Source organism: Mucilaginibacter puniceus (assembly GCF_054783175.1).
In genome coordinates this window covers 978,813-1,035,742 of record NZ_BAAGRB010000002.1, presented here as the reverse complement: position 1 = coordinate 1,035,742, position 56,930 = coordinate 978,813, and the positions used below count along the sequence as shown (strand labels likewise).

The 56,930-nt window shown below is 40.4% G+C and carries 62 protein-coding genes (1 of these 62 only partly in view); 35 read left to right on the top strand and 27 right to left on the bottom strand.

What is annotated here, in order from left to right; translation table 11 throughout:
• From ACYVJ6_RS11705 to fabG, 3 genes are all read right to left on the bottom strand, one after another.
• A protein-coding gene (locus ACYVJ6_RS11705) for a vWA domain-containing protein (protein ID WP_460694248.1) crosses the window boundary here: on the bottom strand, positions 1-1,455 show its 5' portion. Its footprint begins 627 nt before the window's first position; 1,455 of the gene's 2,082 nt are visible here — the first part of the coding sequence; its start codon is at positions 1,453-1,455; the stop codon falls past the left edge of the window.
• A gap of 113 nt (positions 1,456-1,568) precedes the next feature.
• Positions 1,569-2,156 carry a PAS domain-containing protein gene (locus ACYVJ6_RS11700; RefSeq protein ID WP_460694247.1) on the bottom strand — a complete coding sequence of 196 codons (588 nt, stop codon included), beginning with the start codon at positions 2,154-2,156 and terminating at the stop codon, positions 1,569-1,571.
• A gap of 225 nt (positions 2,157-2,381) precedes the next feature.
• On the bottom strand, positions 2,382-3,125 hold the full coding sequence (fabG, locus tag ACYVJ6_RS11695) for a 3-oxoacyl-[acyl-carrier-protein] reductase (protein ID WP_460694246.1): 744 nt from the start codon (positions 3,123-3,125) through the stop codon (positions 2,382-2,384).
• 191 nt (positions 3,126-3,316) lie between these two features.
• On the opposite strand from fabG, the gene ACYVJ6_RS11690 reads away from it, so the two are divergent.
• Genes ACYVJ6_RS11690 through ACYVJ6_RS11665 form a run of 6 tightly spaced genes read left to right on the top strand, consistent with a single transcriptional unit; the run spans position 3,317 to position 7,397 of the window.
• Positions 3,317-3,832 (top strand): RNA polymerase sigma factor, encoded by a 516-nt coding sequence (locus ACYVJ6_RS11690; protein ID WP_460694245.1) that lies wholly within the window; start codon positions 3,317-3,319, stop codon positions 3,830-3,832.
• Between the two features lie 2 nt (positions 3,833-3,834).
• Positions 3,835-4,689, top strand: coding sequence for an anti-sigma factor family protein (locus tag ACYVJ6_RS11685; RefSeq protein WP_460694244.1), 855 nt, complete (start codon positions 3,835-3,837; stop codon positions 4,687-4,689).
• Positions 4,690-4,699: 10 nt separating this feature from the next.
• A complete protein-coding gene (locus ACYVJ6_RS11680; protein WP_460694243.1) occupies positions 4,700-5,533 on the top strand; it encodes a hypothetical protein in 834 nt (277 codons plus the stop codon).
• Between the two features lie 16 nt (positions 5,534-5,549).
• Positions 5,550-6,359, top strand: a complete 810-nt coding sequence (locus ACYVJ6_RS11675) for a DUF4097 family beta strand repeat-containing protein (protein ID WP_460694242.1) — start codon at positions 5,550-5,552, stop codon at positions 6,357-6,359.
• Between the two features lie 12 nt (positions 6,360-6,371).
• Positions 6,372-6,770: a hypothetical protein gene (locus ACYVJ6_RS11670; protein WP_460694241.1), complete on the top strand. Its 399-nt coding sequence runs from the start codon at positions 6,372-6,374 to the stop codon at positions 6,768-6,770.
• Positions 6,771-6,818: 48 nt separating this feature from the next.
• Positions 6,819-7,397, top strand: coding sequence for a hypothetical protein (locus ACYVJ6_RS11665; RefSeq protein ID WP_460694240.1), 579 nt, complete (start codon positions 6,819-6,821; stop codon positions 7,395-7,397).
• A gap of 117 nt (positions 7,398-7,514) precedes the next feature.
• On the opposite strand, the gene ACYVJ6_RS11660 is transcribed toward ACYVJ6_RS11665, so the two are convergent.
• From ACYVJ6_RS11660 to sucD, 13 genes are all read right to left on the bottom strand, one after another.
• Positions 7,515-8,009, bottom strand: a complete 495-nt coding sequence (locus tag ACYVJ6_RS11660) for a hypothetical protein (RefSeq protein WP_460694239.1) — start codon at positions 8,007-8,009, stop codon at positions 7,515-7,517.
• 397 nt (positions 8,010-8,406) lie between these two features.
• Positions 8,407-9,012 carry an RDD family protein gene (locus ACYVJ6_RS11655; protein ID WP_460694238.1) on the bottom strand — a complete coding sequence of 202 codons (606 nt, stop codon included), beginning with the start codon at positions 9,010-9,012 and terminating at the stop codon, positions 8,407-8,409.
• 24 nt (positions 9,013-9,036) lie between these two features.
• Complete coding sequence (locus tag ACYVJ6_RS11650; RefSeq protein WP_460694237.1) at positions 9,037-9,438, bottom strand: hypothetical protein; 402 nt, start codon at positions 9,436-9,438, stop codon at positions 9,037-9,039.
• A complete protein-coding gene (locus tag ACYVJ6_RS11645) occupies positions 9,438-9,779 on the bottom strand; it encodes a type II toxin-antitoxin system RelE/ParE family toxin (RefSeq protein WP_460694236.1) in 342 nt (113 codons plus the stop codon). Before ACYVJ6_RS11645 ends, ACYVJ6_RS11650 begins: the two co-directional genes overlap by 1 nt.
• Positions 9,769-9,987: a hypothetical protein gene (locus ACYVJ6_RS11640; protein WP_460694235.1), complete on the bottom strand. Its 219-nt coding sequence runs from the start codon at positions 9,985-9,987 to the stop codon at positions 9,769-9,771. Before ACYVJ6_RS11640 ends, ACYVJ6_RS11645 begins: the two co-directional genes overlap by 11 nt.
• A gap of 41 nt (positions 9,988-10,028) precedes the next feature.
• Entirely contained in the window at positions 10,029-10,244 is a 216-nt protein-coding gene (locus ACYVJ6_RS11635) for a cysteine-rich CWC family protein (protein WP_460694234.1), read from the bottom strand.
• Entirely contained in the window at positions 10,238-11,125 is an 888-nt protein-coding gene (locus ACYVJ6_RS11630) for a hypothetical protein (protein ID WP_460694233.1), read from the bottom strand. Before ACYVJ6_RS11630 ends, ACYVJ6_RS11635 begins: the two co-directional genes overlap by 7 nt.
• 74 nt (positions 11,126-11,199) lie before the next feature.
• Positions 11,200-13,578 (bottom strand): ribonucleoside-diphosphate reductase subunit alpha, encoded by a 2,379-nt coding sequence (locus ACYVJ6_RS11625; protein ID WP_460694232.1) that lies wholly within the window; start codon positions 13,576-13,578, stop codon positions 11,200-11,202.
• A 62-nt stretch (positions 13,579-13,640) separates the two neighbouring features.
• Entirely contained in the window at positions 13,641-14,618 is a 978-nt protein-coding gene (locus ACYVJ6_RS11620; protein ID WP_460694231.1) for a ribonucleoside-diphosphate reductase small subunit, read from the bottom strand.
• Between the two features lie 181 nt (positions 14,619-14,799).
• On the bottom strand, positions 14,800-15,003 hold the full coding sequence (locus ACYVJ6_RS11615) for a hypothetical protein (RefSeq protein ID WP_460694230.1): 204 nt from the start codon (positions 15,001-15,003) through the stop codon (positions 14,800-14,802).
• A gap of 183 nt (positions 15,004-15,186) precedes the next feature.
• Complete coding sequence (locus tag ACYVJ6_RS11610) at positions 15,187-15,552, bottom strand: methionine-R-sulfoxide reductase (protein WP_460694229.1); 366 nt, start codon at positions 15,550-15,552, stop codon at positions 15,187-15,189.
• Between the two features lie 164 nt (positions 15,553-15,716).
• Positions 15,717-16,190, bottom strand: a complete 474-nt coding sequence (locus tag ACYVJ6_RS11605; RefSeq protein ID WP_460694228.1) for a hypothetical protein — start codon at positions 16,188-16,190, stop codon at positions 15,717-15,719.
• A gap of 147 nt (positions 16,191-16,337) precedes the next feature.
• On the bottom strand, positions 16,338-17,216 hold the full coding sequence (gene sucD / locus ACYVJ6_RS11600; protein WP_460694227.1) for a succinate--CoA ligase subunit alpha: 879 nt from the start codon (positions 17,214-17,216) through the stop codon (positions 16,338-16,340).
• Between the two features lie 257 nt (positions 17,217-17,473).
• On the opposite strand from sucD, the gene rpsF reads away from it, so the two are divergent.
• The 4 genes from rpsF (at position 17,474) to mtgA (ending at position 19,467) form a co-directional block, all read left to right on the top strand.
• On the top strand, positions 17,474-17,842 hold the full coding sequence (gene rpsF / locus ACYVJ6_RS11595) for a 30S ribosomal protein S6 (RefSeq protein WP_460694226.1): 369 nt from the start codon (positions 17,474-17,476) through the stop codon (positions 17,840-17,842).
• Positions 17,842-18,102, top strand: a complete 261-nt coding sequence (gene rpsR / locus ACYVJ6_RS11590; RefSeq protein WP_460694225.1) for a 30S ribosomal protein S18 — start codon at positions 17,842-17,844, stop codon at positions 18,100-18,102. The genes rpsF and rpsR overlap by 1 nt, the downstream gene beginning before the upstream one ends.
• Before the next feature lie 18 nt (positions 18,103-18,120).
• A complete protein-coding gene (gene rplI / locus ACYVJ6_RS11585; protein ID WP_460694224.1) occupies positions 18,121-18,564 on the top strand; it encodes a 50S ribosomal protein L9 in 444 nt (147 codons plus the stop codon).
• Between the two features lie 213 nt (positions 18,565-18,777).
• Positions 18,778-19,467 carry a monofunctional biosynthetic peptidoglycan transglycosylase gene (mtgA, locus tag ACYVJ6_RS11580; RefSeq protein WP_460694223.1) on the top strand — a complete coding sequence of 230 codons (690 nt, stop codon included), beginning with the start codon at positions 18,778-18,780 and terminating at the stop codon, positions 19,465-19,467.
• Here mtgA and ACYVJ6_RS11575 read toward each other — a convergent pair whose 3' ends face one another.
• Together ACYVJ6_RS11575 and panB are read right to left on the bottom strand one after the other, a co-directional pair.
• The gene (locus ACYVJ6_RS11575) at positions 19,468-20,190 is read right to left on the bottom strand and encodes an RluA family pseudouridine synthase (protein ID WP_460694222.1); all 723 of its coding nucleotides are present in this window, start codon (positions 20,188-20,190) and stop codon (positions 19,468-19,470) included.
• A gap of 76 nt (positions 20,191-20,266) precedes the next feature.
• Entirely contained in the window at positions 20,267-21,082 is an 816-nt protein-coding gene (gene panB, locus ACYVJ6_RS11570) for a 3-methyl-2-oxobutanoate hydroxymethyltransferase (protein ID WP_460694221.1), read from the bottom strand.
• Between the two features lie 375 nt (positions 21,083-21,457).
• Here panB and carA point away from each other — a divergent pair, with 375 nt between their 5' ends.
• From carA to ACYVJ6_RS11490, 16 genes are all read left to right on the top strand, one after another.
• Entirely contained in the window at positions 21,458-22,558 is a 1,101-nt protein-coding gene (gene carA / locus ACYVJ6_RS11565) for a glutamine-hydrolyzing carbamoyl-phosphate synthase small subunit (protein ID WP_460694220.1), read from the top strand.
• 318 nt (positions 22,559-22,876) lie between these two features.
• On the top strand, positions 22,877-23,641 hold the full coding sequence (locus ACYVJ6_RS11560) for an ABC transporter ATP-binding protein (RefSeq protein WP_460694219.1): 765 nt from the start codon (positions 22,877-22,879) through the stop codon (positions 23,639-23,641).
• An 80-nt stretch (positions 23,642-23,721) separates the two neighbouring features.
• A complete protein-coding gene (locus ACYVJ6_RS11555; RefSeq protein WP_460694218.1) occupies positions 23,722-24,816 on the top strand; it encodes an ABC transporter permease in 1,095 nt (364 codons plus the stop codon).
• Between the two features lie 94 nt (positions 24,817-24,910).
• On the top strand, positions 24,911-25,642 hold the full coding sequence (locus ACYVJ6_RS11550) for a DUF2490 domain-containing protein (RefSeq protein WP_460694217.1): 732 nt from the start codon (positions 24,911-24,913) through the stop codon (positions 25,640-25,642).
• Between the two features lie 159 nt (positions 25,643-25,801).
• The gene (gene eno / locus ACYVJ6_RS11545; RefSeq protein WP_460694216.1) at positions 25,802-27,100 is read left to right on the top strand and encodes a phosphopyruvate hydratase; all 1,299 of its coding nucleotides are present in this window, start codon (positions 25,802-25,804) and stop codon (positions 27,098-27,100) included.
• A gap of 218 nt (positions 27,101-27,318) precedes the next feature.
• Entirely contained in the window at positions 27,319-27,582 is a 264-nt protein-coding gene (locus ACYVJ6_RS11540; protein ID WP_460694215.1) for a type II toxin-antitoxin system HicA family toxin, read from the top strand.
• Positions 27,575-27,961: a type II toxin-antitoxin system HicB family antitoxin gene (locus ACYVJ6_RS11535; RefSeq protein WP_460694214.1), complete on the top strand. Its 387-nt coding sequence runs from the start codon at positions 27,575-27,577 to the stop codon at positions 27,959-27,961. Before ACYVJ6_RS11540 ends, ACYVJ6_RS11535 begins: the two co-directional genes overlap by 8 nt.
• Before the next feature lie 301 nt (positions 27,962-28,262).
• A complete protein-coding gene (locus tag ACYVJ6_RS11530; RefSeq protein ID WP_460694213.1) occupies positions 28,263-29,582 on the top strand; it encodes a DEAD/DEAH box helicase in 1,320 nt (439 codons plus the stop codon).
• Between the two features lie 202 nt (positions 29,583-29,784).
• On the top strand, positions 29,785-30,084 hold the full coding sequence (locus ACYVJ6_RS11525; protein ID WP_460694627.1) for an FtsB family cell division protein: 300 nt from the start codon (positions 29,785-29,787) through the stop codon (positions 30,082-30,084).
• A gap of 199 nt (positions 30,085-30,283) precedes the next feature.
• A complete protein-coding gene (locus tag ACYVJ6_RS11520; RefSeq protein WP_460694212.1) occupies positions 30,284-30,991 on the top strand; it encodes an ATP-binding cassette domain-containing protein in 708 nt (235 codons plus the stop codon).
• A gap of 76 nt (positions 30,992-31,067) precedes the next feature.
• Positions 31,068-31,562 carry a hypothetical protein gene (locus ACYVJ6_RS11515; protein WP_460694211.1) on the top strand — a complete coding sequence of 165 codons (495 nt, stop codon included), beginning with the start codon at positions 31,068-31,070 and terminating at the stop codon, positions 31,560-31,562.
• A 107-nt stretch (positions 31,563-31,669) separates the two neighbouring features.
• Complete coding sequence (gldG, locus tag ACYVJ6_RS11510) at positions 31,670-34,075, top strand: gliding motility-associated ABC transporter substrate-binding protein GldG (protein WP_460694210.1); 2,406 nt, start codon at positions 31,670-31,672, stop codon at positions 34,073-34,075.
• Positions 34,076-34,111: 36 nt separating this feature from the next.
• The gene (gene dnaN, locus ACYVJ6_RS11505; protein ID WP_460694209.1) at positions 34,112-35,236 is read left to right on the top strand and encodes a DNA polymerase III subunit beta; all 1,125 of its coding nucleotides are present in this window, start codon (positions 34,112-34,114) and stop codon (positions 35,234-35,236) included.
• A gap of 109 nt (positions 35,237-35,345) precedes the next feature.
• Complete coding sequence (locus ACYVJ6_RS11500) at positions 35,346-36,029, top strand: DUF4397 domain-containing protein (protein ID WP_460694208.1); 684 nt, start codon at positions 35,346-35,348, stop codon at positions 36,027-36,029.
• A 2-nt stretch (positions 36,030-36,031) separates the two neighbouring features.
• Complete coding sequence (locus ACYVJ6_RS11495) at positions 36,032-36,751, top strand: DUF4397 domain-containing protein (protein ID WP_460694207.1); 720 nt, start codon at positions 36,032-36,034, stop codon at positions 36,749-36,751.
• Between the two features lie 118 nt (positions 36,752-36,869).
• A complete protein-coding gene (locus ACYVJ6_RS11490) occupies positions 36,870-37,511 on the top strand; it encodes a DedA family protein (protein WP_460694206.1) in 642 nt (213 codons plus the stop codon).
• Here ACYVJ6_RS11490 and ACYVJ6_RS11485 read toward each other — a convergent pair whose 3' ends face one another.
• Positions 37,512-38,453 carry a zinc dependent phospholipase C family protein gene (locus ACYVJ6_RS11485; protein ID WP_460694205.1) on the bottom strand — a complete coding sequence of 314 codons (942 nt, stop codon included), beginning with the start codon at positions 38,451-38,453 and terminating at the stop codon, positions 37,512-37,514.
• 5 nt (positions 38,454-38,458) lie between these two features.
• Entirely contained in the window at positions 38,459-38,959 is a 501-nt protein-coding gene (locus ACYVJ6_RS11480) for a hypothetical protein (RefSeq protein ID WP_460694204.1), read from the bottom strand.
• A 144-nt stretch (positions 38,960-39,103) separates the two neighbouring features.
• Between ACYVJ6_RS11480 and rpsT the strand changes: the two genes are divergently transcribed.
• The 3 genes from rpsT to ACYVJ6_RS11465 all read left to right on the top strand — a co-directional run bounded on the left by rpsT (position 39,104) and on the right by ACYVJ6_RS11465 (position 41,494).
• Positions 39,104-39,358 (top strand): 30S ribosomal protein S20, encoded by a 255-nt coding sequence (rpsT, locus tag ACYVJ6_RS11475; RefSeq protein WP_460694203.1) that lies wholly within the window; start codon positions 39,104-39,106, stop codon positions 39,356-39,358.
• Between the two features lie 276 nt (positions 39,359-39,634).
• Entirely contained in the window at positions 39,635-40,336 is a 702-nt protein-coding gene (gene radC / locus ACYVJ6_RS11470; protein ID WP_460694202.1) for a RadC family protein, read from the top strand.
• Positions 40,337-40,390: 54 nt separating this feature from the next.
• Positions 40,391-41,494: a glycoside hydrolase family 43 protein gene (locus ACYVJ6_RS11465; protein WP_460694201.1), complete on the top strand. Its 1,104-nt coding sequence runs from the start codon at positions 40,391-40,393 to the stop codon at positions 41,492-41,494.
• Between the two features lie 109 nt (positions 41,495-41,603).
• On the opposite strand, the gene ACYVJ6_RS11460 is transcribed toward ACYVJ6_RS11465, so the two are convergent.
• The 3 genes from ACYVJ6_RS11460 to ACYVJ6_RS11450 all read right to left on the bottom strand — a co-directional run bounded on the left by ACYVJ6_RS11460 (position 41,604) and on the right by ACYVJ6_RS11450 (position 46,350).
• Positions 41,604-42,749 (bottom strand): glycerate kinase, encoded by a 1,146-nt coding sequence (locus ACYVJ6_RS11460; RefSeq protein ID WP_460694200.1) that lies wholly within the window; start codon positions 42,747-42,749, stop codon positions 41,604-41,606.
• The gene (locus tag ACYVJ6_RS11455) at positions 42,749-44,095 is read right to left on the bottom strand and encodes a GntP family permease (protein ID WP_460694199.1); all 1,347 of its coding nucleotides are present in this window, start codon (positions 44,093-44,095) and stop codon (positions 42,749-42,751) included. Before ACYVJ6_RS11455 ends, ACYVJ6_RS11460 begins: the two co-directional genes overlap by 1 nt.
• A 107-nt stretch (positions 44,096-44,202) precedes the next feature.
• Positions 44,203-46,350, bottom strand: a complete 2,148-nt coding sequence (locus ACYVJ6_RS11450; protein ID WP_460694198.1) for a glycoside hydrolase family 20 zincin-like fold domain-containing protein — start codon at positions 46,348-46,350, stop codon at positions 44,203-44,205.
• A gap of 139 nt (positions 46,351-46,489) precedes the next feature.
• On the opposite strand from ACYVJ6_RS11450, the gene ACYVJ6_RS11445 reads away from it, so the two are divergent.
• Positions 46,490-46,888 carry a hypothetical protein gene (locus ACYVJ6_RS11445; protein ID WP_460694197.1) on the top strand — a complete coding sequence of 133 codons (399 nt, stop codon included), beginning with the start codon at positions 46,490-46,492 and terminating at the stop codon, positions 46,886-46,888.
• Here the strand turns inward: ACYVJ6_RS11445 and ACYVJ6_RS11440 are convergent.
• Entirely contained in the window at positions 46,885-47,226 is a 342-nt protein-coding gene (locus ACYVJ6_RS11440) for a hypothetical protein (protein ID WP_460694196.1), read from the bottom strand. The genes ACYVJ6_RS11445 and ACYVJ6_RS11440 overlap by 4 nt on opposite strands.
• Before the next feature lie 257 nt (positions 47,227-47,483).
• On the opposite strand from ACYVJ6_RS11440, the gene ACYVJ6_RS11435 reads away from it, so the two are divergent.
• The gene (locus tag ACYVJ6_RS11435) at positions 47,484-48,341 is read left to right on the top strand and encodes an SDR family oxidoreductase (protein ID WP_460694195.1); all 858 of its coding nucleotides are present in this window, start codon (positions 47,484-47,486) and stop codon (positions 48,339-48,341) included.
• A 52-nt stretch (positions 48,342-48,393) separates the two neighbouring features.
• Positions 48,394-49,113 carry a DUF481 domain-containing protein gene (locus ACYVJ6_RS11430; RefSeq protein ID WP_460694194.1) on the top strand — a complete coding sequence of 240 codons (720 nt, stop codon included), beginning with the start codon at positions 48,394-48,396 and terminating at the stop codon, positions 49,111-49,113.
• On the opposite strand, the gene ACYVJ6_RS11425 is transcribed toward ACYVJ6_RS11430, so the two are convergent.
• Positions 49,083-49,586 (bottom strand): hypothetical protein, encoded by a 504-nt coding sequence (locus tag ACYVJ6_RS11425; protein ID WP_460694193.1) that lies wholly within the window; start codon positions 49,584-49,586, stop codon positions 49,083-49,085. The genes ACYVJ6_RS11430 and ACYVJ6_RS11425 overlap by 31 nt on opposite strands.
• A 209-nt stretch (positions 49,587-49,795) precedes the next feature.
• Between ACYVJ6_RS11425 and ACYVJ6_RS11420 the strand changes: the two genes are divergently transcribed.
• The 3 genes from ACYVJ6_RS11420 (at position 49,796) to ligD (ending at position 52,996) form a co-directional block, all read left to right on the top strand.
• Complete coding sequence (locus tag ACYVJ6_RS11420; protein WP_460694192.1) at positions 49,796-49,930, top strand: hypothetical protein; 135 nt, start codon at positions 49,796-49,798, stop codon at positions 49,928-49,930.
• 148 nt (positions 49,931-50,078) lie between these two features.
• Positions 50,079-50,261, top strand: a complete 183-nt coding sequence (locus ACYVJ6_RS11415) for a DUF3606 domain-containing protein (protein WP_460694191.1) — start codon at positions 50,079-50,081, stop codon at positions 50,259-50,261.
• Positions 50,258-52,996, top strand: a complete 2,739-nt coding sequence (gene ligD / locus ACYVJ6_RS11410; RefSeq protein WP_460694190.1) for a DNA ligase D — start codon at positions 50,258-50,260, stop codon at positions 52,994-52,996. The genes ACYVJ6_RS11415 and ligD overlap by 4 nt, the downstream gene beginning before the upstream one ends.
• Before the next feature lie 249 nt (positions 52,997-53,245).
• Here ligD and mgtA read toward each other — a convergent pair whose 3' ends face one another.
• Together mgtA and ACYVJ6_RS11400 are read right to left on the bottom strand one after the other, a co-directional pair.
• Positions 53,246-55,807, bottom strand: a complete 2,562-nt coding sequence (mgtA, locus tag ACYVJ6_RS11405; protein ID WP_460694189.1) for a magnesium-translocating P-type ATPase — start codon at positions 55,805-55,807, stop codon at positions 53,246-53,248.
• A gap of 9 nt (positions 55,808-55,816) precedes the next feature.
• A complete protein-coding gene (locus ACYVJ6_RS11400) occupies positions 55,817-56,599 on the bottom strand; it encodes a hypothetical protein (protein WP_460694188.1) in 783 nt (260 codons plus the stop codon).
• Positions 56,600-56,930 lie beyond the last annotated feature (331 nt).

Here is a 56,930-nt window from a genome sequence, read left to right as displayed (position 1 = left end):
GGCTAAGTTCCACTTCCAAAAACCCTCGCCAACAGATGCTGCTACACGTTTACCATTATCGGTACCAAAAGCCAGCAGGGGATAGGTGGTAGGTACCGAACCTATTTTTTGTTTAAATAATACACTGCCCGATACGCCATAACTGCCATAAGGTGCCATTAACGGCGGAAACTGCGCTATTTTATTTACCGTAGAATCAGAGAAGGTAAATGACGCAAAATCTGCTACCGGCATGGCAAATACTTCCTGCATGCTTACGTTGCCTAACACATTAAGGCGGATGATTTTTTGCTGGGTATTAAAACTACCCGCGTCACTTTGCCCGCCCAGCATATACCATACAGGCGTTTTGCCTTTTAAAAAATCGCGTAATAAACTAAAGCTGTTGGGTGTTAGCTGGTGTAAAATGGCCAGGCTGTAATCGGTTAGTTTTACTCCTGCAAGGTCAGCTACCAAACTTGACTTTACCTCGTAGTTTTTATTGGCTTCAATAGCCTGCTTAATTACGGTAATATCAGGGTGGGGGTTATCAAACAGTACAATAATTTTTTGGCGGGCATCCAGTACCTCTATATAAATAGTTTCCTCGTTATTTTGGGTAGATAGCTCGTTTTTAATCGGGGCAATGCGGATATTAAACTTACGTACGCCTTTCCTGTCGGCAGTTAACTTAACCGGGATGGTCCTCTTAAAATCATTAGATGTTACAGCAATGATCTGGTTAAAAACCTGGCGGCCATCCTGTGTAACGGTAACAGACATGTTCTCGCCCTTGCTTTGGTAAGCCTCGGCTAAAACCTCTATAATAAAATCATTATCTAAAAAGGCGGTTTTATTGTAGTTTACATTACCCACCAACAGATCACGGCGGGCAATGGTATCGCCCAGGGCAATGGTATAAATGTTTGATTTAAATCCACGCGCCTCATACTGCGGATCGCTGCCCTGGTTGTAGGAACCATCGGTAGCTAAAATAACCGCGCCAATGTTTTGGTTAACAAAGCGGTCGTTCAACCCGCGTAAAGCGGCAGATATATCGGTTTGTTTGCCGTTAAAAGTATTAGATAAACCACTATTAACATCGCGCGTAAAATTAAATTCACGTACCTCGTATTCCTCGCCCAGTTTGTTTTTTAGCTTACCTAAATCGGTAATAAACTGCTGCGCGTTAAAATCTTTGGTTTTAAAAGTGTTGATAGATTGCGAATTATCCTGCGCCACCAATACCAACGGCTTTTCGGGTTGGTAATTAACCGATTGTATCAACGGAGATATCAGCAAAAAAGCTATCAGGAATACCACCAACGCGCGCGCTGCAAATAGCGCGTAACGTACTTTTTCGCCCAGGTTTACCGGATGACGGTACATTAACCAGGCATATAATAGGCCCAATAGCAGGCAGGCAGGTGTCCACCATCCCGAAACTGCACCCCAGGTTATTGAAAATAGTAGCATTTGTTAGGTTTTACGTAGTACGTTTTAAGTTGTACGTATCTGCAAAATGCAAAAATATTATGAATGTTGCGGATTTGAATTGTAATATGTTTGTGAGCACCTTTAATTGAGCGCTAACTCAATAACTTCTTGCTGATATACTCTAACCGCTCAACCGCGCGTAATGATGCTTCCAGGCTTTTCTTTAAAAATACTTCATCAACGGTTAAGCCCCGCTGTTTTAATATCTGCAAGGTACTTTTAATGGTGGTTAAAGGTGTTTTTAGTTCGTGGTTGATCAGGTTCAATCGGTCAAACTCGGTGTTACGACCTGACATACGGTCGGTAATGTCTTTTTGTATACCTACAAAGTGGCTCACTGCACCGTCATCGTCATGAACAGGTGATAGCGCCAGCTCGTTCCAAAATGGTGTGCCATCCTTGCGGTAATTTCTTAAAGCAACGGTACAGGTACCGCCCGCCGCAATACATTCACGGACATCTTTAATAGCTTCCTGGTCCCTGTCGTTACCCTGCAAAAACCTGCAATTGTGCCCTAATATCTCTTCCCTTGAATACCCGGTTAGTTTTTCAAAGGCGGTATTGCAAAAAATAATGGGCTGATCCGGCAGTCGCTGATCAGTTATGATAACGCTGTTAATGGCCGAGTCAACAGCTTTGGCCAATAGTATCAAATCGTCTGGTAACGGATAGTTTTGCATCGGCATAAACGTTTAGCCATTATAAGCAAAATGTACGCCAATATGTTTGCAGAATTTGAAAATACTCTCCAACAAAAAAGCATATCTGTTTAGATATGCTTTATATATTAAGGCAACTAATCTCACTCACCCCGACATCGCTAAGCCGCTCGTCGACCCTCTCTTCCGCAAGCGGTAAAGAGGGTTGGAAAAATCCGAAATTGTAAATCCGAATTCCGAAATCTATTAAAGCATTCCCCCGTCAACCGGGATAACCTGCCCGGTAATATAGGTAGCCATATCTGATGCCAGGAAAACGCAGGCATTGGCCACATCAGTTGTTTCGCCGGCACGTTTAAGTGGTATGCCCGCTGTCCAGCCTTCAACCACTTTAGGGTCCAGTACGTCGGTCATTTCGGTGCGGATAAAGCCCGGAGCGATCACATTGGTGCGGATATTGCGCGAACCCAGCTCCTTAGCCATTGATTTACTAAAACCGATGATGCCCGCTTTTGAAGCCGCGTAATTAGCCTGCCCGGCATTACCATCAACCCCAACGACAGAGCTCATGTTAATAAACACGCCCTCGCGGTTTTTCATCATAAATTTTGATGCTGCTTTGGTAACGTTGAATATAGATTTTAGGTTAACGGTTAAAACGTCATCCCATTGCTCCTCGGTCATGCGCATTAGCAGGCCATCTTTGGTGATGCCCGCGTTGTTCACTACAATATGTAAAGTGCCAAAATCGGCAATGATATCATTGATCAGTTTATCGGCTTCGTCAAATTTTGAAGCATCACTGCGGTAGCCTTTTACCTGGGTGCCAAAGCTTTGCAGTTCCTGCTCCAGGGCCTGTCCTTTTTCAACAGACGATAAATAGGTGAACGCCACGTTTGCGCCATGCTCGGCAAATTTCTCGGCTATAGTACGGCCTATTCCTTTTGACGCGCCGGTTATTAACGCGGTTTTTCCTTCTAATAATTTCATAAACTTTTAAAAATCCGTTTCGGGCGGTGAAGATACTTATTTAGTTGGAAAGTGCGAAAAAGTTGATAGTTGATGGTTCATAGATCATAGTTCTGCGGATAGGAAAGTAATTGCTAAAACTTATTTTATACCCCCATGTAACCTTTTCTGTATTTTGAACTATTATTTAATATAAGCGCCTTATTACAAGAATGACCGACGAGTTGTTGATGCTATGTGTTAAAAACGGGGAACTGGACAAAGCAGCCATTTTGTATGAGCGCTATAAAAAAGCGCTGTATAACTTTTTCCTGTTTAAAAACAATAATGATAAGGATAAAGGCGAGGATGGGGTTCAGCAGGCTTTTTACCAATTAATAAAATACCGGCATACCTATAAAGACGACGGCAATTTTAAAGTGTGGCTATACAGCATAGCCTGGAATATACAGCATCATGATTTCCGGCGGCAGGAAAAGCAGGAAGATATCATGAATAATTATCCTATAACCGAAACCTATATACAATTTGATGACGACCACCAAACCTTGCATCATGCATTAAAACTGCTGCCCGAAATTTACCGGGAAGTATTAATAATGAGCAGGTTTGGTGGTTTAAAGTATGAAGAGATAGCCGAGATCAATAATTGTAGTGTGGGGGTGATAAAAACAAGGGCCTTTAGAGCCATTAAAAGTTTACGCGAAGTTTATTTTAAAATAAGTTGACCATGAAAAGGGAAGAAATTGAACGGTTGCTGGCCGATTATGCCAATGGCGATATATCGCCGGAAAACAGGCAGCAACTGGAAAAATTATTTGAGCAAGATGCAAAGCTAAAGCAGGAAGCGGATGAGATGATGGCTGCATTGCAGGGGGTTGATGGTTTGGAAGAACACCCATCGCCAGCCATGGATAAGCAATTTTACGCCATGCTGCAAAACGTACAGGTAAATGAACCTAAAGGTGCGCGGGTTATTCAAATAAACACTTTATGGATAAAAACCGCGGCAGCTATTGCCGCTTGCATAGCCATGTTTATTATTGGCAGATATACCGCCACGCCAACAGAGGTTGTTAAGTACAAAACGTTATTAGTAAAACAGCCGGTAATAAACACACCACCGTCAAAACCCGAGCCTGTAGCAGTTATGAGTAGCCCTGCACCTAAAGCCGTAAAACAACAAAAGGAAATTAATACCGATGTAACCAATACCAAACTTGCACAACAGTTACGATCGGTTTTTGCGTCTGAGCGGATAGATGCGGTGGTGAAGCTATCGGCACAAAAAAATTTAAGCGCCGGCGACCTGAAATTACTGGAACTTGCACTGCAGGATGACCCTAACACCAATGTAAGGTTAATGGTCATCAACTCACTGCGCCCCTTAATAGGCGATCAGGATGTGCAGCAGGTTTTAGTAAGCGGGTTAAACCACCAGGGTGATATGATGGTTCAAAACTCATTGATGGATGTGTTGGTTAGTGCAAAATCACAATTGGCACCACCGCAAATGATGGCCCTGTTGGATAATGTTATTGTTCAAAATAAAATTAAGGGTGGTATAGAAAACTTCCCGAATTAAATATTAGCAAATGAAAAAATTGATTTTAATAGCTATAGCTGGGTTATGTATATCCACAGGGTATGCGCAAAACTCACAATCTGTTGCATCTGTAAAGCCCTTAAAAAGCGTAAAGATGTTGTTAGACAAAAATAGGCGTATCATGGTGTATGTAGTGGATGTATCTGCTGAAGTGGAGGGATATGACGGCGATAGTTTGATCATTGAAGATATTACCCATCAATTCAAAAAAGTTATTCCCGCGGAAGCCAATGGATTAAAACGAATCAATTTAAATAGCGGTCAGTCAGCAATTAAGGAGATCGCTTGTAATGTATTAGCAGGCAGTAGTACCTACCAGATAACTGCGCCTACTGAATGCGAGCGACTGCGTATTAAAATTCCTAATAACCTTATCCACGTTGATATTGATGCAGAAAACATGCGTTTTGGTGCTTACTTATCCATTAAAAATTTGCTTGGCCCATTTGACGTTAATGCTATTGTCAGAACCATTAAAATAAGCAATGTTTCAGGCTTATTTGGGGTTAAGGGACAGTGTGAAAAGCTTATCATCTCCAATATTGCATGGAAGCAAGATTCCCCTGGCCCATATTCCTACGCGTTCGGCTCTACCGGGGATATTGATATCACAATTCCCGAAGATCTGAAAGCCACCATAACCTCTTTCCCCGGCCCGGTTAACAGCGAGATCTATTCGGATCTGAATGTAGCAAGTTTATCTAATTTTAATGGTGCTTTAAAAGGGGGGGGTATCACCAACGTAAATGGTGGTGGAGTAGGGATATTTTTATACAATACCAATCATAACAGGGGAAATACTTACATCCGGAAACAGAAGTAATTAAACTTTATCAATTATGAAACCATACATACTGTTGATGCTATTCGTGGCACTGTTTAAAGCAGGCTTTGCACAAGAAAAATTGCCTGTAAAGCGTTCTTTTAAGGGGCAATCCGCTCCATCTGTTGAGCTAAATATTACGGGTTCATCTATATCTATAGAAGGATATGATGGGGATGAGTTAACCATTGACTCGTTAGCTACCCGTCCTTTAATACCTGAGCCGCAAGAGGCCCGTGGATTGGCCAATATCAGTTCAATAGCTAAGTATGCGCTTAATAGAAGCTACAGTTACGCGACGCCTGCGCAGCCGGCAGATCCGAAACAAGTTTTTATATGGTTGCGAGAGGATAATAAAGCATTATTAATAAAAGTGCCCAGGAACATTCATCTTAAACTCGCAGCGGGGTTTATACAAACAGAGATCAGTAAGATCACTTTAAAGAACCTGACAGGCGAACTGGAGATCGGCGGCCATGCCCTGGTGACCGAACTTAACAATGTAACAGGACCGGTTACCATTACTTCAAATACCAGAGTTGGTTCAAAAATTATTATCACCAACATGAAATGGCCAAATGCTACTGTAAATGCTAAACTATTACTTAATATTACAACACAAACTGCCGATATAGATATTTCAATACCCGAAAAAGCTAAAGCAAGTGTTGATATAAACACTAAAAAAGGCGAGGTATATTCTAACCTCAATATGGTTAGCAAAAAGTCGCCATTAAGCAACTTTTCGGGCAGTTTAAATGGTGGTGGCCCGGCTATTACCATTAATACCAATTATGGTAACGTTTTTTTACGAAAACAAAAGTAACTTTGTAAATAGATGATCAAAGAAGCTTTAACCTATAGCCTTGCTATACATGACCTGGCAACATTTAGCCGTGGCAGCGTGGATATAATGGCTCTTTTCCATAATTTTTTTGCACCCGGCAGTAACCACTACCAACAACTGGCCTATGAGCTGCAGCGCGAATTTAAACAAGGTGGTTCGCCGGAGGTTACGGCTATTGGATTTGACCGGGTGCAGTATAATGCCCAAACCCACAAAGGCAGCTTCCGCATTGTGCTGGATATTAACTTTACTTTTGGTTGCGAGGATTTAATTACCGAAAAACAAGGCGAAACATCCGAGTGGACATATGCGGTTGATATGCACGCTAACACCATTCAATTTTACAACTCGCCCTTTGCCGAAAGCCGCTCAACGGCTGATGAGTTTTGATATAATTAGTATATTTGAACTGTTAACCTAAATTTTAACCAACAAGAAATGAAAAGAATTATCATCACACTTGTGGCTATTTCAGCAACAATTTTTACAGCTAACGCGCAAATACAAAAAGGCAACGTTTTAATAGGGGCCAACTTATCCGACTTATATTTGGGGCTGGATAATTCAAATGCTTTCAGGTTTAATATTACACCTAAGGCAGCCTGGTTTATTCAGGATAATGTAGCATTGGGTGGTTATGTTAATTTTGGTATTCAAACAGCTAAAAACTCAAGTACTACAACCCAATACGGTATAGGCGCATTTGGGCGTTATTATTTGGAAAAGGATGTGGAAGTGTTAAAACACGGACGCTTTTTTGGCGAGGCCAACTTTGGATTTGCAGGCATTAATGTAAGTAATGGGGGTGGAAACACTAACGGGATCGGCTTTGGGTTTGGACCAGGTTTTGCCTATTTTGTAACCCAAAATATTGGCTTAGAGGCATTATTAAAATATAATGGCACTGCCGGATTTGGTAATACAACCGTTCAAAGTGGTTTAACCTTGTCATTAGGTTTCCAGATCTATCTGCCCGGTAAAAGTACTGCCCAAAAAGTACAAAGCGATATTAGGTAATCTATTCCTACAGATATATAAAAAGGCTGTTTCCGGGTGTGGAAGCGGCCTCTTTTGTTTTAACCCCGCCCTTTGCCGAAAGCCGCTCAACGGCTGATGAGTTTTAATGGGGATGAATTAGTTAGTTGATGCTGGGAAATTAACTTGGTCTTTTTTGGGTTTGGGAGGAATATTCATATTTTCCCATATTTCAACTCTTTTAATATTTTCAAGAGAACCACTATACATGCTCATATGTCCTTGCTTTGTACTAAAAGTACCTTCAATTAGTACATGGTGATTATTACACTTTATTGCTTCGAGCCCAATTCCTTCATCTGGGTATACAGATACCCATAATGCATTTTTTTCAATTGAACGTTCGTAATCCTCTTTATGAAAATAAAGTCCATTCCCTTCAAACTCAAGATGTAAATATCCATGAACTCTTACTGTATATCCTTCGTATTTTTTAGGATTTGCAATCAGTTGGATCATCGACACATCTATTATGTGGTTGGTATCAATAATTTTCTTTGATGTGTCAGTAACGGCAACAGTTTGTTTAGATGGGTTACTGCAATAAGCAAATAACAGTATTAAACTTAATAACGGAATTGAAAATGCCTTCATGCAATTGGTTTGGGTATACTAATATACAAATTGTTGGTTACTTGTTACTTTGTTAGCCGACTCACCCCGACTTTGCTTCGCTCGTCGACCCTCTCTTCGCCTTTGGCGGAAAGAGGGTTGGGGATTTTCGTTTTTTGATTTCCCTCTTTACGGCTTGCCGAAGAGAGGGTGGTCCAGCGTAGTGACGACCGGGTGAGTTATAGCGAACTATACAAATTTACCGTACGGCAACTACAAATATGCTGACACAACATTGTCAGTGTTCCAAAGTGTTCCAATTACGCAAATGGAACACTTATAAACCACTTGTCATTTCGAACGTAGAGAGAAATCTATGCATATGCTACGCCGACTTGTGTATAGATTTCTCCTGCCGTCGAAATGACAGTCGATAAATCTACAACCTATCCTTCACCACCAATGTACCCGCTACCACATCGTGCAGGCATTGTTTTTTTTCGTTAAAAAAACTGTACAGGTAGCCCAGGTATAAGGTAAGGTTAGATAATATCTTAGCCAGGTTTCTGCCGGCGGCGTGGCTGGTGGTTAAAGGTTCTCCTTGCAGGTCGCACACTTTAAGGCCCAATAGCTGCTTGCCATAGGTGCCTTGTTTGGGCGAGCTTTCCATAATGATGTGGTACACCAGGTTTACAAGTGGTATGATCAGCAGTAAACCAAAAAGCAGTGCCAGGTTGAAAATATTACTGGATATAAACAACGAGGCTACAAAAACCACCAAAATACAAACTCCCGAAACTATAAAGGCATCTATAGCCGAGGCCAGCAACCGTTGGTCAAAACTGCCGTAGTATTGCAGCAGTACCTGTTTTTTAAAGCCCAATATCTCGCGCAGCTCGGCAACTTCATGGGCCTGTTTGTAATCGTCCATATTGGTGGTCTTCACAAAATCATCGGCTTTAATGCCCATTTCTTGTAGCTGCGCCAAAGTAAATGGCCCCTCGGGTTTGCCTTTGATGACCAGTATGTATTCGGTTTGATCCACGGAATAAAGTTAAGCTAAATTTGACTAATAAACCTGCGCCAGCGGACCATCCTTTACCACCAAAGTGGACCAGCCCGGCTTTGAACCGGTGATGATCTGCGCGATGAATTTATCCCGGATATAAATACTTACTTCTATTGAGCCATCACTTAAGGATTCGTTCCATTCAAAATAAACTTCGTTTTTATCTTTTATGGGTGTTACCCTCGCTTCTTTATTTAAGTATTCTTCGGGATTAAGGTAGGGCAATTGCTGCTTATCCCAGTTGCTGTCTTTGGGTGCTTCCTGTTGGTTATACAGCCATACATCGCCAATGCGATCCTCGCCCTCCATTAAATAGGCATAGGCCACACGGCCGTCATCTTCTATTAGAACGGAATAGTAATCATCAAAATGGCAGGAGGATTTTAAAGAAAAACTCGACATTATGATAAACCTTCTGACCTTAATATTTCTTTGATATCATCTTTATCAATCGAAGATTCTTCTGATTTATCAAAAATTGTAATTAAATAAATATAGGTCGATTCTGTTGTTTCTTCAATTATATAAGTTATAACCCTAAACCCACCGCTTTTTCCTTTTCCTTTAGATGTATCAGCTAACCTTACTTTGTAGATATTTGAACCATAGCTTGCACCAATTTTAGGATTTTTTAAAAGATCCTGTTCAAGTTGTTTCAAACTATCCGAAAGTGAGTGGTATTTTTTTATAAGTCGTTTGGCTTTTCTTAAGAAAAAAGAAGTTAAACGTACACTATTTGCCATCAAGAAGATCTGACATACTAAATGATTGTGACTTGCCGTCCCGAATTTTTTTCACCTCTTTTAAGCCTGTTTTTATTTCGTTTAAAAGTGAACTCTTTGCAGGCTTTTTATTGGAAGAAACAGAGATGATTTCACCACCTAATTCTTTAACAAGAGCCGACAATTTATCTTTAGCTTTTCCTGGTAGTTTTATAGTTATTGTGGTCATAATCAAAGATAATTAATATTTGACTTTTTGCAAAATAGATATTACACAGCTATTCCCATCATTTCCCTATACTCCACCTGTAACTCCACCAGGCAACCCGCACACATACAGCCTTCGTAATTCTCGCTGATGTATTGCACCTCGTTTATAGTTAACTGCACTACACTGCACTGGCACTTGGTATAAGAGTTGGCCTTACACTCCATGCGTTTACCGCAACGGTCGCAGGATATTATTTCATGTTTGGTTGCTACCACAATCCTATTTCTGACTCTTTAATTTTTCTTAGAAAGTCGGGCAATCCAACTATTCCTCTTGAACAACTCTTGGGATTTAGCAACTTAATATCTCTCTTCTGAAATACCTCTTCTAAATTACTAATATCTGAGTTTGCAACTTCACTAAGAGAATTAAATTCCCTTTTTAGATTTTTTACCCAAGTGGGCAGATAGTTTTTAGTGACAATTTTAACCGAAGAATTTAATTTCCATTTGCTTGAACCTCGCCAATTTATAGAAGAACACTCCACTTCTTTGATTTTCAATTCATTATCTTCAAAATAAGATTCATATAGAGGTGCGTCGACAACTATAATAGGAAAACCTATAACGATAAAGTCCAACGGGTTCGAGGTTTGTCTATTATATTTATTTAAGTGCAAGACAGTTTTATTAATAACCGCTTGTATAGTATTATAAAACAAATCAGAATCCTTAGCAAAGGCTTGTCTACCTGAAAAACCCCGAACTTTTTGACTAAATAATTCTGTTTCATATAATGAATCTTGGCCAGCTAATTGCCATAGCAATGCTGATCCAACTTCATTTCCTAACGACTGTGCTATGCAGGCGCTTGGAGCAATAACGGCATTCTCAGATGTGAAGATTATCCATGGCTTATCCTTACTCCATTTGCATTCTAAGACGCAACTTAACCTAAGTAATGTATTACCAATTGAATAATCACTAAAGGCCATAACATCTATCTCTCTTGGAGTTCCATTATCATCTACAAAATCACTTTGAAAAGTCCTAAACTCTTCTTCCATAAAGGTTATAGCGGTAAAATATTCTAAAGCTAATCCTTCGGATTTAATCCAATTTTCTACTTTCTTTTTTAAATCTGTCTGTTCGTCCATAACTATTTAAAAATAAATAGGCTGGTTAGCTTTCGCTTCCAGCCTATTCTTTGACCTATCTTTTGATAGAGATACTACGCCGAACAAGTCACGCAGCCTTCTTCCATTGAGCAGGTTGGACCGGCAGGTATTTCGTCAGCTACCTGGTCAACTACTGCAGGTATAACCGGATCCATGTTTTTACCGCCCTGGTTCTCCACCGTAAATTTAACCGCTTGCGATGCTGCTTGTGTACGCAGGTAGTACATACCTGTTTTTAAGCCTTTCTTCCACGCGTAGAAGTGCATTGAAGTAAGTTTTGAAGCATTTGGCGAGTTGATGAACAAGTTTAATGATTGCGACTGGCAGATATAAGCACCACGGTCGGCAGCCATATCAATAATATCACGCATTTTGATCTCCCATACAGTTTTGTACAGGTCCTTCAATTCTTGTGGAATTTCGGCAATATCCTGTATTGAACCATTTGCAGTGATGATCTTATTCTTCATGGTGTTATCCCATAAACCACGGTTCACTAAATCGCGCAGCAAATGTTTGTTTACAATAACAAACTCTCCGCTTAATACACGGCGGGTGTAGATGTTTGAGGTATATGGCTCAAAGCACTCGTTGTTACCTAATATTTGCGATGTTGAAGCCGTAGGCATTGGCGCTACTAATAAAGAGTTGCGTACACCATGGTTCATTACATCCAGGCGAAGGTTTTCCCAATCCCAACGGGTGCTGGCAGGTTTTTCGTTCCACAGGTCAAACTGGAACTTGCCTTCTGATAGCGGCGAACCTTTAAAGGTAGTGTAAGCACCGTCTTTTATAGCCAGATCTTTTGAAGCGGTCATAGCTGCAAAGTAGATGGTCTCGAATATCTCTTTGTTCAATTGTTTAGCTTCAGGGCTTTCAAACGGCATACGCAGTAATATGAAAGCATCAGCCAATCCTTGTACACCTAAACCAATAGGGCGGTGACGCAAGTTTGAGTATTCGGCCTCTTTAACCGGGTAGTAGTTGTTGTCAATGATCTTATTCAGGTTTAAAGTAGCCTGGTAAGTCACTTCATATAGTTTCTCGTGGTCAAAAGCACCGTCACGTACATAACGTGGTAACGCTAATGAAGCTAAGTTACATACCGCTATCTCGTCAGCAGAAGTATATTCTAATATCTCGGTACATAAGTTTGAGCTTTTAATGGTACCTAAGTTTTGCTGGTTTGATTTACCGTTGGCTGCATCTTTATATAACAAGTATGGCGTTCCGGTTTCAACCTGGGCATCCAATACCGCAAACCATAATTCCTGTGCTTTTACAGTTTTACGTGCACGGCCCTCGCGCTCATACTTGGTGTAAAGTTCCTCAAATTCTTTACCCCAGCACTCGGCCAATCCCGGTGCTTCATGCGGGCAGAATAAGCTCCAGTCCTCATTAGCTTCTACACGCTGCATAAATAAGTCAGATACCCAAAGCGCGTAGAACAGATCGCGGGCACGCATTTCTTCTTTACCGTGGTTTTTACGCAGATCTAAAAATTCAAATATATCCGCGTGCCAAGGCTCTAAGTAAATAGCAAACGCACCTTTACGTTTACCGCCGCCCTGGTCAACATAACGGGCAGTATCATTAAATACACGCAGCATTGGGATAATACCGTTACTGGTACCGTTGGTGCCACTGATGTATGAGCCTGTGGCCCTTACATTGTGGATGCTTAAGCCAATACCACCTGCGCTTTGCGAAATTTTAGCGGTTTGTTTTAAAGTATCATATATACCATCAATGCTATCATCTTTCATGGTTAATAAAAAGCATGACGACATTTGTGGTTTTGGTGTACCCGCGTTAAACAGGGTAGGGGTTGCGTGGGTAAACCAACGCTCGCTCATCAGGTTATAAGTTTTGATGGCGCTTTCAATATCCTCTTTGTGTATACCGATAGACACACGCATAAATAAATGCTGCGGGCGCTCAACTATCTGTCCTTCCAGTTTTAACAGGTATGATTTTTCAAGAGTTTTAAAGCCAAAGTAGTCAAACCCAAAATCACGGTCGTAAATAATGCTGCTATCCAGTTCTTCCGCATTTTTCTCGATCACTTCCCAAACATCATCAGCCAACAACGACGCGTTTTTACCATTTTTAGGGTCAACGTAGTTATACAACAACCTCATCGTTTCTGAAAACGACTTGATAGTATTTTTATGTAAGTTAGAAACGGCAATACGCGAAGCCAGTAAAGCGTAGTCCGGGTGCTTGGTAGTTAATGATGCCGCAGTTTCGGCAGCCAGGTTATCCAGTTCTGAGGTGGTTACCCCATCAAATAAACCTTCAATTACCTTTTTAGCTACATCAACCGGGTCAACCAATGCAGGGTTTAAACCATAGCACAGTTTTTCAATACGTGCGGTGATCTTGTCAAATTTTACTGATTCTTTTTTTCCGTCTCTTTTTACTACGTACATAACTTGGGAATTTTAAATGTTGGCTTTATATATTTATTAACTGGTCTTGGTTGGGGTTTGGTTTAAAAATCTTCGTCTAATGAGAATGCTTTACTATCGCCGCCACTGTTATTTAATACCCCGCTTTTTTGATAATCGCCTACGCGTTTTTCAAAAAAGTTGGTTTTGCCTTGCAGGGATATCATCTCCATAAAGTCAAACGGATTGCTTGCACCGTAAACTTTAGGGTAGCCTAATTCGCCTAACCATCTGTCGGCAACAAACTCAATATATTGGCCCATTAGCTTAGCATTCATTCCAATTAAGCTAACAGGTAAAGCATCGCTAATAAATTCTTTTTCTATTTCAACAGCGTCAGTAATAATAGCGGTGGCGGCTTCTTTGCTTAGTTTGTTTTCCAGCATACGGTACAGCAAGCAGGCAAACTCGCAGTGCATCCCTTCGTCACGGGATATTAACTCGTTACTGAAAGTTAAGCCCGGCATTAAACCGCGTTTCTTCAGCCAGAAGATAGAGCAGAAGCTTCCGGAGAAGAATATACCTTCAACCGCCGCGAAAGCAATTAAGCGCTCGGCAAAAGTTCCGTTGTTTATCCAGCGTAGTGCCCACTCCGCTTTTTTACCTACACAAGGCACGGTATCAATAGCGTGAAACAGCTTGTCTTTTTCTGCCGGATCTTTAATATAAGTGTCTATCAATAAAGCGTAAGTTTCAGAGTGGATATTCTCCATCATGATCTGGAAACCGTAGAAGCAGCGTGCCTCTGGTAACTGTACTTCGCTCATGAAGTTTACGGCCAGGTTCTCATTCACAATACCATCGCTGGCAGCAAAAAATGCCAGGATGTGCGATATGAAATGGCGCTCGCCATCATTCATATTGTCCCAATGTTTCTGGTCGTCCGAAAGATCGATCTCCTCTGCGGTCCAGAAACTGGCCTCGCATTTTTTATACATCTCCCAAATTTCGGGATACTTAATAGGAAGGATCACAAAGCGGTCTTTGTTTTCTCTGAGCAATAATTCGGTTTCCTGTGCCATTGAGTTTACTGTTTTATTAATATTAAAAAAATCCTTTTGCGGTTACGCGGGTTAAAAGGAAGACGAACCAATAGCAGACAGCAATGCCGAGAGCAGTTAATGTTAAATGTGATACTTATTACCACTTTAACTACTCAAAAATCAACCTCACTAATCGTTGCTAAACAATTTTATTTGTACGTCAGCCATCTGCCCTGGCAGATGTTTTTCCTTTTTTACCGGCAAGGTTTGCCGATAACCCGGTAGCTTTTAAAGAACTTATAATCCAAAGATAAGCGGGAAGGGTTTTGGGTGTTAGTGATAGTTTTACACATCCCCTATAAGTTATAAACAAAATTGCGGGAGGTGAAAATACAATGCTCATTACCGCGTTGGCAATGAGCATTTTGTAATGTTAGTTTTTTATTTTATAACTATGTTTTCAGTTATGAAATGAAAAAATTATGACGCTTCTGGCACAAATTAACCCTGCTAAAATCATGGTTTACACTTTTTTGGGCCAAATATTTTTAACTATTTAATAGTCAAATAGTTAACTAAAAAATATTTCAAAATGTGTTAACCTTTGTTAACCATGATTTGGCACAAACTTCATAGACAATGAATTAACACAATGGCGGGTATTTTTTGGGGTTAGATACTCGCCCTCGAACACGTGGCCCAGGTGCCCGCCGCAGTTGCTGCAAACAATTTCTACACGTCGCCCATCCGCATCCGGAACGCGTTTTACCGCACCCGGTATCTCATCATCAAAACTTGGCCACCCGCAATGCGATTCAAATTTGGTATCAGATGTATACAGCGGCTGGTCGCAGCGTTTGCATACATATAAGCCCTCGGCTTTATTATTTAATAACTCGCCGGTAAACGGGCGCTCGGTACCTTTATGTAATATGATATATTCTTCGTCGGGAGTTAATTTATTGTATTCCATTTTTAATGAGTGAATTAGTGATGGAGTGAATTAGCAAATGATTTTCGCCTCATCACTTATACAATATACGACAAAATGTTATTTGGTTTTGTTTTTGGGTGGATGTTTACAGAGGCTTGACCTAACGGCGCACAAATTAACAGAGGATGATTGGTTTGAAAAACTCAAAAGCCAAGATTTGCTTTTTCCGTGTTGTAATTTAAAATTATCATGCCCAAAATATCGTCATAATTCATTTTCGACTTATAATTGCCCATGTCTTTTCTAATTTCTATTAGAACGTCTAAAAATTGTTTAAAAGACAACTTTACCTGCTCGGGAGTTGTTTCCGTTTTACTATTTGCCTTCCATGAACTAAATTTCTTTAAAACAGCATCCGAGGCATAAATCGTAAGTCCTTTTACAATCGATAACATTCGTTCTTCTAACTCTTGAGCTGAATGTTCTTTTTTGTTGAGAGTGTTTTGAAATATTTCGAAAAACAAGTTAAATATTTCATTATAGACTAGATATTTTTTCTCAGAAAGTTGATTTTGAACGTTAATTCTTTTTTCTTTTTCTTTCTGATATAACCAAGTCACATACGCGATAATGCCTGAAAGTATTGGGATGATAGCTTGAATAAAAATCGTCAACATAAGAAATATATAAGTTTAGAACAGTTTAAATTATTAAAAAATTTCTAAATCTCAAAGCTTGTGATCTTAGTTATTATAAACAAAAAAATCCCGGTTATGACTAACCGGGATTCTCTTTATATATTAAGGCATAAAAACCTTTCAGCCTTACGCTAACTTAGCCAACTCCTCAGCCATTGCAGCGCCAATTTCGGCAGGCGATTCTACAACACGGATACCGCACTCGGCCATAATTTTCATTTTAGCAGCAGCAGTATCATCGGCACCGCCAACAATTGCACCGGCGTGGCCCATACGGCGTCCCGGAGGCGCTGTTTGACCGGCTATGAAACCTACAACAGGTTTAGTGCCATGCTCTTTTATCCAGCGTGCAGCTTCAGCTTCCATGCCTCCGCCAATTTCGCCTATCATAATAATACCATGAGTATCCGGATCGTTCATTAATAATTCAACAGCTTCTTTAGTAGGGGTGCCTATAATAGGGTCGCCACCAATACCAATAGCAGTAGTAATACCTAAACCGGCTTTAACCACCTGGTCAACCGCCTCATAAGTTAACGTACCTGATTTTGAAACCACGCCAACGTTACCTTTTTTGAAGATAAATCCCGGCATGATACCAATTTTGCTTTCATCGGCAGTAATAATACCAGGGCAGTTAGGGCCGATCAGGCGAGAATCTTTATCAGTTAAATATTCTTTAACCGCAATCATATCCTTAGTTGGGATACCTTCGGTAATGCATACAATTACTTTAATTCCGGCTTCGGCTGCTTCCATAATCGCGTCGGCTGCAAATGCAGGCGGTACAAATATGATAGATACGTTAGCACCGGTTTGTTTAACCGCATCGGCAACGGTATTAAATACCGGCCTGTCCAAATGTTTTTGACCGCCTTTGCCCGGGGTAACACCACCAACAACCTGCGTACCGTAAGCAATCATTTGCTCGGCATGGTAGGTACCCTCGTTACCTGTAAAACCCTGAACTATAACTTTAGAATCTTTATTTACTAATACACTCATTGGTTTTTTACTTTTTGTAGCGCAAAGCTAAAATTAATGGCCTTAATGTCAAATTAAAATCAACTAAATGGCTGCATTAAGCATGAATTATTTGTAATATTTTTAGGATAGAACATAACGACTGAAATTATACAAGATGTACGGATGCAGTTTACTATAAAATTGAAGTCAATTAAGTATTTGATAACTTAAATATTCTTACTACATTTGCAGCCCGTTTAGTGCGGGATAAATAATTAAAAATCAAAGTATAACAAATGCAACAGTACGAAATCGTTATCGTTCTAACCCCGTTGTTATCAGAAGAGACTGCTAAAGAGGCAATTGCCAAATACAGCAAAACCTTAACTGATGGCGGAGCCGAAATTGTCCAGGAGGATAATTGGGGTTTGAGAAAACTAGCGTACCCTATTCAAAAAAAGACTACAGGGTACTATCACTTAACTGAATTTAAGGCTCCAGGTGAATTAATTAACAAATTGGAGATTGAATTGAGGCGTGATGAACGCGTACTTCGTTTCCTGACTATAGCGTTAGACAAACACGCTGTAGCTTACAATGACAAAAAACGCACAGGTGCTTTCAACAAACCGAAAGTAGCTAAAGTGGAAGGAGCAGCGAACTAATGGCAGATCAAATTAAATACGTTACCGCTCCAAAGGTGGAGGATAACCGTAAAAAATATTGCCGTTTTAAAAAGAACGGTATTAAATATATCGATTACAAAGACGCTAACTTTTTATTAAAGTTCATTAACGATCAGGGTAAAGTATTACCTCGCCGTTTAACCGGAACTTCATTAAAATTCCAGCGTAAAGTGGCACAGGCTGTTAAGCGTGCGCGCCATATCGGTTTATTACCTTATGTTACAGATTCATTAAAATAAGCAGGAGGAAAAGAAACCATGGAAGTTATTTTAAAACAAGACATCAAAAACCTGGGTGATAAAGACGATATCGTAACCGTTAAACCAGGTTATGGCCGTAATTTCCTTTTTCCTAAAGGATACGCCATATTAGCTACTGAGTCTGCACGTAAAGTTTTAGCTGAAAACTTAAAGCAAGCTCAATTTAAACAAGAAAAAATACGCAAAGACGCTGATGCTATTGCTGCCCGTTTAGAAGGTGTTAAACTTTCTATTGGCGCTAAAGCCGGCGAAACAGGAAAAATATTTGGTGCTATCAACACTATACAAGTTGCTGATGCATTGAAGAAAGAAGGTTTTGACGTAGACCGTCGTCGTATTACTTTTGACCAGGAGCCTAAATTTGTTGGTGAGTACACCGCAATTGTTAACCTACACAAAGAGGTTAAGGTAAACGTTCCATTTGAAGTAGTAGCTGAATAATTTCGAATTTCGAATTTTCGATTTCGAATTTATAAGATATAAAGAGGTGTTTCGCTGATGCGGAACACCTCTTTTGTTTTACATGGATGTCATGCTGAGCCCGTCGAAGCATGAGTGTTTAGGCCCGCCCGCACACCCTTCGATAAACTCAGGGTGACAGCGCTCTTTTTGTAAATAAATCCGACATTCGAAATAAAACAATATTTTCGTTGCATGAAAGGCCTCTGGAAACTCGTCCTGCGTTTTATTAAGCTGTTTGTTATCTTCTTTGTGGGCGTTACCGTTTTTTGGGTATTGCTTTATAAATTTGTTAATCCACCCGTCACCTGGTTAATGATAACCCGAGGCTTTGAACGCAAAGCTGATGGTAAGGACTGGAAGATAGATAAGGAATGGCGCGACTTTGACGAAATTGCCGATGCCATGAAACGCGCCGCCGTAGCCGCAGAGGACCAGAAGTTTTTAATCCACCACGGGTTTGATTTTGAAGCCATGGGAAAAGCCATTGATAAAAATCAAAAAGGCAAAAAGTTGGTTGGTGGCAGTACCATATCGCAGCAAACGGCTAAAAATGTTTTTTTATGGCCGGGCCGATCCTATATCCGTAAGGCTTTTGAAGCTTATTTTACTGCATTGATAGAAGTGTTTTGGAGTAAAAAGCGCATTATGGAGGTGTATCTAAATGTAATTGAAATGGGCGATGGTGTGTACGGCATTCAAGCAGCCTCCCAATATTATTATGGTAAAGATGCATCGCAATTAACCCGCCGCGAAGCTGCAGCTATAGCTTCTATATTTCCTTTACCCCTAAAATGGTCGCCAACTAAGCCAACTAAGTATTTGAGGCGTCGTCAAAGTTTAATATTAAGAGACATTAGGATATTAGGTCCGTTGGAGTTTTGATTACTCCATCATCCCCTCAAACTTTTCCCAAAAGCCATCCTGGGGTAACGGTGCGGTAATGAGTATAGGTTCTTTTTTTATGGGATGGATAAACTGCAACCTGCGGGCATGCAGGCAAATGCTTTTGCGCAAACTGCCGCGCGGATAACCGTATTTATTATCACCCACAATGGGGCAATCTAAACTGGCTAACTGTACCCTTATCTGATGCGGGCGACCGGTTATAGGGTCAACTTCAATTAAATAGTAACCGTTTAGCTCGCCTACCAATTTATAATTTAATTCAGATCGCTGGCTGCCTTGTACCTCTTTATCATGGGCTTTGGTTACGTTTTTCTGCGGGTTTTTAACCAGCCAATGTATTAAATTACCCGCTTCGGGATTGGGTCTTTTCCGCACTACGGCATAATAGGTTTTATGCATTTCGCGGCTTTTAAACATCAGGTTAATCCGCTCCAAAGCTTTGCTGGTTTTGGCAAATAAAATTACCCCACTAACCGGCCTATCCAACCGATGCACTACACCTAAAAAAGCACCGTTAGGTTTGTTGTATTTTTTGGCGATGTATTTTTTTACCTTTTCGTCAAGCGGTTCATCGCCGGTTTCATCAACTTGTACAATATCTCCCGCACGTTTATTTACCGCTATCAGGTGGTTATCCTCATAAAGCACATCCTTATCGGTGATATCGTAGGGGGTGTATTTAAATTCTGGTTTTGCCATTGGTGGGTTGATAGTCCATAGTCGATGGTCCATAGTAATTTTTGCTATGGTCTATCGACCATTAGCCATGGACTAATTAATATTGCTCTTTCTCGTCAGGGAAGCTTTTTGATTTTACATCGGCAACGTAGTTTTTAATGCCGTTGTTCATTACCTCGTATAAGTTGGCATACTGGCGCAAAAAGCGGGGTTTAAAACCTTCGTTTATGCCCAGCATATCATGTATAACCAAAACCTGGCCATCGCAGTTTTGACCCGCGCCGATACCTATTGTTGGTATGTGCAGACTTTCGGTGACTTCTTTAGCCAGTTGCGCCGGTATTTTCTCCAGCACAATACCAAAGCAACCCAGTTCTTCCAGTTTTAAAGCATCTGATCTTAATTTTTCTGCTTCGGCTTCCTCTTTTGCCCTTACGGTATAAGTGCCAAATTTATAAATAGATTGTGGCGTTAAGCCTAAATGCCCCATCACCGGGATACCTGCTGTTAAAATACGACTTACCGATTCGGCAATTTCAACGCCGCCTTCCATTTTTATGGCGTGCGCGCCTGATTCTTTCATGATGCGGATAGCCGAGTTTAAAGCCTCCTTTGAATTTCCCTGGTATGATCCGAAAGGCAGATCAACCACTACCAACGCACGTTTAGCCGCACGCACCACCGATGATGCGTGGTAGATCATCTGATCTAACGTTATGGGCAATGTAGTTTCATGCCCGGCCATTACGTTTGAGGCAGAGTCGCCTACTAATATAACATCAGTGCCCGCATTGTCAACAATGGCAGCCATTGAGTAATCGTACGCCGTAAGCATGGCAATTTTTTCGCCGCGGGTTTTCATCTCCTGCAACTTATGCGTGGTTACTCTTTTTATTTCTTTATTTACTGACATGATCGGTAATTTTCTACGGGTCAAAGTTAAGTTTTTTTATTTCGGATTTCGGAAGTGGGATTTCGAATTTAATAGTTAGCGGCAAGCTGACTCACCCCCGACATCGCTAAGCCGCTTGTCGACCCTCTCTTCGCCTTTGGCGGAAAGAGGGTTTTTAGTCTTTCCCTCTTTCCCGCTTGCGGAAGAGAGGGTGGTCGAGCGAAGCAAAGACCGGGTGAGTTGATAGCGAAGAGAAAAAATCCGAAATTGTACATTCGAAATTCGAAATAAATCTCTACTTTTGCATCGTGAATTCAGAGGTATTTAAACTTCATTTCTCATCATTCTTGTTCGGTATTTCAAACCGTTTTTTAAACTATTCAAATTTTTTAAATAATGACCTATTTCACCCAATTACCGGCTGTATTATTACTTGCTGACGGAACTGTTTTTCATGGTAAAGCTGCCGGAAAGATAGGAACCACCGCCGGCGAAATATGTTTTAATACCGGCATGACCGGCTACCAGGAAATTTTTACCGACCCATCATACTTTGGGCAGATAATGGTAGCTACCAATGCACATATAGGTAACTACGGTATTACTAAGGATGAAGAAGAATCGGCACAGATACAAATTGCCGGGCTGGTTTGTAAAAACTATAATATTCAGTACAGCCGCAAGCAGGCTGATGAATCTATACAAGATTATTTCCAGGAACAAAACATAGTAGGTATATCTGATGTGGATACCCGCGAGTTGGTTCGTCATATACGGGATAAAGGCGCAATGAATGCTATTATATCATCAGAGATATTAGACATTGCCGAATTAAAAACGCAACTGGATAAAGTGCCATCAATGGATGGTTTAGAGTTGTCATCAAAAGTATCAACCAAAGAAACTTATACCATAGGTAACGAAAGCGCGCCTTACCGTGTAGCGGTGTTAGACTTAGGTGTAAAGAAAAATATACTGCGCAACTTTGATAGTCGTGAAATATATGCTAAAGTTTACCCAGCAAAAACCAGCTTTGCCGATATGGAGAAGGATTTTGCACCAAACGGTTACTTTATATCAAACGGCCCCGGCGACCCGGCTGCTATGCCTTACGCGGTTGATACCGTTAAGGATATTTTAGCCGCGGATAAACCGATGTTTGGCATATGCTTAGGTCACCAGTTATTGGCTTTGGCCAATGGCATCCCAACCAAAAAAATGTTTAATGGCCACCGCGGATTGAACCACCCGGTAAAAAATATAATCATTAACCATTGTGAGGTTACTTCTCAAAATCATGGTTTTGGTGTAGTGCCCGAGGCTGTACGCGCATCTGACAAGGTAGAGATCACCCACGTTAATTTGAATGATCAGTCTATTGAAGGTATCCGTGTAAAAGGCAAAAAAGCTTTCTCGGTACAGTATCACCCTGAATCATCTCCGGGCCCGCATGATAGCCGATATTTGTTTGATGATTTTGTTAATTTGATGAAATAATAAAAAAGGCGAGATTTCTCGCCTTTTTATTTGACAGCGACATTTATCGCCACATCTATTTATTTCACCGACAATTTACCGCTGTTTACCTAAAAGCTGTGGACGGGTGTCTGCTTTAAAGCCATTTTTGATGCATAATCATCACACAATGGCAACGCTTTTATCTATTCCTATATTAACTATACTGGCTAAGTTGGTTACCCAGGCTTTGGTAGCCATACAATTGATTGGTCACCTGGTAAGTTAAGTTGGTAAAAAAACTATCATTTCGTAAAAAATGATAGTGATAAATCCATATCTATCAACCATTTTTGTACTATGGCAAGGCAACCTATTATCACCGTAAAAAACCTGGTAAAAAACTATGGAAATTTTAACGCGGTAAAAGACATTAGTTTTGAAGTTTATGAGGGCGAGATATTCGGCCTGCTGGGACCAAACGGAGCCGGTAAAACCACCACATTGGAAATTATTGAAACGCTGCGCGAAAAAACATCCGGCCACGTAACGGTTGATGGCTTTGATATTGAAACCGATGCGGATAATATTAAACAGCGTATTGGTGTGCAATTACAGGCAGCAGGTTATTACCCCAACCTCAATTTATCTGAACTTATAGAACTATTCTGTGGCCTTTACGGTATCGATAAAAGTCCGATGGAAATGCTGGAAAAAGTAGCACTTACCGATAAAGCTAAAGCCAAGTATAAAGAACTATCCGGCGGGCAAAAGCAACGCTTTTCTATTGCCACCACTTTAATAAATAACCCGCGCATTGTTTTTTTGGATGAACCCACAACCGGGCTTGATCCACAGGCGCGCCGTAACCTTTGGGACCTGATACGCGAGATACGTGATAACGGCACAACAGTAGTTATTACTACCCACTACATGGACGAGGCTGAAGAGCTTTGCGATAGGGTAGCCTTTGTTGACGGGGGCCGCATTATGGGTATTGATACGCCCGACCATTTTATTGATGAACTGGTAGCATCGGGCTTTGAGCGTAAAAAGGAAGTGAAACGCGCCAACCTGGAAGATGTATTTATAAGCATGACCGGCAAAGAATGGCGCGAGGGGTAGCCCCCCAACCCCCTGAAGGGGGAGTTTTGAAATGCGCTATAATGATTTAATGACCCAATGACAAATGACCAATAAACAAAATGACCAAAAAATACAATAACCTCCGTGCAACCCTGGCCATAGCCAAAGCAAGTTTACGCTCTATATTACGCAGCCCATCGGCGGTGGTATTTAGCTTATTGTTTCCGCTGATATTTATATTGGTGTTTGGGTTTATTGGCGGTGGCGGTATTTCTGTTGATGTGGGCATGGCCAAAGGCAATGATACCACCAGCCCGGTTTACCAGGCACTTAAAAACGTTAATGTGGTGCATCTGATAGAAAGCCAAAGCGACGAGGAAATGGCGAAGGAGTTAGAGAAAGGCAGTATCGACGTTATTATTGATGTGCGGAAGAATCAATCTGCCCCACCATATACGGTTAATGTAAAATACACTAAGGCATCGCAGGAGAAGGGAAATATCTTTAAAACCATCTTGAGCAATATCCTCAGTAAAATGAATGAGCGACCTGATGCCGCACCACCTATTTTGGCAGAGGTAAAAGAAACTACCGTACAAGGCCGCCTATATAAAACCATTGATTTTATTTTACCGGGACAGTTAGGCTTCTCGTTATTAAGTACAGGTGTATTTGGTACCGCGTTTGTGTTTTTAAGCTTGCGTATTACGTTGGTAATTAAACGTTTTTTTGCTACTCCTGTTAAGCGTTACAGCATTGTTTTAGGCGAGGCATTGGCACGCATAACCTTTGCATTGATAGGTGCTATATTTATTATCACTATAGGGCACTTTGCCTTTGGCTTTACGTTGATACATGGGTTTATTACGGTTGTAAATATGCTCATACTCTCTACCATCGGTATAATAGTATTTATGGGTTTTGGGTTTGTAGTATCGGGCATAGCCAAAAACGAAAGCACGGTGCCACCAATAGCTAATATTATTACGTTACCGCAATTTTTATTATCGGGTACATTCTTTTCTATAAATGCTTTCCCTACCTGGCTACAGCCCATTAGCCGTGCTTTGCCATTAACCTATTTAAATGATGCATTGCGTAAAGTGGCGTTTGAAGGCGCGGGCTTATTTGACGTGGGCCACCAGTTATTAATACTGGGTATATGGGGTATAGTTATATATACTGTAGCGGTTAAAACGTTTAAATGGGAATAGTGTTAACATTAAGATAACATTAATACACTAAAACTTAACATTGAGGTAATATTAAGAAAATACTTTTGCACTTATAATTTACATTAATTTAATAATGATGAAATATAAGGCAGGTAAAGCATTGCTATTTTTCTTTTTGTTTTCGGCAGCTTTTATGGCAAAAGCCCAAAACAACAAAACCGGTGTATTCAGTATAAACACTATAACCTTACCCGGCGACAGTACCCACCGCTGGGGCGGATATATTGAATTGCAGGCCCGCTCGAACGAGTTTTTTAATCAATTTTATTATTACGAAACTAAGGGTGGTATTAGCTATGATATAGCTAAAAATTATACCGCCTTATTAGGTACGGGCCGCTATTATACGGATGATGAAGCTGCATTTAACCAGGCCCAGATCACCGAATTTAGGATATGGGAACAAATGTCAGTAAATCAATACCTGGACAGGGTAAAGATAGAGCATCGCTACCGTGCTGAGCAACGCTGGCAAAATGGTATATTCCGAAACCGCTTTAGGTACAGGTTAAACCTGGCTGTTCCATTAAATCATCCTAAAATAGAAGCTAAAACTTTTTTTATAGCTGTATTTGACGAGGTTTTTCTGAATAATAAGCCACCACATTTTGAGCGCAATCGTTTCTCGGCAGGATTAGGTTACCAGTTTGACAAAGCGGTAAGTTTACAGGTAGGATGGATCAATCAGTATAATTATAATCTATCCTCGGCTGGGGCAAAAAACAACTTAGCGCTCATATTTAATTACCGTATCAACCGTAAAAACACCAAGCCTAAAGAGCGTATACCGGGCGTACACGACTAACAATTTGTTAATACGCAATCTTTTAGTTAGCAAACGTCCGTATTAAATAAATGTTAATCTTAAAGTTAATTGCACTAAATTTAATGGAAGTTGTATATTTGTTTTATTGCTGGTGTAAAATTTACACTAAGCAGAGTTTAAATTTTACAAACCACTATTATGAGTATAATAATTGATGTACATGCCCGCCAGATATTGGATTCGCGCGGAAACCCTACAATTGAAGTAGATGTATTAACCGAAAATGGCTATTTGGGCCGTGCCGCTGTTCCGTCAGGAGCATCAACCGGTGCGCATGAGGCTGTTGAGTTGCGTGATAATGACAAGTCAGTTTACATGGGTAAAGGTGTTTTAAAAGCCGTTGCCAACGTAAATGATATTATAGCTAAAGAATTACAGGGTGTTGACGTGTTTGCACAAAACACTATTGATAAAATAATGATCGATCTGGATGGCACACCCAACAAAGCTAAGTTAGGTGCTAATGCTATTTTAGGTGTATCACTAGCAGCTGCTAAAGCTGCAGCACAGGAGAGTGGCCAGCCTTTATACCGTTACATTGGCGGTGTTAACGCCAACACTTTACCTATACCGATGATGAATATTGTTAACGGTGGTTCACACTCCGACGCGCCTATAGCGTTCCAGGAGTTTATGATCATGCCGGTTGGCGCTTCTACCTTCTCTGAAGCATTACGTTGGGGAACAGAAGTATTCCATAACCTGAAAAAGATATTACATGACCGTGGTCTTTCAACGGCGGTAGGCGACGAAGGTGGTTTCGCACCAACTTTTGAAGGTACCGAAGATGGCGTTGAAACCATACTAAAAGCTATTGCGCAGGCAGGTTACAAAGCTGGCGAACAAATTTGCCTGGCTTTTGACTGTGCAGCATCTGAGTTTTACAAGGACGGCAAATACGACTATACTAAGTTTGAAGGCAGCAAAGGTGCTATCCGTACCAGTGCAGAACAAGCAGAATATTTAGCGCAATTATCTGAAAAATACCCTATCATCTCTATTGAAGATGGTATGGCCGAGGATGATTGGGATGGCTGGAAATTATTAACCGACCGTATAGGCAGTAAAGTGCAGTTAGTAGGTGATGACTTATTTGTAACTAACGTAACCCGTTTACAACGCGGTGTTACTGAAGATATAGCAAACTCTATATTGGTAAAAGTTAACCAGATAGGTTCATTAACCGAAACTATTAACGCGGTTAGCCTGGCACAAACCAATGGCTTTACCTCAGTAATGAGCCACCGTAGCGGCGAGACTGAAGATGCTACCATTGCTGATCTGGCTGTAGCATTAAATTGCGGTCAAATTAAAACCGGTTCGGCTTCACGATCTGACAGGATAGCTAAATACAACCAGTTATTACGTATAGAAGAAGAATTAGGCGTTAACGCTAAATTTATAGGTAAGGATTTTAAATATTATCCTAAAGGATAAGGTTAAAGCTGAAAGGCGAAAGCAGAAAAGCTATTTATATGGAAGCCCCGATTTATCGGGGCTTTTTTGTTATGTAATTTTATTTGTAACTATTTTTCAGTTACAAATAAAGTAGTATATTTACACTAACAAATAAAAGGTAATTATTTGCCAGTTTACACAGAACGATTAGGAAGTTAAATTTGAAAATATGATGGAAACATTTTTAGACAAAATCAATGTCACGACAAGAAAAATTAATCAGTCGATTGTTGACAATACCCAAGGACTTTACGTGGGACGAATTATGTAAAGCTGTAGCATTTTTTGGCTACGAAGAACTAACAGGTGGAAAAACCGGTGGATCAAGAAGAAAGTTTGTAGATTCTAACAAAAATATAATCACACTTCACAAACCCCATCCGGCCAACATTGTTAAAAGCTATGCTATACGCGAGGTAATCTCACATTTAAAAGAAAAAGGATATATAAAAGATGAATGACATCTTACAATATAAAAACTACTACGCTTCGGTACACTTTAGTGCAACCGATGAAGTCTTTTTTGGAAAAATATTAGGTATTAATGATTTGATAAGCTTTGAAGGGGCTTCGGTTAAAGAATTAAAAATAGCCTTTGAAGAGGCCGTTGAAGATTATTTAGAAACCTGCTTAGAAATAGGTAAAGAACCGGAAAGAACATATAAAGGAACATTCAATGTTCGAGTTCCTTCATCCTTGCACAAAGAAGCGGCGTTATTTGCTGCGGCTCATAATATTACACTAAATGAGTTTGTAAAAAAAGCACTCTCTTTTACACTTCATCGAAAAGATGAAGTTGACCGCACTTTGGATGATGTGCAACATCCTATATTAGGATGAGTTTAATTTTTAAGAGTTAACGATAAATAGTTTAAGACTTAGAAAGCCCCGAATTATCGTGGCTTTTTTTGTTTTTGTCTAAATCTTGATTTGTCGGATTTAAGGTGATAGGATTAATGGCATGATGGGTGAAATCATGTAATCTTAAAATCCTAAAAATCATGGTTCAGACAATTACGATAATAAAAACCGTATCTTTGCCAAATAATACCCGTTAGCTTACGGTTTTGATTTATCCAGACACGACTCTTCAGATCCGCTTATGCAATCGCGTTAGCACATAAAATATTAAGAACAATACATGTTATTTCAAGATTTAAATTTAATTGAGCCAATTCTCCGGGCTTTAAAAACGGAGGGTTACACTACACCTACGCCTATACAGGAGCAAGCCATACCTATTTTATTACAACGCCGCGACCTTTTAGGTTGCGCGCAAACAGGTACAGGTAAAACAGCTGCTTTTACCATACCTATTTTACAGTTATTATACCAGGATAGGTTACAGCATAAAGAACAAAAAACCATCAAAGCGTTAATACTTACCCCAACACGCGAACTGGCTATACAGATAAACGAAAGCATTGCCGCTTATGGTAAACATACCGGCATAAAACATTTGGTCATATTTGGTGGGGTATCGCAACACGGCCAAACCGAGGCATTACGCCGTGGGGTGGATATTTTAGTAGCTACACCGGGCCGTTTATTAGACCTTATACAGCAACGCTACATTAGCCTGGACCATATCAAATTCCTGGTGCTGGATGAAGCCGACCGTATGCTGGACATGGGCTTTGTGCATGATGTTAAAAAGATCATTGCTAAAGTGCCTCAAAAAAGACAAACGCTTTTCTTTTCGGCTACTATGCCTAAAGAGATACAGCAACTGGCAGACAGTATATTAAACAATCCTGAGAGGATTGAAGTTACCCCGGTATCATCAACTGCAGATACCATACAGCAGGAATTATATTATGTTGAGAAAAACGATAAACGCTCGTTATTAGCTCACATATTAAAAGACAAAGAAATCAAGACCGCCTTAGTATTTACCCGTACTAAGCACGGCGCGGATAAAGTGGTTAAGGACCTGGTAAAAATTGGTATCACTGCCGAGGCTATACACGGTAATAAATCGCAAAACGCGCGTCAAAGGGCTTTGAAGAATTTTAAGGACCGTACCACACGTGTGTTAATAGCAACAGATATTGCCGCGCGCGGTATTGATATTGATGAATTAACCCACGTAATAAATTACGAGATACCTAATATTCCTGAAACCTATGTACACCGTATCGGTCGTACAGGCAGGGCAGGAGCAAGCGGTATAGCCTTAACTTTTTGCGACCAGGAAGAGATTGAATTTTTAAAAGATATCCATAAGCTGATAGCTAAAGAAATTCCTGTTAATGAAGCTCACCCATACCCTATGAGCCCGCAGAGTATTGTTGCCAAACATGCCGAAGGTGCTTCTAAAAAAGGTAAAGGCGGCGGTGGTGGCGGCCGCACAGGCGCACCTAAACGTGGTCGCGGCTTTGGCAGCGGCGATCGTAAAAAGCCGGGCAACCGACCAAGGCCGGCCGGGGAAAATTTAAGCGGTGGCAGGCCGAGACGATAATATTAACCTTTGTCATTTCGACAAGGAACGAGGAGGACTATCTCTTGAGCGTAGCGAAAAAATCTATACACGGGCAAATAGTAAGTGTATAGATTTCTCGCTATGCTCGAAATGACAATCAAATATTTGTTAATAAGTTAATAACCCTATTTGCACCCAATGTATCTTTGTAATAAATTAGCTTAAAAATTCAACGATGGCAATCAGGCGCTTTATAGATCTTTGTAAAAACAAGTTTTTTATAGTTACAGTAGCCTTTATAGTATGGATGCTGTTTTTTGATAAGAATGACCTGGTATCACAATATGAATATCGCCAGCAGGTAAACACGCTTAAAGAGGAGCGCGACTTTTACACCAAGGAAACCGAAAAAGTAAGCAAGGACCTGGACGAGCTAACCTCCAACCCCCAAAAGCTGGAAAAATTTGCCCGCGAAAAATACCTCATGAAAAAAGATAATGAGGATGTTTTTGTGATCGTTAAAGAGAAAGGAGAGGAATAATATCCAAAACACCCGCGCGTCATTGCGAGCGATAGCGTGGCAATCTCTACAGAGTACAATCAAACGGCAGTTTAGCGAAACGTAAAAGCAATTATCTTTTTGATTTGCAAGTGCAGTCCCCAATTAATTGGGGATCGTTCCTCGCAATGACGCGTTGTTTTAGTATTCTTATTTCCCACCAATTTTCTACATTTGATGCATGAGTATTCTTGTTGAATCCTTAACCAAAGTTTATGGCGAGCAAAAGGCAGTTAATGATATTTCATTTAGTGCCGGGCCGGGTGTGCTGGGTTTTTTAGGGCCAAATGGTGCCGGTAAATCTACCACCATGAAAATACTAACCGGTTTTATCCCGCAAACCAGTGGTAAAGCCACCGTTTGCGGATTTGACGTAACTAACCAATCGTTAGAGGTGCGCAGGCATATTGGTTACCTGCCCGAAAGTAACCCGCTTTATACGGATATGTATGTAAAGGAATCATTAGGATTCGTGGCAGGAATTCATAAAATGCATTCGCCAAATAAACGCATAGCCGATATTATTGAACAAACCGGGCTCGGTCCAGAGCAACATAAAAAAATAGGGCAGCTAAGTAAAGGTTATCGCCAGCGAGTTGGCCTTGCTCAAGCCATTTTGCATGACCCGGAAGTGCTGATATTAGACGAACCTACTTCGGGCCTTGACCCAAACCAACTCATAGGCATTCGCCAATTAATTACCGATCTGGGTAAAACAAAAACTATTATCCTGTCAACCCATATTATGCAGGAGGTTGAGGCCGTTTGTAACCAGGTAATTATCATCAATAAAGGCCAAATTGTGGCAAATAATACCTTGCAAAATCTAAAAAAGGAGAATAATAATAACGCGTTAGAAACGGTATTTATTAAATTAACTAGCAAATAGTATGATTTAAATAATATTTATACCTTTGTTTTAACAAATTCACAATTTATTTATTAACCTTTAATTTTTTACATTTATGAAAAAAGTTTTATTAGCCGCAATTTTAGTTGTAGGTGCCGCAGTTAGCAGTTTTGCTCAAGGTGGTAGCAAATTCAGCATTGGTTTAGAAGCCGGCCTTCCTGTAGGTAACACTTCTAATTTTTACAATGTTGCTATCGGTGGTTCATTAAAGTATGAAGCTCCAATTGCAACAGGTACTAACTTTACTTTAACAGCTGGTTATACCTCATTCCAGGGTAAAACTCTTGCTGCTCCTTTTGGTAAAGTTGCTGCCGCTGGTTTTATTCCGGTAAAAGCTGGTATCAAACAATTTTTTGGTGATGCTTTTTATGGTGAAGCTCAATTAGGTGCTGCTTTCTCAACTAAAAGTGGTGGTGGTACTGCATTTGCTTACTCACCTGGCATTGGCTACAAATTTAGCGATGTTATTGACTTAGGTGTTCGTTACGAAGCTTGGTCTAAAAACGGTACAACTGGCCAAATTGGCGCTCGTTTAGGTTTTAGCTTCTAATTAAAACTTAGCGTACTATTACGCATATTGAAAAGGCCCTCGATTCTATTCGGGGGCTTTTTTGCTTTAACAAATAATGTTGTAATTTCGGCGTTTAACACTTTGCCGTGTACAGCATCCTCAAAAAAGAAATTAATTCCTATCTCAGTTCATTGGTAGCTTACGTTACCATTGGTGTTTTTTTATTGGTGCTTGGTTTATTGCTTTGGGTTTTTCCTGACTCCAGCATACTGGAGTATGGCTATGATACTTTAGAGAACTTTTTTGGTACTGCCCCGTACTTGTTTATGTTACTTATACCGGCCATTACCATGCGCTCATTAGCCGAAGAACGTAAGGAGGGTACATTTGAACTTTTATTAACCCGCCCGCTCACCGATTGTCAAATTATTATAGGTAAGTATTTAGCCGCGGTTATCATTGTACTTTTTGCATTAATACCCACGCTTATTTATTATTACTCCGTTTATACTTTAAGTGCGCCACAAGGTAACATTGATACCGGCGGAGTAGTAGGCTCGTATATCGGTTTATTTTTATTAGGATCGGCATTTACGGCTATTGGGTTATTTGCCTCAGCGATAAGCAACAACCAGATAGTTGCCTTCATCATAGCAGTATTCCTTTGCTTTTTCTTTTACAGTGGATTTGATTCTATAAGCAATATATTATCCTTGCAGTACCTCAACCTGCAATACCTGGGCATTAATGAGCATTATCAATCTATCAGTCGTGGAGTTTTAGATACCCGCGATTTGGCTTACTTCATCATATTAACCGGGTTGTTTATTAATCTAACCTTGTTTGTATTATTACAACAGCGTCAAAAAAGCCTAAAAAACTTAACCTTATTTAAAATAATAGGTGCATTAATATTAATTGCTGTTATATCAGCCCTCACCTTTACCCGCTTTGACTTTACTGCCGAGAAGCGATATACTATTTCGCCAATAAGCCGTAACGTGATGGATAGTTTACCTCAACAGGTAAAAATTACCGTTTATTTGCAGGGCGATTTAACGGGTGGGATGAAACGTTTGCAACGTGCTACCGGGGATATGTTAAGCGACCTGCGTTCATATAGTCATGGTAAAATTGAAGTGGACTTTATTGACCCATTAGAAGGATTGGCGGCAAGCGAGCAAGACCAGGTCATTCAAGACCTTCAATCAAAAGGGTTGGAGCCTACCAACCTGAGTGTGCAAACAGAAAATGGCTTATCGCAAAAAGTTATTTTCCCTTGGGCCGCCGTATCATCAAATGGGCATGTGGTATTAGTTAAACTGCTAAATGCGCAAACTCAAATGACTTTAACTGCCGATGAACAATTGAACAACTCTATTCAAAATTTGGAATATGCGTTCACCTCTGCCATCAAAAAGGCAACCGGTAATGGTGTAGCCGCTATAGGCTTTACAACCGGTCATAATGAATTGAACGATGTGCAATTAAGTGGTGCCATTAGAAGTTTATCAGATGGTTTTATTGTAGGCAGGGTTGACTTGAAAAGTATTCCGTTTGATAGTTTGGCCAAAATCAAATTATTGGTGATAGCCAAGCCGGATAAACCATTTGCAGAGGACGAAAAATTTAAGTTGGACCAATATATAATGCGTGGTGGCAGGCTAATATGGGCCATTGACCAGGTAAGTGCCGAACTGGATAGCCTGCGCGGGCATGGTGGCGAGCAATTGGCTTTTAACAAGCAATTAAATTTAGACGATCAATTATTTGGGTATGGCGTAAGGATCAATTACGACCTGATAGCCGATATTAACTGCGCGCAAATACCCATGAATACGGGTAATATTGGCGGCCAGCCACAAATACAGTTGGTGCCCTGGTTATTTTACCCGGTACTGATAACACTGCCCACCCAAAAGCAGCCTATAGTAAAAAACCTGGATGGTGTTTACAGCCAGTTTGCCAGTACAATTGATGTGCTGGGTGCCAAAAAAATAACAGCTACTACACTGCTTACATCATCGCCTTACAATAAAACTGTAGCTGCGCCTTACATGGTTTCTTTGCAATCAGTTGAACAGGCACCTGATCCTAAAGAGTTTCAAAGCCAACCTAAAACTATTGGGGTATTGTTAGAGGGCAGGTTTAAATCGGACTTTAAAAACAGGCCTATACCTGCAAGTATTACCGATAAAATTGAACAGGTTGAAGAGAGTGTGCCAACAAAAATGATCGTAATCAGCGATGGTGATATATTTAAAAACCAGGTAGGTGCCGATGGTTCACCATATCCGCTCGGATATGACCGTTACACGCAGGAAACCTATGGTAATAAAAATTTATTACTCAATATGGCTGATTATTTAACCGATGATTCGGGCTTAATTGAACTGCGCACTAAGGAAATTAAGCTAAGGTTACTAGATAAGGCAAGGGTGCGCAACGAAAAATTATTTTGGCAGGTAATTAATACCGTTTTTCCTTTGTTTTTGGTGTTAATATTTGCTATTTTTCAACATTATGCGCGCAAGCGAAAGTATGCTCGTTAAAATTTATACATTTGGTAGCTAAATATTAAATTACACATGAGATTTATTGTTTCCACATCAACATTACTTAAGCAATTACAGTCTGTAAGCGGTGCATTAAGCAGCAGTACCGTACTGCCAATACTGGAAAACTTTTTGTTCGAAATTAAGGATGGAAACTTAACCATATCGGCTACCGATCTGCAAACCAGCATGACCACTTCTTTAAATGTAGAAGCAAAGGAAAATGGCCGTATAGCTATACCATCACGCATTTTATTAGATACGTTAAAATCATTGCCAGAGCAGCCGGTGGCTTTTTCTGTTGATGACCAAACTTTTGCTATTGAAATAAACGCAGGCGACGGAAAATATAAACTAAGCGGCGAAAATGGAGAAGACTTTCCTAAAATTCCGGTAGTTGAAAACGCATCGTCAGTAAACTTACCTGCATCGGTTTTAGCCGAGGCTATTAACAAAACTATATTCGCGGTAAGTAATGATGAATTGCGTCCGGCCATGACAGGTGTTTACTGCCAGTTATCAAGCCAGTACCTAACATTTGTAGCTACTGATGCACACAAGTTGGTACGTTACCGCCGCCTGGATGCCAAAGCAGAAAGCACAACCTCATTCATATTGCCTAAAAAAGCATTAACATTACTTAAAGCCGCTTTGCCTGCTGATGATGTAAATGTATCTGTAGAATATAACAGTACCAGCGCATTTTTTAAGTTTAATAATATTAACCTGGTTTGCCGTTTAATTGACGAACGTTACCCTGATTACGAGGCGGTAATACCTCAAAATAATCCTAATAAATTAAGTATAGATAGATTGACATTTTTAGGCTCATTAAGCCGTGTTGCTATATATGCTAACAAAACAACACACCAGGTAAGGTTAAAAATAAGCGGCAGCGAGTTGCACATATCATCAGAAGATATTGATTTTGCTAACGAGGCCCATGAGCGTTTAACCTGCCAATATGAGGGCGAGGATATTGAAATTGGCTTCAATGCAAGATTTTTAATAGAAATGTTGAAGAATTTGAATTGCGAAGAAGTATCTTTGGAAATGTCGACCCCTAACCGCGCAGGTTTATTACTGCCGCAGGGAGGCGACGAAAATGAAGATGTGCTGATGCTGGTTATGCCGGTGATGCTAAATAGTTACGCTTAAGTTTTATACTTAAATTATAGATCCAAACATTAGTCCGGCTTAAACAACCGGACTTTTTTGTTATAAAAATTGATGTAACAATTATAGCTTTGCTAACGTTTATAAAACAGTGAAAAATATAGCTACATGTATTAAAATATTAGTGCTGGTAATTTTAACCGGCATAGGTTTATCATCCTGTAAAAAGGATGGCGATATAGTAGTTGTATTGCCGCGAGCTGATTTAAATGCGGTTAATGCCAATAATTACCCCATTAATGTATATCAAAATGGTACAAGGTTAAATAATTTGGGCAGCATAGGTACAGGGGGTCAATCGGGTTATTTTTCGGTAACCGCTGGTACACAACAATATCAAGTTAAAAAAGCCGGTCCTGATAATCCCGGCTATTTGATAAGTGATCTGGCTTTAAAACTGGATTCGGCTAAAACTTATTCGTTATTTGTTGCCGGTGATACGCCTGATAAAGTATTTGCGTTGAAGGATAGTGTGCCATCAGTTCCAGGAACCCAGGCAACTGTTAGGTTTGTAAATACATTGCCCGGTACAACTAATTTAGATGTTACCATTGGCACAACCAATTATCCTAACAAAGCTTTTGGAACATCTACTGAATTTATTGGTATTACCAGTGGGGCAAATAGTTTAAAAATTTACCAAGCCGGGTCAACAACACCCCTCATTGATCAAACTATAACCTTAACAGCGGGTACAATTTATACTATATTTACTACCGGTACGTTAGCAGGTACAGGCACGGATAAGCTCACGGCCAGGATGATCATCAAATAATAATGAACAAAAGCAATGCTCCTTTAAGTTTACTTTTTATAGCCATGGTAATTACACTGGTAATACCTTTTATTGCTTCGTGCGGAAAAACGGAAACTACGGTTACACCAACTACTAATACGCAATTACAGGTATTAAACTTAAGCACCGATCTGCTTCCGGTAAACCTATACGTTAACTTGCAAAAAAGAAATGCTCAATACAGGTATCCAACACCATCAGGGTATTTTTCATTAGGGCCTTTGGATACACTTTTTCAAATACGGCGGGTGGTAATAGGCAATAACAACAGTTCTGTTAATGAAATTTCTATTGACACCACTTTAAAAAGCAATGTAAAGTACACCCTGTTTATCACAGGTTTTAAAGCAACTAATAGCATTAGCCATATATTTATCAGCGATACTTCGGCTGCGCCATCCAGTGGGCGAGGCAAGGTAAGGTTTGTAAATGCTACCGCGGATAGCAGTATATTTAATATTACCGCAAATGGCACCCCTATTTTTACTAACCAAAAATATAAGCATGTATCAAAATTTATAGAGATGCCGGCCGGTATGTATAATTTTAAGATATATAACCAAACATCAACTACAACCATTTTATCCGAGTTGCCTAACGTGACCGTACTTGATGGCAAACTATATACATTATACTGCCGCGGAATAGTAGGCCGTACGGATACGGCTGCATTTGGTATGGGGGTATTAAATAACAGATAGTTGTAAAAGATTAAAGATTGACGATTAGTTTTGTCAATGCAACCTTCACTAATCTTTAATCTTCAATAAACTGATCTTTGATCCTTAATCACTAATTTCGCACAAAAATCAACAACCATTGGAAATAGTAAAACTGGGTATCGACTTTATTCTGCATATTGATAAACACCTTGCAGAGATCATCAGAGATTATAATACGGCAACTTATTGGATATTGTTCCTGATCATATTTGCCGAAACAGGTTTTGTAGTAACCCCCTTTTTACCCGGCGACTCGTTGCTGTTTGCTGCAGGAGCTTTAATAGCAGCAGGGGGCACCGGTTTAAGTATTGGCGTTTTGGCCGTATTATTAATTGTAGCGGCATTTGCCGGTAATACAGTTAATTATACCTTGGGTAACTACTTGGGGCACCAGGTATTTAAGCCCGGTAACCGGGTTTTAAAGCTGGAATATTATAATAAAACCAAAGCCTTTTTTGATAAACACGGTGGCAAGGCTGTAATATTTAGCCGCTTTATGCCTATTATACGCACCATTGCACCATTTGTGGCGGGAGTAGGGCGTATGCCGTTTGCCAGGTTTAGCTTATTTAATATTGTGGGTGCAGTATTATGGATTGTGCTATTTTTATATGCCGGATTTGCATTAGGTAATGTTCCGTTTTTTAAGAATAACATATCATTAATAGGTCTTGGTATTATTGTGATATCCCTTATCCCGCCTGTTGTTGCAGCCATAAAAAGCCGGACAAGTAAATGATTATTTTCGCGATCTAAAATCAGCCTCTTCTTTTTTTATTTTTTGGAGGGCCGTTGCAGTTAAAGGTTGTTTGATTAGTTTATTCAGATCGGGTTGCCCGGCATCTACCCAGGCCGAGTACCAATAACTGCCAATTTCCAATATTGCTGATCGCATCCGCCGTTGCACCATACCCTTTAATAGTTTTTGATAGGCGCGGCTGTACTCAACCGAGTAATCAGTAATCCACCTGTTGCCGCGTTTTACGTGTACTATCTTTTTATTTGCAGGAAAGCTTTTGTTGAGTAAACGCTCCATCCGCAAAACAGAATCTACCTCGCTGTAGGATGTGCGGCAAATTTTAAAAGCCTCGGCCAAAGGGTTTTCTATATACCGGGCTTTGCCAATATAGTAGCTATAGCTGTTACCAAAAAGTTCAGGTATCCGGGTTTCAAATAAAGCATGTATACCCGTTTGATTGCTTAGCTGCCCATCATAATTCTGGGTGAGGTGCAACGGCACATGCGCATCAGCAATATAATGCCCCAGGTTGGCCGATGCGGTTAGTATGGCCAAGGTATCATGCGCCTTAAAAGCATTAACCAGGCGATAATAGGTGCGCTGTATGGTCCATGGTACGGTGCCTTGTTTGTTTAAACTGTCTTCGCTGTATTTAACTACTGCATCGGCCCAGCGTTGTGGTATTTTGATAAAAGGTTTTTTGCCATAATGGTCGGCGTTTAAATAATGGCGTGGTGCTTCGGTGGTATCTACATAACGCTTTTTATCAGCACTAACGGCATGCTCGGTAATAAATTGAATATTGGCTTTATAAAACCCCGCCATGCTTTTGGGCAAGATAAACACGGCCAACCGGTTTATTTTATAATGCGCAAAGAAACCCCAGGATGAGGATAAAACGATAAGAAACAATCCGGCTATAAAACCAGCAATACGGTTCATCGGCGTTAAGGTTTTGCGCTAAACTTTTTTTGCTTACCAAAATAATCATCATCCAGTTTACCATTGCCATCAAAATCAATAATACCGGTGAAGGTGGCTACGTTATTATTGATGCTTACATGTAATTTGGTATTACTCTTATCAGGGAGTAATTGTACCATAGTAAGCGAATCGTTTTTTATAGACCAGGTACCTGAAGTCCGCCTGATAAGGCTATCTTTAAGATTGAAATACTCTGAATAATAACTGCCATCGTTTTTAAAATGGGTACGGATAGGTTTAATGCCCAACTTGGTTTCCCAATTGGTGGAGTCGGCCTCTACAACTGCAGGTTTAACTTTGTCGTTGATGTTCCTTTTTATTCGCAGAGCGATATTTCTCCACTCGCCAATAAGTTGTTGTTTTAGCCCGGGTTGTTGTAAGCCATTTTTTGTAAACGAGCTTACAGTTATAAAGCATATTAAACTGATTGAAGTGATAAGTAGTATTGAACTTTTGACCTTCATAAAATTGTGATTGGGTAGTAACAGGTTACAATATAAAAATTTAGGATTTTTAATCCTAAAAACTATTTTAAAAAAGGCATTTGATTTTATAATAATTCGTCATATATTTGCAGTCCTTAAATAAGAATAAGAATATAAGCTAAAATGGCAAATCATAAATCATCATTAAAAAGGATCAGGTCTAACGCTGCGAAGCGCTTACGTAACCGTTACCAGGCTAAAACTACAAGAAACGCTATCAAGAGATTGAGAAGCACCACCAGCAAAGCTGATGCGGCTCCTTTATTATCTAAAGTGATCTCTATGCTTGACCGTTTAGCTAAAAAGAATGTAATTCACAAAAACAAAGCTTCAAACAATAAATCGAAGCTGACTAAATTTGTTAACGCTTTAAGTTAATCAATTAGGTTTTTCAAAATATTTGGAAAGCGATGAGTTTACTCATCGCTTTTTTTGTTGTTTGAATTTTCGCCATCGACTCACCCGGTCTACGCTTCGCTAGACCACCCTCTCTTCCGCAAGCGGTAAAGAGGGTCCACAGGCCAACCCTCTTTCTGCCAAAGGCAAAGAGAGGGTCGACGAGCGTCTTAGCGATGTCGGGGTGAGTAATGGGCAAGCGATATCCTAAATTTCCAATCTCTTCAAAATCAAAGTTATTTTTTCTACTTTAACCTCGTGGAAAAAAACTACGACAATAAGATCAGTATAAAATCCTGGGCCGAAGAGGACCGCCCGCGCGAAAAGCTAAGCACGCAGGGCCGCCGATCGTTAAGTGATGCCGAGTTGATTGCTATATTGATCGGGTCGGGGAGCCGTACCGAATCGGCTGTTGAGTTAAGTAAGCGTATCCTCCACCATTACGATAATGACCTAAATAAGCTTGGCAAAGCATCTATAAGTGAACTTTCGCGGTTTAAAGGCATTGGGGAAGCTAAGGCCATATCTATTATTGCCGCGTTGGAGATTGGCCGCAGGCGAAATGAAACCGAAGTGAAGGTGCAGGATAGCATCAGCACCAGTGGCGATGCCTACAAAATTATGCGCCGCCATTTGATGGACCTTAACCACGAGGAGTTTTGGATACTGTTGCTCAATCAATCGGGGAAATTAATAGCTAAGGAACTAATTAGTAAAGGTGGGTTGACAGGTACAGTTGCCGACCCCAAAATTATATTCAATATCGCTTTACAACATTCTGCCGCGTCTATTATGATGACGCATAATCATCCATCGGGCAATTTAAAACCCAGCCAGCTGGATATTGATCTCACAAAAAAAATAACTGCCGCCGGCAGATTGCTGGATATCAAAGTGCTTGACCATTTAATTATTACCAACGAAGGTTTTTATAGCTTCGCTGATGAGGGTATTATTTAAGATATCGTTTAAATAATCTATCTTTATTTTATCAACCAATTATAAAAAGAAGACATGTATAATCATTTCAAATCAAAACTACCGGCGGTAGCTTTATTAGCTGTGCTAATAAGCGCGGCAGGATGCGAGCAAAAGGCTGCAACCGATGCATCATCCACAGCAGATACAACAACGGCACCAAAATTTTTAAATGAACCTTTAATAAAGGAGATTTTTACTGCCGACCCATCTGCGCATGTATTTAATGGTAAAATTTATATTTATCCATCGCATGATATTGATGCCGGCATACCTAATAATGATAATGGCGACCAGTATGCCATGGCCGATTACCACGTACTGTCAATGGATAGCATTGGCGGTAAAGTAACCGATAATGGTGTTGCTTTGGATGTGAAAGATGTACCCTGGGCCAGCAAACAAATGTGGGCTCCTGACGCGGCGTTTAAAAACGGCACTTATTACCTATACTTCCCGGTGCGCGATAAGCAAGGTGCTTTCCGTATTGGTGTAGCTACTTCAAAAAGCCCTGTTGGTCCGTTTAAGGCCGAGCCTAAACCTATTGAAGGTGCTTATAGTATTGACCCTGCTGTATTTACTGATGATGATGGTACCAGCTATATGTACTTTGGTGGTATTTGGGGCGGACAGTTGCAAAAATGGGCCACCGGTAAATATGATGCTAACGGCTCAACAACCGACCTGAAAAAAGACGAAGAGCCTGCATTGAGCGCTAAAGTGGCTAAGTTAAGTAAAGATATGCTAACCCTTGACGGCAAAGCTGAAGATGTAGTTATTGTAGATAAAGACGGTAAACAACTGTTGGGCAAGGACCACGACAGAAGATTTTTTGAAGGTGCTTATATGCACAAATTCAATGGTAAATACTATTTTACCTATTCAACCGGCGATACGCACTTCCTGGCTTATGCTATTGGCGATAAACCAATGGGTAAATTTGTTTACCAGGGTATCTTTTTGAAACCGGTGCAAGGCTGGACCACTCACCACTCTATAGTGGAGTTTAAAGGCAAATGGTACCTGTTTTATCATGATACCCAAATATCAGGCGAAAACCATTTAAGAAACGTTAAAGTGACGGAGTTGGATCATAAAGCTGATGGCAGCATTGGGTTAATTGATCCATTTGTGAAGTAATACTATTTCCTAAATGTCATTTCGAGCGTAGCGAGAAATCTATACACATGCTACTAACGCGTGCATGGATCTCTCACTATCGTTCGAGATGACAATAAAAAAAAGCCGCTTAGAAACTAAGCGGCTTTTTATTTGCCAAAAATTCACCAATGTCTTTGCCAGTTCGCACCAAGTTTTGTTCTGTATTTTTTATAGCGGTTTGCAAATCAACAGGTTCAGGGTTAATATTGATCAATTGTCTAAAATACTCACTCAATTGCGCACTATCCTGTTGAGGTATTTTACCCGCCACACCTATCACCGGGATATTGTGCGCTTTGGCTAATTTAGCTACACCAAACGGGCCCTTGCCTTGCAGGGTTTGCTCGTCAATACTGCCCTCGCCCGTAATAACCACATCGGCTTTTTGCAGGGAAGCCTCAAAATCGGTCAGCTTTAAAAAGTAGTCGATGCCGTTTACCAGTTGTGCATTTAAAAAAGCGTGTATACCTGCAGTCGAACCACCCGCCGCACCGCCGTATTTCAATTCGGCCATGTTTTTGCCGAATTGCTCTAAGGCAGTCTCGCTGAAACTGGTTAACACCTGCTCCAGTTGCTTAACATCTTCAGGCGAAGCCCCCTTTTGCGGGCCAAACACCGCAGCCGCGCCTTTGTCGCCCAACAGGCGGTTATCTACATCGCAAATAACTACAATCTCGGTATTTAAGATGCGTACATCCAACCCGGAAGTATCAATTGTTGCCAGATATATCAAGCTGGCAGGATTGGGTTGCAATGCGTTTCCATCTATATCCCAAAACTGTACACCTAAAGCACTTAATATGCCGCAACCACCGTCAACCGTAGCCGAGCCGCCCATCGCCAGGATGATCTTATCAACACCTTTACCTAACGCGCTTAAAATCATTTGCCCGGTGCCATAGCTGCTGGCTTGCATGGGATTTAATTCCCCGGGTTTTAATAACCGTAGGCCCGATGCATTGGCCATTTCAATAACTGCGGTTTTGCCATCCTCTATGAAGCCAAATGAACCGTTTATTGGTCGGCCTAAAGGATCGTTAACCGTTACATTTACCAAACTGCCGTTAAGTTTATCCAGTATCAAATCGCCTGTGCCATCGCCGCCATCGGCAATAGGGAAGCATTCGGTAGTGCAATGCAATTTGCTTTCAAGCAAGCCCCGTTGCAAGGCTTTGGCAGCAGCTTGCGCGGTTAAACTGTTTTTAAAAGCATTGGGAGCAATTAGGATATGCATTACACTAATATATAAGATAAAATATATACCATCGCCAACGTGGTTAACCCCATTAACAAAGTAGCTACCGAGTACACTTTTAACATCGTCTTTAATTCCAAACCCGAAAATTTGGCGATAACCCAAAAATAGGCATCATTAGCATGCGATATCATCATGGAGCCTGCGCCCATAGCTAACACGCAAAGTAAATGCCCATTAGGTGTATCTAAACCCAAAGCAGGCAATAGTGGTACAACAATAGATGCCGCTGTAATGATAGCCACCGTTGAAGATCCTTGCGCGGTTTTTAAAACAAAGGTGAGCAGGAACGGGAAGAATAAGCCCATGCTGCCCAAAGCCAAAGCCTGGCTCAGGTGGTCGCCTAGTTTAGTAGCGGCCAGTATGGCCCCAAACGCACCGCCCGCGCCAATAATAATTAATATGCCGCCCGCTTTTTCCACGCCATCATGTAATAGCTTGCTTATGCTTTCTTTATTCCACGATTTTTTACAGTTAAAGGCTAATAATACACCAATAGCTAACGCCAACACCGGGTCGCCCAGGGATAGGAATAGGGTTAGCCATTGGCTATTCAATGCAGGGTCAACCGCTATAAATGATTTTAAGGATATTAATAAGATGGGTACAATAACCGGTAAAAAAGATTTGATAACGGATGGTAACTGCGCGTTTTCTACTAATACTTCGTCTTCATGCTCAACCGTATCAGGCAATTTTTTGCCCATGTAGTTGGCCCATAAATAACCAACTGCCGCGGCGGGGATGGCTATTATGATACCTATCAATATCAGCCTGCCAAAGTCAACGCCTATCAATCCTGCTGCGGCCGCCGCGCCCGGGTGAGGCGGAATTAAGCAATGCACCGAGTATAATCCTGTTGCTAAAGACACCGCCATAATAGCCATAGGCGTATGGGTACGTTTGGCTAATGACTTATTTAACCCGCTTAAAACAATATAGCCCGAATCGCAAAAAATGGGTAAGCCTACAACGAACCCGGTTAATGCCATGGCAAGCGCCGACCGTTTTTCGCCAACCTTGCGCATAATGTAGGTGGCCATTACCTGTGTGGCGCCTGTGTATTCTAATAAAACACCCAGCGTAGTACCCAAGACGATTATGAGCCCCAGCGATTTCATAATATTGCCAAAGCCATCTTTAATGGTAGTGATCACTACATCAACCGGCATTTGCACGCCCAGGCCCACTACAAAGCAGGATAATATCAGCGCGAAAAAAGCATGTACCCGGTATTTGGAGGTGAGCAATACAATTAGCGCAATGCCAATAAGCAGGCAAATTAATACCTGGGTTAATGATGCTGACGGTAGGGTTGGGGACATATATTTTAAAAATAATTGTCATTTCGAACGAGGAACGAGAGAGAAATCTATGCACGTGCAAATCAATGTATAGATTTCTCACTACGTTCGAAATGACATGGTGGATATTATTTAATTGACATCGCTTTTGCATTCCTGGCTACCTCAACATCTGCCGCTACCTGTGGCGTAATATTAGCCCAGTGGAATTTTTGATTATAATTATCTTTCCAGTGCTTGCCGTCCTGGTCCGTCATGTGTACCAACGGCATATCTAAATAAATAGGGCGCGTTATGGCTGCAACTTGTTCCCAATAGCCCAATGCTTTTTGTAAATGCGTTACCGCATTTTGCTTGTTGTCTTCGCCGCCTTTGGTGCGGTAAGTTTGTAGCGCCACACCACCACGTATTTTCTCGGCCAAACTTAAACCCAGGTATGACCATGTTTTAATATCGGCCACCTCATACATTAACGCGGTGTTTTTTGTGGTGTTGATATTTTTAACCAAATCCAATGCTTTATTACAATCGGCTTCTAATTGATCAGCCAGTTTAAAAGGCGTTATCTTATCACCAAAATTGCCTCCTTTTACATAATCAGCAATTGATACATGTGCGTTACTGTCAAGCACCGGGCGTTTAATTTGTTCATCAACCGAAATATATTTTAACGTTTTATCTCTACCCATTTGCGCCATCATGCCCTCGGTATAAATGGTTAAATCAAAGGTAAAATCATAGTAGGAGGTGATAGCCATTGGTGTTTTACCGGCCAATGATGATGCTGCTAACAGGTTTTTGCCTTCTGTACCATACCTGCGGGTAAATTCATCCTGGAATATAGCATCGGGCGTTTCCGGGTTATATAACAACCTTCCCCATATTTTATAATAAAGCCATTGGCGCTCAAACGCATATTTCCAATCTACTTTGATGTTGGGGTTAGTAAAGTAATCCTTAGCAGGTATATAAGTTTCTGACCCGATGAAATAGCCGCCATTATAAGGATGGCTGTTTAGGGCGATATGTTCGCGCACAAAACCCGGTACTCCCCAACGAAGGCAAAAAAAGTCTTCATTACGTGCTGTCCAGGTTACTTTATAATCTTTTGGTAACGGGTTAAAGTAAGTGTCGTACAACTTGCCACCATGCACTTTGATGAGTTTTGGGGTAGATGTAGAGTGCGACCAATTATATTTCAAATCGGCAAAAACAGGTTTAATAATAAAAGGCTCGGCGGCGTCCATTTCAATGGCTTTACGGGTTAATTTTTCAGTTTCTATACTCGTAACACCCAACGAACCTGTAGTGCTTGAAAAAGGAATACGGTGCACCAACTTTACCTTGCGACCCGATAGGCGCATACCTTCCATATAAACTTCACGCATCCAGTCTTCGCGGCCTTGCGATGTCATGCCACCCATACCTTCGCCTAAAGTGTAACCTAAGCCGGTCAGTTCAGGGTATTCCTGCAAGGTTTGGGTAATGCTTTCGCGGGTATAGCGTTTTACAATTTCTGATGTATTGCCATCTAAGAAGAAATCATGGTCCAGGTTAAGTGGCTTGGTATTATGCGCCTTAGCAAAGGCAGGGCTCACAAATATGTTAAACGGAATTAAGTAGGTATCAATCCCTCTCTCTTTTGCCATACCAAATATACCATGAAACAGCGTTTGCCATTCTTTTAATTCTTTGTCATTAAATTGAGTAGCCTCCGGGAAATTTTTGGCTTTGATCATGTAATTAAACGGGTGCAGGTTCCATACACTTAGCGCGTTCAAACGGTTATCTACCATCATATCTAAAAACGCCTTCCAGTAATTCAGGTCGCGACAGGTTTCATAATGTTGGTCAAGCGCCAGTTGGTGGCGGTAGGTATCCCACGGCAAGTCATATTTAACGGCGCGTAACAGGTAATGCGCCTTTTCGCTCCTGGCTTTTATATTTTTTAGGCTGATGTTGTTATCCAGGTCCTCGGCAATGGATAAACTGCCGTAGATCATACCTGTGCCATCGCCGCCATTAACAGTAATTACATTACCCCGTGGCTGAATATTGTAGGCTTCCTTTTCCAGTTTGGCATCCTGCTTAATATTTATGGTATAAGTTGCTGAATTGGCTTTTATTGAATAGCCCTTTTTAGATAAAGCTTTGCCCAACCTATCAGCAGCGTAACGTGCCTGCAGCGATGATCTGTCAAAAATCAACTTTACGCTTTGAGCGTAAGCGTGAGTTAAAAATGCAATAGTAAAAACTAAACAAATAATTTTTTTCATGAAGTAGGATTATAAATGGTTTGACAGGGGATAACAAAAGTACAAAGTAAAACTACTTATTATACGATATAGTTGCCCAACCAAAAAATTAACACAATATGAATATTACGGTGTTGATTAAGCAGCGATTTATATTTTTATGAATATCACAGAGTTATTAGCAGAAGCATTACGTTTATTTATATTAGCCATACCTATAGCATGCATTGCCTGGACGGTAACGCACGAAGAGGTTTTTAGAGAACCAAGAGAGTATTGCATAGATAGAAGTAAAAAAGGTAGAACCATTATTACCCGCAAGTTTTTTTACCTGTTTACCTGCGAATACTGCTTTAGCCATTATGTTACTGTATTAATTTTACTCATTACCAATTTTCAATTATTATATGAAGACTGGCGTGGCTATTTAATAGCAGGTTTTGCTTTAGTATGGATAGCTAACGTATACATGAGCCTGTTTGCAATAATTCGTATCGATCTTAAAAAGGAAAGAATAGAAGCCGAATTAGAAGAAAAACAGATGGAAAATAAGGACTAATCTAATCCGGGTGCCAACAGGTCAGGATCAACAGCACCTTCATTGGCATGGGTTATTTTGCTCAGGTTGTACTGCATCTCTCCATTTATTTCGCTGCCCTTTAACAAGCCCAATTCATACAAATGGGTTAATACATCGCCGGCTAATACTATAAAACTATCTACATCCACACCCTCTTCCAGTTGTGCCATTTCGGTAGCCACATCATTAACGGTACCTATACCAATTTGAGCAAGTGCAAAAAGTACCCGATCCTGTTCAGGATCATTAATATCATAATGTGCCGGTATATGCAACGGTTTATACGCTTCGCGGAAAGATTCGTCTGATAGTGCCATGTTTCTAAAACAGGCGAAAAGAGAAATGTTTTTAAATCTGATCTATTTTGTTTTCAAAGAACATTTTATAGCCTCTCGGCTGATAATTTTTTACCGGTACTTACAAATTTACGGAGTATCCCGCTTTAATATGGTGGCACTGCGTTGTCATTGCAAGGAATCAGATGGAGTTTTCCAAACTGTTCCAATTACAAAAATGGAACACCTGTAGGTTGTAATTGGTTAGGTTTTTGCTTTATATATCAAAATTATCTACCATGAAAAGCGAAACTAAAAAAACACCTAAAAAGCAAAATAAGCAACCGGGGATAGAAGCGAAAATGGATCCGGTGCCACAATATATAAAACCAACTTATAAAGCGGCGGGTAAACTGGCAGGCAAGGTAGCCCTGGTTACAGGCGGCGATAGCGGTATTGGTCGCGCGGTTAGTGTGCATTTTGCCAGGGAGGGTGCAGATGTGGCTATTGTATATCTAAATGAAGATGTTGATGCCCTGGAAACCCAAAAACTGGTTGAAGCTACCGGCCGCAGGTGCTTATTGTTAAAAGGCGATGTAAAAAGCAGTAAGTTTTGCAAAAATTCCGTTGCTAAAACTGTAAAGCAATTAGGGAAACTAAACATCCTGGTAAACAATGCTGCCATACAGCTACCACAAAACGATCCCAAAAAAATAGACGAAAAGCAAATGGATGATACTTTCAGGACCAACATCTATGCTTACTTCCATTTTGCAAATGAAGCTTTACAGGTTATGCAGGAGGGGGATAGCATTATAAATACAACATCGGTTACGGCTTATCGCTCATCGCCACATTTGATAGATTATTCATCAACAAAAGGCGCTATTACATCTTTCACACGGTCATTAGCAACCAACCTGGCCGCCAGGAAAATCAGGGTTAATGCAGTTGCCCCGGGGCCGGTTTGGACCCCACTGATAGTGGCATCATTTGATGAAGAAAAGATAAAAGAATTTGGAAAAGACACACCTATGGAACGTGCGGGCCAACCATCTGAACTGGGCCCGGCTTATGTTTTTTTGGCGTCTGATGATGCATCTTACATTACCGGACAAATCATTCACGTTAATGGCGGCGAGGTTGTAAACGGCTAAGTTTTGCGTGGTTAAGCGGGCATGTTTTATAAAAAATACATAGTTTAGCCACATGAAAAAATTATTAGCTATATCCTTTTTCTTGTTTTGTACTGTAACCGTTTTTGCACAGTATAATGATAGTACGTTTTACCGTTTAAATATAACTACCACTGGTTCAATTAATAAAACAAACGATGGCCGCTCATTCCTATTAAATAATGGCTTAAATTTCGGTATTAAAAGAAAAGACATCGTTCTTAGTACTGCTAATAGCTTTGTTTATGGTAATCAAAATAACACATTAACCAATAGAGATTTTTCATCATCATTAACGTTTGATTTGTATAAAGACGTACACAAATTGTATTACTGGGGGTTGTTGAATTATAACACCAGCTATTCGTTAAAAATTAATAATCAGTTTTTAGGTGGATTGGGCGTAGCTTATAGTTTTTTTGATGACAAAACCAGCTACCTGAATTTAAGCGAGGGTATATTATATGATAAGAGTAACTTGTTAACCAATTTGGATTATAATACTTTTAGAAACTCTTTTAGGTTGTCCTTCCGTTTTTCGTTTAATGATGTGGTAATTATTGATGGAAGTAATTTTTTACAAAATTCACTCTCAAACGCGAATGATTATATCATTAAATCAAACACCTCTGTTTCGTTAAAGCTGCGTAAATGGATAAGCCTAACCACAGCCTTTAATTATAACCGGATGAACATTACCAGCCGCGAAAACCTTTTGCTAACTTATGGCTTAACGTTAGATAAATATTTTTGATCTTCTGTACGCTGCTGCTGTTCTAACTCCCTCTTTTTAATTTGTTGATAGGCAAATGTTGCAAACATAGCGAACACTATGTGTGCGAATAATAGTTGGGTGTAGTATTTTTTAAAATTTATACCCGGAGGGATGGGGTGCATGGTAAACGCTGATTTCCAAACACCAACGGCGAGTGCGCCGCTTGCCGCTCCCAGCCATATACTATTTTTGCCCGATGCCTTTACCAGTTTTTTGCCCCAAAGTGTATTGTAAACTGTAGAGAACATTAAGCCAATTGCATAGTGGCCCAGCCAACCTGCCAGTTTCGCTACCGGTTTAGGCTCGGCCGGGGCTAAACGATGGTAAAGCTTGCTCAGCAGGTCAGGCTCGCTAAAGTTTTCATTTGCAATTTCACCCATAGCCTTACTAAATAAGGTCATGAAGGTTGTGCCTGCAATTCCGGGTATAATAATCTCTTCTGCTTTCATCATTTAGCCTTTAGTGGTTAAACAAAATAACACACACTCTGTTTGGCTTTGCATAATATTGCATTTACATTGATTTGATGCTTTTGCTAAACACCGTTTGAGTTGAAAAGCATACAATCCATAAAAAGGTCAACCACTCAGTCACCGGGATTATAGTTGAAAAAGTAATGGCACAATATTTATACTATCAGTGTAGATCAATAAATAGCATTATGAAAACATCAACCAAAACAACCGTTATATTAAAAGCCTTTGATATGAAACTGAAGGCTATGTTGCAGGACGATCTGAAAAACTTTAAAGCTATTCAAAACCAAAAAAATAATTACAGCAAGCAAGCTGCGTAAAAATAAATTATAAACAACATCTACCTATGTTGTAAAAGAGTTTAATTTATTGAACTCTTTTTTTGTGGAATTATATGTCGCCTCGAGGTGGTAAAACTATTAAGCTATTATACTGTTAAGCAGGTAATTAATACCCTAATTAATTACTATGGCGAACGAAAAAGGTAAACTGGAGAAGCACGACAAGTATACTATCAATATGCATGATAAGTATGAAATTGAATACTGGTCAACAAAATTTAGGATTTCTGCCGAAGAATTGCAGAAAGCGGTAGAAGAAGTAGGTAACTCATCAATCAATGTAAAAGAACACGTAATGCGAAAATCATGAGCTTAAAGGAATATGTAAAAAAGCGGGATTTCACTAAAACTGCCGAACCAAAAGCCGGCAGGAGCAAGGATAAAAACAAGCTGATGTTTGTTATTCAAAAACATGATGCCTCGCGTTTACATTATGACTTTAGGCTGGAGATGGAAGGCGTGCTTAAAAGTTGGGCCGTACCTAAGGGCCCTTCAACCGATCCGAAAACCAAACGACTGGCGATGATGGTAGAAGATCATCCGTTTGATTACCGCAACTTTGAAGGGATAATTCCCGAAGGCGAGTATGGTGGTGGTACAGTTATAGTTTGGGATGAAGGTACTTATGAACCTATTGAAGAAATAAAAGGGAAGAAAGCACAGGAAAAACATTTGCTTGAACAGCTTAAATCAGGTTCGGTAAAAATAAAGCTGCATGGCGAGAAGTTAAATGGTGAGTTTGCTTTGGTTAAAACCCATGGAATGGGCGACAATGCCTGGCTATTGATCAAACATGATGATGACTACGCTTCTAAAAAGGATATAACCAAATTGGATACATCTGTCCTATCAGGCAAAACCATTGAGCAGATGGAGAAAACCAGTGAAAAGGTTTGGCAAAACGGCCATGAAGAAGATGTAGAAAAAGGAAAGCCCAAATCAAAAAGTAAAAAAAAAACTCTGGCGAAGCCGGCTGAGGAAATGGTGGGTGACGACACCCATGTTCCATTGGTGGATACGAGTGGGACCGATGCTTTGGCGCTTATAAAATCGGCACCTAAATCGGCTATTCCTAAAAGCATAAAACCCATGAAGGCTACTTTGGTTGACGAACCTTTTGACGATCCGAATTGGCTATATGAAGTAAAATGGGATGGCTACCGCGCAGTAGGGATAATTAATAAAGGTGATGTGCAATTGATATCACGTAATAACTTGCCATTTGATAAATTTTATCCGATAAATAAGGTTTTAAAAAGCTGGGGCATTAATGCCGTAGTAGATGGCGAAATATTGGTGCTGAACGATAAAGGGATATCAGATTTTGGTGCCCTGCAAAACTGGCGAAGCGAGGCTGATGGCAACCTGGTATATTATGTTTTTGATATACTTTGGTACGAAGGCAAAAACCTGATGAACTTGCCTTTAAAAGATAGGCTTACCATTTTAAAAGAGGTATTGCCAACTAACGATGATAGTATACGGATAAGCAAAGTTTTTGAAGCCAGTGGTATAGAATTTTTTAATGCTGCCGAAAAAATAGGGCTGGAAGGCATTATCGCCAAAAAAGCCAGCAGTGTTTACACATCAGATCTTCGGTCGCGCGAATGGCTGAAAATTAAGGTGCAAAGGCGGCAAGAAGTAGTTATTACCGGCTTTACCCGTAACGCGGGAACAAGCAAACTATTTAGTGCTTTAATTTTAGGGGTTTATGATAACGGTGTACTTCGCTATGTGGGTAAGGTAGGCACTGGTTTCAATGAAAAACTGCAAAAGGAAATGATGGCGCAATTTAAGCCGTTAATAACTGATAAAAGCCCTTTTGATGTTGAACCTGATGTAGACAAACCGTCGCGTTTTCGTCCACAACGTTTAGGCGCTAAACCAACATGGTTAAAACCCGAATTAGTGGGGGAGGTAGCTTTTGCCGAAATTACCGGTGATGGTGTGTTCAGACAAGCATCGTTTAAAGGAATGCGTACCGATAAAAAGGCTAAAGATGTGGTGTTAGAAACACCAACAGAAACGGATGAGGTAGTAGAGCTGGCGGATAAGAAACCAGAAAGCCATCATAGCAAAGCTATTAAACCTCCAAAAGATAAAGAGCGTAAAACATTACTTAATCCTAAGGATGAAACCCAGGTGCGCAAAATTTGCGGGCATGATCTAAAATTTACTCACTTAAGCAAAGTTTACTGGCCCGAAGATGGGATCACTAAGCGGGATATGTTTAATTACTATTACCAGGTGGCCGAATATATTTTACCTTATTTAAAAGACAGGCCCATGTCGTTAAACCGTTTCCCTAATGGGATACATGGACCAAGTTTTTATCAAAAAGATATAAAAGGTAAAGCGCCCGATTGGATAACCAAAACATTCCCGTATACGACAAGTGATGGCGAGCACAAAGAATATTTGGTAGGATCAGACGAAGCTGTTTTATTATGGATGGCATCACTAGGGTGTATTGAAATGAACCCATGGTTTAGCCGCATACAATCGCCGGATAACCCGGATTATTGCGTGATAGACCTTGATCCTGATAAAAACACTTTTGATCAGGTTATTGAAGCTGCACAGGAGGTGAAGAAAGTGTTGGATGCCATTGATGCGCCCTGCTTTTGCAAAACTTCGGGATCAACTGGTATGCATATTTATATCCCCTTGGGTGCTAAATATACTTACGATCAATCGCAAATGTTTGCACGTATTATAGTAAACATTGTACATAAGCAAATACCCGATTATACCAGTTTGGAGCGCATGATTGCCAATAGAAAAGGCAAAATGTATTTAGACTTTTTACAGAACCGCCCGGGTGCTACCATTGCCGGACCGTATTCATTAAGGCCAAAAATTGGTGCAACCGTTTCCATGCCCTTGCATTGGGATGAGGTAAAGCCAGGGCTTACAATGAAGCATTTTACTATTCATAATTCAATTGATAGGTTAAAAGTTGAGGGTGATTTATTTAAGGGTGTACTAGGTAGGGCTATCGACCTGCAAGGGTCTATAAAGAAAGTTCAGAGAATATTTGAGTAATAATCCAAATGGAAATTTGATCGTCGAATACGCGAACTGCATCTATGATAAACCAATAATAACTCAGCTAACCGGCAGTCCGGAAAAGGCATTGACAAATTATCTGAAAACCCTGTCCCCTGGTACTCTTGTGATAATGGGTGCCTATAGTCGTGGGGCTGTTTCCCGGTTGTTTAACAGCAGTATGGCCAATAATTTAATGGAGACAATAGATCTCAATATTTATCGCGCACTACTAATAATCTGCAATTAGCTATCCAGTGTATGTTTTTTGATTAAATGTTTTGATAGTTTGCGGTAAAACAGATATTTAACAAGCTCAGCGGTTATCATATACGCTATTACCAAGAAGATGGTAAAACCGTAAACTGCCAAAGGAAGGCGTATAAAATTAAACCAGGCTGATAGCGGCGATAACGGAATAATGCCTACCACGATAATGATCATCAGACTGGCTAATATCAATAAATTGCCGGGCATGCTTTGAAAAAATGCCTTGCGTGTACGCACAACTAACACAATAACTACTGCCGAGATAACCGACTCAGTGAACCAGCCGGTTTGGAACATCTGCTCGTTAGTATGAAATATTAATATCAGGCAGCCAAAAGTAATATAGTCAAAAACAGAGCTTAATAACCCAAAAGTAATCATGAATTTACGGATAAAGCTCATATCCCAGCGTTGCGGCGATGTTAGCTGGTGTTCATCTACTTTATCCCCGGCAATTGCCATTTCAGGGAAATCGGTTAACAGGTTATTAAGTAAAACTTGTTTTGGCAGTAAAGGCAGGAACGGTAAAAACAGCGAAGCTCCTGCCATGCTGAACATATTACCGAAATTTGCGCTGGTAGCCATGAAAATATATTTCATAGTATTCGCAAACGTTTTTCGTCCTTCCATTATACCATCAATTAAAACGTGCAGGCCAGGTTTAAGCAATACAATATCAGCTGCTTCTTTAGCAACATCAACCGCAGTGTTTATTGATATGCCTACATCGGCAGCATGCAAGGCCGGGGCATCGTTAATGCCATCGCCCATAAACCCTACAACGTACCCGGCTTTTTTTAAAATTGTAACAATTCTTTCCTTTTGGTTAGGTTCTACCTCGGCAAATATATGTGTAAGCGGCGCAGCGTGAGCCAAAGCGGTATTGTTCATTTGCCTTATTTTGCCGCCTGTTAAGATTTTGGCATCGGGTATGTTTAATTGTAACGCAAGGTGCTTACCAATTAACTCATTATCGCCTGTTATTATCTTTAGTTGAACATTTAAATTGTTCAATTGAGTTATTGTAGAAATGCTATCGGGTTTAAGCGGATCAAATAGTGTTATAAAACCCATGAATATCATGTCTTCCTCATCTCGGCGGGTTATTTTACAGTCATCGGACAGGATTTTGTAAGCCAAACCTAAGACCCGATAACCGTCGCCGCTTAATTGCTGGTATTTTTTTAATAGAGTGTTTTGATGTTCGGGCGTGACAGCAATTATTTTACCCTCTATTTCCAGGTGCGAACATTTTTCTAAAACAGATTTTAATGCGCCTTTTGTTATCGCCAGGTTTCGCTTATTTTCCTTTACCTGTACAGTAAGCATTTTCCTTAAAAAATCGTAAGGGATTTCAGCAACAAGCGGCTGCGGAGCAGTTTGTGTTCCGTATGCGGTGCAAATAGCCTCATCAATTGGATTATGAAATCCTTGTTGAAGCACTGCATTTAGCCATGCATAATAAAGTACTCTGTCACTGTGTTGACCTGAGTAGCCAATGGTATCCTTTAGCGTGACTTTGCCGGCAGTAATTGTCCCCGTTTTATCGGTACACAACATGTCCATACTACCAAAATTTTCAATAGCCGATAGCCGCTTAACTATCACTTTTTTTCTGGCCATTTTTTGTGCACCCGCAGCCAGGTTAACGCTTACTATGGCCGGTAAAAGTTGTGGAGTTAAACCTACTGCAATCGCTAAAGAGAATAAAAACGAATCGAGTACGGGCTTTTGGAGCCATACGTTCAATGCGAAGATAACCAGTACAAGCAATAGCGTTATCTCCATCAAAAGGTAGCCAAATTTACGAACGCCTCTCTCGAAATCTGTTTCCGGTATTTTGCCTTGAAGGCTGGCAGATATTTTGCCAAATTCGGTTGTCATGCCTGTATTAGTAATTAATGCTGAGGCCGTGCCGCTTATGACATGACTGCCCATGAATAAAGTGTTGAACTTTTTGGCCAATGGAGTATTGATTGGCACCACCCCGCATTTTTTTTCTACCGGAAACGTTTCACCTGTAAATGCAGCTTCGTCAACAAACAACTCTTCTGTAGTAAGTAGCAAGCTGTCTCCAGGTATCATATCCCCGGCAGCCAATTTAATGATGTCCCCAGGAACTATCGTTACTGAGGGTACATTAAGCATTTGGCCGTCTCTGATAACAATACAGTTGAGCTGTACCATTTTCATTAATTTACTTACAGCATTTGCGGCACCTTTTTCTTGCCAAAAGCCCAACACACCGCTAATTAGTACTATTGCAAGTATAATTACGGAATCAGCTTTATCTCTTAAGCCCACCGCAATAAATGCTGCGATAATTAGTAATAATGTTATGGGACTTTTGAATTGTGATAGTAAGAGTAAAAACGTCCGTTCTCCCGAATTCGCTTTTAGCTTGTTAGGCCCATATTGTTTAAGCCGGTTTGCTGCCTCCCTGTTAGATAAGCCGGCACTTGTTACCTTTAAGCGACTAAGCGCCGTAGCGACATCTGTGTTACAGAAAGGCTGCGGCGTTTTGGATATTGTTTGCATTATTTAATGTCAAATAGGAAAAAGCAGTACCGGTATATTGATTTGTTTAGGCAACCGATCTGTTAATCTATCCCCAATAATTTCCCTGAAATGAAAGCGATGATTGATCAAAACAATCAGGTCATTATGAAGGTGATTAATTATAATGTCCACAGCGCGGTGAATATCGACTTCCCGGATATTGTTAAAAGTCGCAAAGCAACTTTGTGAGTTGTACGCGATCTCAGCAAATAATTCGCGACTATATTTTTCATCAATTGGAGGTAAGTCTTTAGCACTTATGTGTGCAAGCGACAGCCCTGCGTGCAATGACTTAGCCATTGTTGTTAGATAACGCATTATATTTAGCCGGCAGTAGCGTAAATCGGCTATATAGGTGATACGGTGTATTTGGTGACCTGCCCACCTTTCGGGCACTAACAATAGCGGGCAACGGAGTTGATTAAGCAAACTCTGCATGTCCGGAGCTTTATATCCGGCACCTATTTCGCTACAACCTTTTATCACCAGCCAACAGTCCATCTGTAAGGCCAGTTTAGCCAGATCAGCAGGGTTGGCCCCGGGCATTTGAACTGTCTTGATTTCTTTCCGCAAATTTTGTGTTCCGATATAGTCATTACCGGTATCAAAATGGTAGTTTCCCGCCAAAACCTTAGGAGTAGACGCTTTACTTTTATGGAAGGTTTGAGCAATCGTTAATTCTGCCTGAATCATGCCTGCTATGTGCATAGCCAATTTGGTAGCAACAGTTACTGCTGAAGTACCATCATCAATGATAAGGATTGTTTTCATAGTGCACCTGCAATTGTTTAGGGTAAAGTTTATCAATAATGTCTTATTAAAATATGATTTGGGTCATACAGATTGGTGAGGTTAGTCAGTTGTACCTGGCTGGCTATCAATTTAAAGCAAGAAATATTGAACGGGCTGAATATTGCAGGTAAGGTGTTTTACATCAACACGCAACATGACGACTGTCATTTTTTATAAGGTAAGTAAATACCAATTTTATGCTATAAAATTTATTAATATGAAGCTGGATTTTACGTTACCGAACGGCTATTATATGTTGGTTTTTCATAGTTGCCGAAAACCAGGTAACGTGTGCGCAATCACGAGACAG

Bases quoted from the DNA above. Each gene is read 5' to 3' on its own strand.
- ACYVJ6_RS11440 (WP_460694196.1), bottom strand. From the start codon at position 47,226: ATGGCACTATCAGACGAATCTTTCCGCGAAGCGTATAAACCGTTGCAT.
- mtgA (WP_460694223.1), top strand. From the start codon at position 18,778: ATGAAAGGCCTCTGGAAACTCGTCCTGCGTTTTATTAAGCTGTTTGTT.
- rpsT (WP_460694203.1), top strand. From the start codon at position 39,104: ATGGCAAATCATAAATCATCATTAAAAAGGATCAGGTCTAACGCTGCG.
- ACYVJ6_RS11625 (WP_460694232.1), bottom strand. From the start codon at position 13,578: ATGTACGTAGTAAAAAGAGACGGAAAAAAAGAATCAGTAAAATTTGAC.
- sucD (WP_460694227.1), bottom strand. From the start codon at position 17,216: ATGAGTGTATTAGTAAATAAAGATTCTAAAGTTATAGTTCAGGGTTTT.
- ligD (WP_460694190.1), top strand. From the start codon at position 50,258: ATGAGCTTAAAGGAATATGTAAAAAAGCGGGATTTCACTAAAACTGCC.
- dnaN (WP_460694209.1), top strand. From the start codon at position 34,112: ATGAGATTTATTGTTTCCACATCAACATTACTTAAGCAATTACAGTCT.
- ACYVJ6_RS11620 (WP_460694231.1), bottom strand. From the start codon at position 14,618: ATGGCACAGGAAACCGAATTATTGCTCAGAGAAAACAAAGACCGCTTT.
- ACYVJ6_RS11550 (WP_460694217.1), top strand. From the start codon at position 24,911: ATGATGAAATATAAGGCAGGTAAAGCATTGCTATTTTTCTTTTTGTTT.
- ACYVJ6_RS11685 (WP_460694244.1), top strand. From the start codon at position 3,835: ATGAAAAGGGAAGAAATTGAACGGTTGCTGGCCGATTATGCCAATGGC.
- ACYVJ6_RS11665 (WP_460694240.1), top strand. From the start codon at position 6,819: ATGAAAAGAATTATCATCACACTTGTGGCTATTTCAGCAACAATTTTT.
- ACYVJ6_RS11660 (WP_460694239.1), bottom strand. From the start codon at position 8,009: ATGAAGGCATTTTCAATTCCGTTATTAAGTTTAATACTGTTATTTGCT.
- ACYVJ6_RS11535 (WP_460694214.1), top strand. From the start codon at position 27,575: ATGAATGACATCTTACAATATAAAAACTACTACGCTTCGGTACACTTT.
- mgtA (WP_460694189.1), bottom strand. From the start codon at position 55,807: ATGCAAACAATATCCAAAACGCCGCAGCCTTTCTGTAACACAGATGTC.
- ACYVJ6_RS11560 (WP_460694219.1), top strand. From the start codon at position 22,877: ATGGCAAGGCAACCTATTATCACCGTAAAAAACCTGGTAAAAAACTAT.
- ACYVJ6_RS11455 (WP_460694199.1), bottom strand. From the start codon at position 44,095: ATGTCCCCAACCCTACCGTCAGCATCATTAACCCAGGTATTAATTTGC.
- ACYVJ6_RS11680 (WP_460694243.1), top strand. From the start codon at position 4,700: ATGAAAAAATTGATTTTAATAGCTATAGCTGGGTTATGTATATCCACA.
- rpsF (WP_460694226.1), top strand. From the start codon at position 17,474: ATGCAACAGTACGAAATCGTTATCGTTCTAACCCCGTTGTTATCAGAA.
- ACYVJ6_RS11465 (WP_460694201.1), top strand. From the start codon at position 40,391: ATGTATAATCATTTCAAATCAAAACTACCGGCGGTAGCTTTATTAGCT.
- ACYVJ6_RS11445 (WP_460694197.1), top strand. From the start codon at position 46,490: ATGAATATCACAGAGTTATTAGCAGAAGCATTACGTTTATTTATATTA.
- carA (WP_460694220.1), top strand. From the start codon at position 21,458: ATGACCTATTTCACCCAATTACCGGCTGTATTATTACTTGCTGACGGA.
- ACYVJ6_RS11430 (WP_460694194.1), top strand. From the start codon at position 48,394: ATGAAAAAATTATTAGCTATATCCTTTTTCTTGTTTTGTACTGTAACC.
- ACYVJ6_RS11690 (WP_460694245.1), top strand. From the start codon at position 3,317: ATGACCGACGAGTTGTTGATGCTATGTGTTAAAAACGGGGAACTGGAC.
- ACYVJ6_RS11645 (WP_460694236.1), bottom strand. From the start codon at position 9,779: ATGGCAAATAGTGTACGTTTAACTTCTTTTTTCTTAAGAAAAGCCAAA.
- ACYVJ6_RS11415 (WP_460694191.1), top strand. From the start codon at position 50,079: ATGGCGAACGAAAAAGGTAAACTGGAGAAGCACGACAAGTATACTATC.
- ACYVJ6_RS11575 (WP_460694222.1), bottom strand. From the start codon at position 20,190: ATGGCAAAACCAGAATTTAAATACACCCCCTACGATATCACCGATAAG.
- rplI (WP_460694224.1), top strand. From the start codon at position 18,121: ATGGAAGTTATTTTAAAACAAGACATCAAAAACCTGGGTGATAAAGAC.
- ACYVJ6_RS11450 (WP_460694198.1), bottom strand. From the start codon at position 46,350: ATGAAAAAAATTATTTGTTTAGTTTTTACTATTGCATTTTTAACTCAC.
- rpsR (WP_460694225.1), top strand. From the start codon at position 17,842: ATGGCAGATCAAATTAAATACGTTACCGCTCCAAAGGTGGAGGATAAC.
- ACYVJ6_RS11640 (WP_460694235.1), bottom strand. From the start codon at position 9,987: ATGACCACAATAACTATAAAACTACCAGGAAAAGCTAAAGATAAATTG.
- ACYVJ6_RS11480 (WP_460694204.1), bottom strand. From the start codon at position 38,959: ATGAAGGTCAAAAGTTCAATACTACTTATCACTTCAATCAGTTTAATA.
- fabG (WP_460694246.1), bottom strand. From the start codon at position 3,125: ATGAAATTATTAGAAGGAAAAACCGCGTTAATAACCGGCGCGTCAAAA.
- ACYVJ6_RS11460 (WP_460694200.1), bottom strand. From the start codon at position 42,749: ATGCATATCCTAATTGCTCCCAATGCTTTTAAAAACAGTTTAACCGCG.
- ACYVJ6_RS11400 (WP_460694188.1), bottom strand. From the start codon at position 56,599: ATGAAAACAATCCTTATCATTGATGATGGTACTTCAGCAGTAACTGTT.
- ACYVJ6_RS11675 (WP_460694242.1), top strand. From the start codon at position 5,550: ATGAAACCATACATACTGTTGATGCTATTCGTGGCACTGTTTAAAGCA.
- ACYVJ6_RS11530 (WP_460694213.1), top strand. From the start codon at position 28,263: ATGTTATTTCAAGATTTAAATTTAATTGAGCCAATTCTCCGGGCTTTA.
- ACYVJ6_RS11605 (WP_460694228.1), bottom strand. From the start codon at position 16,190: ATGTTGACGATTTTTATTCAAGCTATCATCCCAATACTTTCAGGCATT.
- ACYVJ6_RS11420 (WP_460694192.1), top strand. From the start codon at position 49,796: ATGAAAACATCAACCAAAACAACCGTTATATTAAAAGCCTTTGATATG.
- ACYVJ6_RS11610 (WP_460694229.1), bottom strand. From the start codon at position 15,552: ATGGAATACAATAAATTAACTCCCGACGAAGAATATATCATATTACAT.
- panB (WP_460694221.1), bottom strand. From the start codon at position 21,082: ATGTCAGTAAATAAAGAAATAAAAAGAGTAACCACGCATAAGTTGCAG.
- ACYVJ6_RS11615 (WP_460694230.1), bottom strand. From the start codon at position 15,003: ATGCTCATTGCCAACGCGGTAATGAGCATTGTATTTTCACCTCCCGCA.
- ACYVJ6_RS11670 (WP_460694241.1), top strand. From the start codon at position 6,372: ATGATCAAAGAAGCTTTAACCTATAGCCTTGCTATACATGACCTGGCA.
- eno (WP_460694216.1), top strand. From the start codon at position 25,802: ATGAGTATAATAATTGATGTACATGCCCGCCAGATATTGGATTCGCGC.
- ACYVJ6_RS11425 (WP_460694193.1), bottom strand. From the start codon at position 49,586: ATGATGAAAGCAGAAGAGATTATTATACCCGGAATTGCAGGCACAACC.
- ACYVJ6_RS11435 (WP_460694195.1), top strand. From the start codon at position 47,484: ATGAAAAGCGAAACTAAAAAAACACCTAAAAAGCAAAATAAGCAACCG.
- ACYVJ6_RS11650 (WP_460694237.1), bottom strand. From the start codon at position 9,438: ATGTCGAGTTTTTCTTTAAAATCCTCCTGCCATTTTGATGATTACTAT.
- ACYVJ6_RS11515 (WP_460694211.1), top strand. From the start codon at position 31,068: ATGAAAAAAGTTTTATTAGCCGCAATTTTAGTTGTAGGTGCCGCAGTT.
- ACYVJ6_RS11700 (WP_460694247.1), bottom strand. From the start codon at position 2,156: ATGCAAAACTATCCGTTACCAGACGATTTGATACTATTGGCCAAAGCT.
- ACYVJ6_RS11485 (WP_460694205.1), bottom strand. From the start codon at position 38,453: ATGAACCGTATTGCTGGTTTTATAGCCGGATTGTTTCTTATCGTTTTA.
- ACYVJ6_RS11520 (WP_460694212.1), top strand. From the start codon at position 30,284: ATGAGTATTCTTGTTGAATCCTTAACCAAAGTTTATGGCGAGCAAAAG.
- ACYVJ6_RS11630 (WP_460694233.1), bottom strand. From the start codon at position 11,125: ATGGACGAACAGACAGATTTAAAAAAGAAAGTAGAAAATTGGATTAAA.
- ACYVJ6_RS11540 (WP_460694215.1), top strand. From the start codon at position 27,319: ATGTCACGACAAGAAAAATTAATCAGTCGATTGTTGACAATACCCAAG.
- ACYVJ6_RS11555 (WP_460694218.1), top strand. From the start codon at position 23,722: ATGACCAAAAAATACAATAACCTCCGTGCAACCCTGGCCATAGCCAAA.
- ACYVJ6_RS11495 (WP_460694207.1), top strand. From the start codon at position 36,032: ATGAACAAAAGCAATGCTCCTTTAAGTTTACTTTTTATAGCCATGGTA.